The organism is Hymenobacter negativus (assembly GCF_017571495.1).
In the GTDB taxonomy this organism is placed as follows: domain Bacteria; phylum Bacteroidota; class Bacteroidia; order Cytophagales; family Hymenobacteraceae; genus Hymenobacter; species Hymenobacter negativus.
The window spans coordinates 228947-284051 of sequence record NZ_JAGETZ010000008.1 but is presented as its reverse complement, the minus strand read 5'-3'; the positions used below and the strand labels follow the sequence as shown (position 1 = coordinate 284051).

Annotated in this window: 65 protein-coding genes and 1 tRNA gene (1 of these 66 only partly in view); 44 read left to right on the top strand and 22 right to left on the bottom strand. The window is 55.8% G+C overall.

Annotated features, from left to right (window positions below; all coding sequences use genetic code 11):
* Positions 1–131: 131 nt before the first annotated feature.
* The gene (locus tag J4E00_RS17815) at positions 132–2435 is read right to left on the bottom strand and encodes a T9SS type A sorting domain-containing protein (RefSeq protein ID WP_208176602.1); all 2304 of its coding nucleotides are present in this window, start codon (positions 2433–2435) and stop codon (positions 132–134) included.
* Between the two features lie 360 nt (positions 2436–2795).
* Here J4E00_RS17815 and J4E00_RS17810 point away from each other — a divergent pair, with 360 nt between their 5' ends.
* The 4 genes from J4E00_RS17810 (at position 2796) to J4E00_RS17795 (ending at position 4369) form a co-directional block, all read left to right on the top strand.
* A complete protein-coding gene (locus tag J4E00_RS17810) occupies positions 2796–3077 on the top strand; it encodes a transposase (RefSeq protein WP_208176601.1) in 282 nt (93 codons plus the stop codon).
* Positions 3078–3451: 374 nt separating this feature from the next.
* Positions 3452–3628, top strand: coding sequence for a hypothetical protein (locus tag J4E00_RS17805; RefSeq protein WP_208176600.1), 177 nt, complete (start codon positions 3452–3454; stop codon positions 3626–3628).
* Positions 3629–3658: 30 nt separating this feature from the next.
* Positions 3659–3868, top strand: coding sequence for an integrase core domain-containing protein (locus J4E00_RS30300; protein WP_208176617.1), 210 nt, complete (start codon positions 3659–3661; stop codon positions 3866–3868).
* Positions 3869–4180: 312 nt separating this feature from the next.
* Entirely contained in the window at positions 4181–4369 is a 189-nt protein-coding gene (locus J4E00_RS17795; protein ID WP_208176599.1) for a hypothetical protein, read from the top strand.
* 293 nt (positions 4370–4662) lie between these two features.
* Here the strand turns inward: J4E00_RS17795 and J4E00_RS17790 are convergent, their stop codons facing one another.
* The 3 genes from J4E00_RS17790 to J4E00_RS17780 all read right to left on the bottom strand — a co-directional run bounded on the left by J4E00_RS17790 (position 4663) and on the right by J4E00_RS17780 (position 7110).
* Positions 4663–5991: a hypothetical protein gene (locus J4E00_RS17790; protein WP_208176598.1), complete on the bottom strand. Its 1329-nt coding sequence runs from the start codon at positions 5989–5991 to the stop codon at positions 4663–4665.
* A gap of 398 nt (positions 5992–6389) precedes the next feature.
* The gene (locus J4E00_RS17785; protein WP_208176597.1) at positions 6390–6686 is read right to left on the bottom strand and encodes a hypothetical protein; all 297 of its coding nucleotides are present in this window, start codon (positions 6684–6686) and stop codon (positions 6390–6392) included.
* A 64-nt stretch (positions 6687–6750) separates the two neighbouring features.
* Entirely contained in the window at positions 6751–7110 is a 360-nt protein-coding gene (locus tag J4E00_RS17780; protein ID WP_208176596.1) for a hypothetical protein, read from the bottom strand.
* An 81-nt stretch (positions 7111–7191) separates the two neighbouring features.
* Here J4E00_RS17780 and J4E00_RS17775 point away from each other — a divergent pair, with 81 nt between their 5' ends.
* Positions 7192–7521 (top strand): hypothetical protein, encoded by a 330-nt coding sequence (locus J4E00_RS17775; protein WP_208176595.1) that lies wholly within the window; start codon positions 7192–7194, stop codon positions 7519–7521.
* A gap of 76 nt (positions 7522–7597) precedes the next feature.
* Here the strand turns inward: J4E00_RS17775 and J4E00_RS17770 are convergent, their stop codons facing one another.
* Entirely contained in the window at positions 7598–7978 is a 381-nt protein-coding gene (locus tag J4E00_RS17770; RefSeq protein ID WP_208176594.1) for an avidin/streptavidin family protein, read from the bottom strand.
* A gap of 305 nt (positions 7979–8283) precedes the next feature.
* Here J4E00_RS17770 and J4E00_RS17765 point away from each other — a divergent pair, with 305 nt between their 5' ends.
* Both J4E00_RS17765 and J4E00_RS17760 read left to right on the top strand, forming a co-directional pair.
* On the top strand, positions 8284–8448 hold the full coding sequence (locus tag J4E00_RS17765) for a hypothetical protein (protein WP_208176593.1): 165 nt from the start codon (positions 8284–8286) through the stop codon (positions 8446–8448).
* A 15-nt stretch (positions 8449–8463) separates the two neighbouring features.
* A complete protein-coding gene (locus J4E00_RS17760) occupies positions 8464–8841 on the top strand; it encodes a hypothetical protein (protein WP_208176592.1) in 378 nt (125 codons plus the stop codon).
* 64 nt (positions 8842–8905) lie between these two features.
* Here the strand turns inward: J4E00_RS17760 and J4E00_RS17755 are convergent, their stop codons facing one another.
* From J4E00_RS17755 to J4E00_RS17745, 3 genes are all read right to left on the bottom strand, one after another.
* Positions 8906–9124 (bottom strand): hypothetical protein, encoded by a 219-nt coding sequence (locus J4E00_RS17755; RefSeq protein WP_208176591.1) that lies wholly within the window; start codon positions 9122–9124, stop codon positions 8906–8908.
* A gap of 2 nt (positions 9125–9126) precedes the next feature.
* Positions 9127–9399 (bottom strand): hypothetical protein, encoded by a 273-nt coding sequence (locus tag J4E00_RS17750; RefSeq protein WP_208176590.1) that lies wholly within the window; start codon positions 9397–9399, stop codon positions 9127–9129.
* Between the two features lie 68 nt (positions 9400–9467).
* Entirely contained in the window at positions 9468–10652 is a 1185-nt protein-coding gene (locus tag J4E00_RS17745) for a tail fiber domain-containing protein (RefSeq protein ID WP_208176589.1), read from the bottom strand.
* Positions 10653–11091: 439 nt separating this feature from the next.
* Between J4E00_RS17745 and J4E00_RS17740 the strand changes: the two genes are divergently transcribed.
* Positions 11092–11340 carry a hypothetical protein gene (locus J4E00_RS17740; protein WP_208176588.1) on the top strand — a complete coding sequence of 83 codons (249 nt, stop codon included), beginning with the start codon at positions 11092–11094 and terminating at the stop codon, positions 11338–11340.
* Positions 11341–11577: 237 nt separating this feature from the next.
* Here the strand turns inward: J4E00_RS17740 and J4E00_RS17735 are convergent, their stop codons facing one another.
* From J4E00_RS17735 to J4E00_RS17720, 4 genes are read right to left on the bottom strand one after another with little or no spacing between them, the layout of a single operon-like run.
* Positions 11578–12261 carry an MAE_28990/MAE_18760 family HEPN-like nuclease gene (locus tag J4E00_RS17735; RefSeq protein WP_208176587.1) on the bottom strand — a complete coding sequence of 228 codons (684 nt, stop codon included), beginning with the start codon at positions 12259–12261 and terminating at the stop codon, positions 11578–11580.
* A 12-nt stretch (positions 12262–12273) separates the two neighbouring features.
* Positions 12274–13401 (bottom strand): DUF262 domain-containing protein, encoded by a 1128-nt coding sequence (locus tag J4E00_RS17730; protein WP_208176586.1) that lies wholly within the window; start codon positions 13399–13401, stop codon positions 12274–12276.
* A gap of 14 nt (positions 13402–13415) precedes the next feature.
* Entirely contained in the window at positions 13416–14723 is a 1308-nt protein-coding gene (locus J4E00_RS17725) for a hypothetical protein (protein WP_208176585.1), read from the bottom strand.
* Between the two features lie 46 nt (positions 14724–14769).
* The gene (locus J4E00_RS17720) at positions 14770–15612 is read right to left on the bottom strand and encodes a S24 family peptidase (protein WP_208176583.1); all 843 of its coding nucleotides are present in this window, start codon (positions 15610–15612) and stop codon (positions 14770–14772) included.
* A 69-nt stretch (positions 15613–15681) separates the two neighbouring features.
* Here J4E00_RS17720 and J4E00_RS17715 point away from each other — a divergent pair, with 69 nt between their 5' ends.
* The 10 genes from J4E00_RS17715 to J4E00_RS17670 all read left to right on the top strand — a co-directional run bounded on the left by J4E00_RS17715 (position 15682) and on the right by J4E00_RS17670 (position 21682).
* Positions 15682–15918, top strand: coding sequence for a hypothetical protein (locus J4E00_RS17715; protein WP_208176580.1), 237 nt, complete (start codon positions 15682–15684; stop codon positions 15916–15918).
* Between the two features lie 74 nt (positions 15919–15992).
* Complete coding sequence (locus J4E00_RS17710) at positions 15993–16424, top strand: hypothetical protein (protein ID WP_208176578.1); 432 nt, start codon at positions 15993–15995, stop codon at positions 16422–16424.
* Positions 16425–16428: 4 nt separating this feature from the next.
* A complete protein-coding gene (locus J4E00_RS17705) occupies positions 16429–16764 on the top strand; it encodes a hypothetical protein (protein WP_208176576.1) in 336 nt (111 codons plus the stop codon).
* Between the two features lie 422 nt (positions 16765–17186).
* Complete coding sequence (locus J4E00_RS17700; RefSeq protein WP_208176573.1) at positions 17187–17678, top strand: hypothetical protein; 492 nt, start codon at positions 17187–17189, stop codon at positions 17676–17678.
* An 18-nt stretch (positions 17679–17696) separates the two neighbouring features.
* The gene (locus tag J4E00_RS17695) at positions 17697–18497 is read left to right on the top strand and encodes a hypothetical protein (protein WP_208176570.1); all 801 of its coding nucleotides are present in this window, start codon (positions 17697–17699) and stop codon (positions 18495–18497) included.
* A gap of 3 nt (positions 18498–18500) precedes the next feature.
* On the top strand, positions 18501–18989 hold the full coding sequence (locus J4E00_RS17690) for a hypothetical protein (protein ID WP_208176568.1): 489 nt from the start codon (positions 18501–18503) through the stop codon (positions 18987–18989).
* Complete coding sequence (locus J4E00_RS17685; protein ID WP_208176566.1) at positions 18976–20037, top strand: hypothetical protein; 1062 nt, start codon at positions 18976–18978, stop codon at positions 20035–20037. Before J4E00_RS17690 ends, J4E00_RS17685 begins: the two co-directional genes overlap by 14 nt.
* A 4-nt stretch (positions 20038–20041) precedes the next feature.
* Positions 20042–20581: a hypothetical protein gene (locus J4E00_RS17680; RefSeq protein ID WP_208176564.1), complete on the top strand. Its 540-nt coding sequence runs from the start codon at positions 20042–20044 to the stop codon at positions 20579–20581.
* Positions 20582–20626: 45 nt separating this feature from the next.
* Complete coding sequence (locus J4E00_RS17675; protein ID WP_208176562.1) at positions 20627–21313, top strand: hypothetical protein; 687 nt, start codon at positions 20627–20629, stop codon at positions 21311–21313.
* A gap of 72 nt (positions 21314–21385) precedes the next feature.
* Complete coding sequence (locus J4E00_RS17670) at positions 21386–21682, top strand: hypothetical protein (RefSeq protein ID WP_208176560.1); 297 nt, start codon at positions 21386–21388, stop codon at positions 21680–21682.
* Here J4E00_RS17670 and J4E00_RS17665 read toward each other — a convergent pair.
* Positions 21663–21998 (bottom strand): hypothetical protein, encoded by a 336-nt coding sequence (locus tag J4E00_RS17665; RefSeq protein ID WP_208176558.1) that lies wholly within the window; start codon positions 21996–21998, stop codon positions 21663–21665. The two genes, J4E00_RS17670 and J4E00_RS17665, sit on opposite strands and share 20 nt — an antisense overlap.
* Positions 21999–22045: 47 nt before the next feature.
* On the opposite strand from J4E00_RS17665, the gene J4E00_RS17660 reads away from it, so the two are divergent.
* From J4E00_RS17660 to J4E00_RS17605, 12 genes are all read left to right on the top strand, one after another.
* The gene (locus tag J4E00_RS17660) at positions 22046–22228 is read left to right on the top strand and encodes a hypothetical protein (protein WP_208176557.1); all 183 of its coding nucleotides are present in this window, start codon (positions 22046–22048) and stop codon (positions 22226–22228) included.
* Between the two features lie 216 nt (positions 22229–22444).
* On the top strand, positions 22445–24250 hold the full coding sequence (locus J4E00_RS17655) for a T9SS type A sorting domain-containing protein (RefSeq protein WP_208176555.1): 1806 nt from the start codon (positions 22445–22447) through the stop codon (positions 24248–24250).
* Positions 24251–24438: 188 nt separating this feature from the next.
* On the top strand, positions 24439–24792 hold the full coding sequence (locus J4E00_RS17650; RefSeq protein WP_208176553.1) for a hypothetical protein: 354 nt from the start codon (positions 24439–24441) through the stop codon (positions 24790–24792).
* Positions 24793–24829: 37 nt separating this feature from the next.
* On the top strand, positions 24830–25624 hold the full coding sequence (locus J4E00_RS17645; protein WP_208176550.1) for a terminase small subunit: 795 nt from the start codon (positions 24830–24832) through the stop codon (positions 25622–25624).
* Positions 25617–26801, top strand: coding sequence for a PBSX family phage terminase large subunit (locus tag J4E00_RS17640; protein WP_208176548.1), 1185 nt, complete (start codon positions 25617–25619; stop codon positions 26799–26801). The genes J4E00_RS17645 and J4E00_RS17640 overlap by 8 nt, the downstream gene beginning before the upstream one ends.
* Positions 26802–26803: 2 nt before the next feature.
* Positions 26804–27448, top strand: coding sequence for a hypothetical protein (locus J4E00_RS17635; protein WP_208176546.1), 645 nt, complete (start codon positions 26804–26806; stop codon positions 27446–27448).
* Between the two features lie 118 nt (positions 27449–27566).
* A complete protein-coding gene (locus tag J4E00_RS17630) occupies positions 27567–27890 on the top strand; it encodes a hypothetical protein (protein WP_208176544.1) in 324 nt (107 codons plus the stop codon).
* A 3-nt stretch (positions 27891–27893) separates the two neighbouring features.
* A complete protein-coding gene (locus J4E00_RS17625; RefSeq protein WP_208176542.1) occupies positions 27894–28295 on the top strand; it encodes a hypothetical protein in 402 nt (133 codons plus the stop codon).
* Positions 28289–28798 (top strand): hypothetical protein, encoded by a 510-nt coding sequence (locus tag J4E00_RS17620; RefSeq protein ID WP_208176540.1) that lies wholly within the window; start codon positions 28289–28291, stop codon positions 28796–28798. The genes J4E00_RS17625 and J4E00_RS17620 overlap by 7 nt, the downstream gene beginning before the upstream one ends.
* A gap of 2 nt (positions 28799–28800) precedes the next feature.
* Positions 28801–30396, top strand: coding sequence for a hypothetical protein (locus J4E00_RS17615; protein WP_208176538.1), 1596 nt, complete (start codon positions 28801–28803; stop codon positions 30394–30396).
* Positions 30393–32534, top strand: a complete 2142-nt coding sequence (locus J4E00_RS17610) for a hypothetical protein (protein WP_208176535.1) — start codon at positions 30393–30395, stop codon at positions 32532–32534. Before J4E00_RS17615 ends, J4E00_RS17610 begins: the two co-directional genes overlap by 4 nt.
* A gap of 910 nt (positions 32535–33444) precedes the next feature.
* Positions 33445–33891, top strand: coding sequence for a hypothetical protein (locus tag J4E00_RS17605; protein ID WP_208176533.1), 447 nt, complete (start codon positions 33445–33447; stop codon positions 33889–33891).
* A 49-nt stretch (positions 33892–33940) separates the two neighbouring features.
* On the opposite strand, the gene J4E00_RS17600 is transcribed toward J4E00_RS17605, so the two are convergent.
* The 7 genes from J4E00_RS17600 to J4E00_RS17570 all read right to left on the bottom strand — a co-directional run bounded on the left by J4E00_RS17600 (position 33941) and on the right by J4E00_RS17570 (position 38347).
* Entirely contained in the window at positions 33941–34147 is a 207-nt protein-coding gene (locus J4E00_RS17600) for a hypothetical protein (RefSeq protein WP_208176531.1), read from the bottom strand.
* Between the two features lie 172 nt (positions 34148–34319).
* On the bottom strand, positions 34320–34907 hold the full coding sequence (locus J4E00_RS17595; protein ID WP_208176529.1) for an Abi-alpha family protein: 588 nt from the start codon (positions 34905–34907) through the stop codon (positions 34320–34322).
* Between the two features lie 63 nt (positions 34908–34970).
* On the bottom strand, positions 34971–36164 hold the full coding sequence (locus tag J4E00_RS17590) for a hypothetical protein (RefSeq protein ID WP_208176528.1): 1194 nt from the start codon (positions 36162–36164) through the stop codon (positions 34971–34973).
* On the bottom strand, positions 36145–36573 hold the full coding sequence (locus J4E00_RS17585) for a hypothetical protein (RefSeq protein WP_208176526.1): 429 nt from the start codon (positions 36571–36573) through the stop codon (positions 36145–36147). Before J4E00_RS17585 ends, J4E00_RS17590 begins: the two co-directional genes overlap by 20 nt.
* Positions 36574–36631: 58 nt before the next feature.
* Positions 36632–36802: a hypothetical protein gene (locus J4E00_RS17580; RefSeq protein WP_208176524.1), complete on the bottom strand. Its 171-nt coding sequence runs from the start codon at positions 36800–36802 to the stop codon at positions 36632–36634.
* Positions 36803–36804: 2 nt separating this feature from the next.
* Positions 36805–37362: a DUF6934 family protein gene (locus tag J4E00_RS17575; RefSeq protein WP_208176523.1), complete on the bottom strand. Its 558-nt coding sequence runs from the start codon at positions 37360–37362 to the stop codon at positions 36805–36807.
* Positions 37363–37594: 232 nt separating this feature from the next.
* Positions 37595–38347 (bottom strand): hypothetical protein, encoded by a 753-nt coding sequence (locus tag J4E00_RS17570; protein ID WP_208176520.1) that lies wholly within the window; start codon positions 38345–38347, stop codon positions 37595–37597.
* A 226-nt stretch (positions 38348–38573) separates the two neighbouring features.
* Between J4E00_RS17570 and J4E00_RS17565 the strand changes: the two genes are divergently transcribed.
* From J4E00_RS17565 to J4E00_RS17545, 5 genes are all read left to right on the top strand, one after another.
* Positions 38574–39116: a hypothetical protein gene (locus J4E00_RS17565; protein WP_208176518.1), complete on the top strand. Its 543-nt coding sequence runs from the start codon at positions 38574–38576 to the stop codon at positions 39114–39116.
* A 14-nt stretch (positions 39117–39130) separates the two neighbouring features.
* Positions 39131–39637, top strand: coding sequence for a hypothetical protein (locus J4E00_RS17560; protein ID WP_208176516.1), 507 nt, complete (start codon positions 39131–39133; stop codon positions 39635–39637).
* Positions 39634–40044, top strand: coding sequence for a GIY-YIG nuclease family protein (locus J4E00_RS17555; RefSeq protein WP_208176515.1), 411 nt, complete (start codon positions 39634–39636; stop codon positions 40042–40044). Before J4E00_RS17560 ends, J4E00_RS17555 begins: the two co-directional genes overlap by 4 nt.
* Before the next feature lie 3 nt (positions 40045–40047).
* Entirely contained in the window at positions 40048–41628 is a 1581-nt protein-coding gene (locus J4E00_RS17550) for a hypothetical protein (protein ID WP_208176514.1), read from the top strand.
* Positions 41629–41807: 179 nt separating this feature from the next.
* Positions 41808–42314: an SHOCT domain-containing protein gene (locus J4E00_RS17545; protein WP_208176513.1), complete on the top strand. Its 507-nt coding sequence runs from the start codon at positions 41808–41810 to the stop codon at positions 42312–42314.
* Here J4E00_RS17545 and J4E00_RS17540 read toward each other — a convergent pair.
* Positions 42311–44845, bottom strand: coding sequence for a hypothetical protein (locus tag J4E00_RS17540; protein WP_208176512.1), 2535 nt, complete (start codon positions 44843–44845; stop codon positions 42311–42313). The genes J4E00_RS17545 and J4E00_RS17540 overlap by 4 nt on opposite strands.
* Positions 44846–45005: 160 nt before the next feature.
* Here J4E00_RS17540 and J4E00_RS17535 point away from each other — a divergent pair, with 160 nt between their 5' ends.
* From J4E00_RS17535 to J4E00_RS17495, 9 genes are all read left to right on the top strand, one after another.
* Entirely contained in the window at positions 45006–45398 is a 393-nt protein-coding gene (locus J4E00_RS17535) for a hypothetical protein (protein ID WP_208176509.1), read from the top strand.
* 49 nt (positions 45399–45447) lie between these two features.
* Positions 45448–46011, top strand: coding sequence for a hypothetical protein (locus tag J4E00_RS17530; RefSeq protein WP_208176507.1), 564 nt, complete (start codon positions 45448–45450; stop codon positions 46009–46011).
* A gap of 504 nt (positions 46012–46515) precedes the next feature.
* Positions 46516–46620 (top strand) — tRNA-OTHER (locus J4E00_RS17525).
* 228 nt (positions 46621–46848) lie between these two features.
* On the top strand, positions 46849–48822 hold the full coding sequence (locus J4E00_RS17520; protein WP_208176505.1) for a tail fiber domain-containing protein: 1974 nt from the start codon (positions 46849–46851) through the stop codon (positions 48820–48822).
* Positions 48823–50658: 1836 nt separating this feature from the next.
* Positions 50659–52044, top strand: coding sequence for an RICIN domain-containing protein (locus tag J4E00_RS17515; protein ID WP_208176502.1), 1386 nt, complete (start codon positions 50659–50661; stop codon positions 52042–52044).
* Positions 52045–52106: 62 nt separating this feature from the next.
* Positions 52107–52403: a hypothetical protein gene (locus J4E00_RS17510; protein ID WP_208176500.1), complete on the top strand. Its 297-nt coding sequence runs from the start codon at positions 52107–52109 to the stop codon at positions 52401–52403.
* A gap of 13 nt (positions 52404–52416) precedes the next feature.
* Positions 52417–52689, top strand: coding sequence for a hypothetical protein (locus tag J4E00_RS17505; RefSeq protein ID WP_208176498.1), 273 nt, complete (start codon positions 52417–52419; stop codon positions 52687–52689).
* 60 nt (positions 52690–52749) lie between these two features.
* A complete protein-coding gene (locus J4E00_RS17500; protein ID WP_208176495.1) occupies positions 52750–53259 on the top strand; it encodes a GNAT family N-acetyltransferase in 510 nt (169 codons plus the stop codon).
* A 66-nt stretch (positions 53260–53325) separates the two neighbouring features.
* Positions 53326–53763, top strand: a complete 438-nt coding sequence (locus tag J4E00_RS17495; RefSeq protein WP_208176493.1) for a hypothetical protein — start codon at positions 53326–53328, stop codon at positions 53761–53763.
* A gap of 1198 nt (positions 53764–54961) precedes the next feature.
* On the opposite strand, the gene J4E00_RS17490 is transcribed toward J4E00_RS17495, so the two are convergent.
* On the bottom strand, positions 54962–55105 hold the final stretch of the coding sequence (locus J4E00_RS17490) for a lipocalin family protein (RefSeq protein ID WP_208176489.1). Its footprint extends 282 nt past the window's final position; the window shows 144 of its 426 coding nt (coding positions 283–426); its start codon lies beyond the right edge, outside the window; it ends in the stop codon at positions 54962–54964.

Here is a 55105-nt window from a genome sequence, read left to right as displayed (position 1 = left end):
CCAACACCCGTTTAGTTGCCAACCATCAGGCAGGCAACCAGTAAGACGGGTAGCATCTTTTTCATGACGCCAAACTACGAAAAAGCCCCGACTAGCTGGCCGGGGCTTTTCTATCTAGTACCCGTTTATTTTTAGAGCTTTGTGAAGAGTTTGGTCTGGTACATGTCGTTGAACTTGACGCGCAAGATATATACCCCCTGTGGTAAGATTGAGGTGTCGGGAATGGTGATGCCAGGCCCTTCACTTACGAATTTTGTAGTAAGAGGCAAAGGCACTTCCTGGCCTAGGACGTTACTTATCTGTAGTTTCAAACGACCCGCTTTCACCGCAAGGACACGAATGCTCAACTCATCGGACGTAGGCTTAGGGAATGGCTCAATCCCTTTCACTTGGTCTGTGGCTGTACTGGCTACCAAAGTAGTTGCAGCCATTTTGGCATGGAACTCGTCTTCTGAAAACGGCAGCAGCTTTAGGTTCGTTGCCGTTGCTGGCGGGGAAGTATTACAGCATGTAAAATCGGAGTAGCTGCTATTAGGAGGCATTGAATAAAAACGGTTCCCTGAAGCAGTGGGAAGCGCTAGATTATCTTCTTGAACGGCAATGTCGTACTGCCCTTGTTGGTTAGGAATATATTCTAGAGTTGGGCCATAGGCCAGTTCCTCATAACTACCATCGGGGCGACGGCGGTGCCAAGTATATATCGAGCCAGCACAGGGGTTTGCAATCATGAAAAGCCATTTGGGCGCTTTGATAACGTGTGGTGAGCAACTACGCCACGGGAGAGCTACTACAACCTCTCCACATGTAGTAGCTATAGCGGATACCTTTAATGTGTCGGCTGGCTCCCACGCCTCCCTGATGGCGTTCTGGACTTGCTTTGCCGGGTCATCGGTAAGGCACCAATGCGGTTTATTTCGGTCATCAAAAGCCCCCAACATACCGGCGGGATGCATAAACGTTGCGGACGCATTAATCGAAAATTTGCGAATCGCCCTTACATAGTACTTACTCCACTGGGCTTGGTATTGTATTGCTAATGCCTTTAATGAAGCATCTGGTATCAATGCCAGATTCATGAACCAGGTGCCATCGTCTGCATACGGGAAGTTAGAACCTCTAAGATACAAGGGATTACGACAACCACGTTCAGCAGGACCGGTGTATTCCGCATCACACCGCTGCCCGAACTCTCCCTCCCAGCCATCCAAGCCGGCAAGGTAAGGGGTCTGGACGGTGTAAACCTTTCCGATAGGGGATATGCCGGCACCATCTGGCAATAACCCTCCCCCATGACAAGGGTCAACAATGGTCATGGGGAGTTCCCCCGATGGAGTGATTTCAGTGCTAGGTGGAATGATGGGCTCGCTCATCACCGTGCATCGGGGGTCGGCCGTACTGCGCTGTTCCAGGCAGCCTACACCGCCAACAGTAGGGCATGTAATGCCGGTGCAGGGGTCTGCTTCTCCTTCGGGGATGATGTCACGTGGGCGCAATACCGACGCCATGAAGTCAAAAAGCAGTTTAGGATATCCGTTAACTGTTCCGTAAGCCATTTTAACCATTCCAAACGGTTCTGTATAATTTCCGTTCTGGTCCTTCCCCCTATTTATACTGGATGCTTCCGAAGCTAGTAGCACAAACGGCGTTGAAGCATTCGTGGCGGTACTGTTGTAGGCATATGTTACCATCCCCGTAGGGCCTATCACAGTTTTTTGGGGATTATTGGCATAGTTGCGGATATGTGTGACGACCGAGGCGGCTTGTTGCAAAGCAAGTGTTCGAGCCGCTTCATTGGTTGCCATCCGTATTTTCGCCCATATGCCCGTCTGACCCATGTGTATAGCAGTTATGCCTACGTCAACGAGGCATTTCGCTTCATGGAAAAGCCACATGCGCCCTTCTAGCTGAAAGGCATCGGGGGAGTACGAGATGCTGCCATCAGAGCCAGTGCTACACGGATAGGCAATCCGAAGGAAATCAAATTTTACATCGGTTTTAGCCGTGTAAGTGCCATCAGCATTGAGTCGAAAGTATCGGGTTTGCTCATTGAGGCTGAAGATTTCATCTCTAAACTCATCAATGACGATTGGTGAAATCGTGATTTGGTGTATACCATCTTTGGTCGAGTCAGGCATCTGTCCCGCTGGGGTGTCTCGCGTAATTGATTCGAAGATAGACGCCTGGATGATGGGGCGCCGCAGACCTTCACAGTCATAGGCTGCGTTGATGGCAGTAATTGTCCGCTCTAAATCGCCTAGTGCGTAGCGCCCCCAAGGAATACAGACCCCTCTACTGGAATGGCACCAGCCTTCGGAGCACGGAGTATTTTCAGTGCAAGAACTTGTCGCGTTCACAGGCAGAGGGTTAAAGTCTGGATTGAAAGCTGACGTTGTCCCCCAAGGGCCAAAGATATTTCCAATAAAGGAGGCCTTCATATCAGTCAGGCTCTTAATCAGAGCCGTTAGCTTCGGTGCATCGTTGACAGTACTTGCCAACCCTCTCATGTAAACGGCCCGAGCCATGTAGCGCTCTACGGCGGGTGAGTTAGGGTCCGTAGATAGAGATGGGGAAGTAGCCCCTTGCGGGCACGGGTACGGGCAAGGCGGCTCAATGGGTTGTGCTTGGCTGTTCAGGCTATAGCCAAGCAGCCCTAGAATGACGGTGCACCATAACCGCCAAGGTAGATGATTCATCATGGTAAAGGGTAATGATTGGTGAGGAGTGCACGTGTATGCTTGCCTAAATAGAGCGCCAATAGTGAGCAAAGTGTATTTTCACTACCTGACAACTGAGATATGAAAAAGGGACGATTCAGCGTGGCCCAGATAGTGGCCATTCTGCAACAACAAGCCAGCAGTTGGATGGTGACACAACTTGTGCGCAAGCACGGGCTGAGCAATGCCACGTTCTATACGTGGAAAAGCAAATACGGTGGCGCAAGCGTGGCCGAGTTAACGCGGGTCGAACACCTGAAAGAAGAAAATCGGTACCTAAAGCAGATGGTTGCCGATTTGAGCTTACAGAACCAAGCCACCAAGGAGATACTAAGAAAAAAAGCATCAGTTCTGCGGCGCTAGGCAACGTAGGGATTAGTGAACAAAGGCTGGAGCCAACGGCGGGCGTGTGCTCTGGTGAGGCTCTTACGGCAGTTACTACCAAGTAGGACAAGAGCGCGATGACGAACCCGTCCAAGTAGCCTTGCGGGCTTTGACCAAGCAGCACCCAGGCTGGGGCTTCTGGAAACGGCACCAACGGCTGAGTAAAAACGGCTTAGTCATCAACTATAAACGTACGTTGCGTATTTATCGGGCCCTAGCTCTGAACCTACCCCGGCGCCTAAAAAAGCGGGTACCTGCCTGCATCAAGAAACCCTTGGTCGTATCTATTGCGGCTAACGTGTGCTGGTCGCTCGACTTTACCAGCGACGTGATGACTGATGGTTGCCGGTCGAATGCTGAACGTTCTCGACAATTACAACCGGAAACTACTGGGCGTCGAAATCAATTTTTCTTTATCGGCCGTCCGTGTCGTGCAGGTGCTGACCTGCCTGGTCCAGTACCATAGCCGACCCGCCCAGTTGTGCACGGGTAACAAGCCGGAATTTATCAGCCTCCGCCTGAGTAAGTAGTGTGAGGAGCAGGGCATTGTCCTGCACTAGATTCATCTTGGGAGGCCGACCCAAAACGCTTGTATTGAGTGCTTCAACGACTCGTTTCGCCGCGAACTACTCAACGCCCACCTTTTTTGCTCGCTGGCTCACGTGCGCCAACTCGTGGACGAGTGGATGGACAACAACACCCAATGGCCCTACCATGCCTTGAATTTCATGCCCCCATCAAATTTAAACCAGGCGCTTAATCTCTGCTAACTAACTGACTTAATAAAGGGAAAAGCGTACACACGGACTGGATATTCCAGTCCGTGTGTACAAAAAAATAATCATATATATTACAATTTTACTTTTTTATAAAACAATTTCTACTGTGGTCCGTGCCTCCGGCGCCTGCACTCGGCCAGCGCCTCCACTCCGTACTATACCGTGTACCGGGTAAGCAAGGCCGGATTGCTGGGCCCGCTCGTGGTTGAGGCCCATGTCGTGCTTGACCACGGCCGGCAGGTCGCCAGCCAACCGGCTCCACAGTTCTATGACTTGGTAGGCTACGAATAGGGGCAGCCCAACGTGAGCCACGTCGGCTTTCTCGACCTGTGGGGCAGCACGGCCATGTGCCAAACCATCGAGGGCAACACCGGGGGCGGGACGCAGGGCCGCGACGGCGACGGCGTGTATAAAAACTGGCGGCTCAAGCGGCAGGTCGCTTACGTGGCCAATGTCGTCGACAAGCCTAGCTATGGGCGGAAGCACGATTGATGTGCACCCTATGGGACAAATTATCCACTCATTTAAGCGAGTCGCTTTGTGAAAAGGATACGGCTTAATTAAAACGCCCTAGCGAATTTATGACTTCCCAGGCCGTGTCAACCAAGACATGCTTCATAAAGCAATACTAACGGGTTTAGAGGCAACCAGCCCCGGTTTTTTGGCACTGCATGCCTCACAATATCGTCGCATTTGTTGTCCAACAAATAAAAAGCCTCTCTACGTGCTGTAGAGAGGCTTTTTGTGGGCCCACTTGGTGTCGGTCTTCTGATAAGCTGCCGCGTTCAGCGGTAAGAAACCCGCCGAAACACGACTCCGCCCCCGCCGTCGGCTGGTGCCGGCTGGTGTACGGCGCCAGCCAAAGCGGGTGCATTTTTTTCTATTGCACCCACTGTCCCCAACACCTTCCCCCAGGCCTGTAGCAACGCGGGGCCGTAGCGCTCCAGCGCGTCGTGGCCGTAGACGCCGGCGTGGCCCAGCGCCTTCTCCTTCAGATTGGCATCCCCGCCCGAGCCAAGCATGAGCAGGTCCGCCCCGGTATGGCGGGCCGTGTGGGTAGTGATGACTTTGTAGAGGGGCAGCACTTCTTCTTGGGGTTCGCCGCGCACATACTGCACGCGCACAAACGAGCGGGTGAGTTGGGCCATGCGGGCCAACTGCTTCATGCGTCGGTTACGCTCCTGCTGGCTGGGTACCGGGGGGCGTCCCTCCCACCCCTGCCAGATGGCCGCGGCGGCGGGCGGCAGCGGCACGCGCACCTCGTCGCCCGTCTTGGCTTGGTGGAAGCTCAGCACCGGTGTGGCCGGGTAACCGGGCAGGTCGACCGGGGCGACATGGTGCGGCCGCAGCGCCCGCAGGTCGGAGTCGCGCAGCAAGAGCAGCGTTTGGAAGGTGAACAGGGCCGCCTCCTCGCGCAGGTCCGCTTCGGTCAGCTCCAGGGCCATGAGCGCCCGGAGCTCGGCCTGCTGCAATGCCGGTGCCCGGCCGTAGCGGGTTTTGATTTTAAGCCAGGCCGGCATGACCTTGCCGGCGAGGCGGAAGCACTCGCGCAGAAACTTGATGTGCTTGCTCACGGTGCTGTCGACCAGCCCCAGCGCGGCCAGGTGGCCCAGGTAGTCGAGCAGGTCCTTGCGCGTTAGGGCGGTCAGGTCCCAGTGCGGCTGGTAGGTATCGAGGTGGCCCACCACCTGGCGGTAGCGGCGGGCGCTGTTGTAGGTCTGGCCGGGGTTTTCCGCCTGCCAGAGCGCGTAGAAGTCGGCCGCCGTCCTGGCGACGGGTGCTTCCGGCGCGGCGCGGCGGGCGGGCTTTTTGCCCAGGGCAACGCGGGCAGCAGCCACCAGCTCGGCTTCAGCCACGGGCCGGTTATTGGCCGAAGCCAGCGTGAAGATGGTGTTGACGGCGGCCTCCACCTTGGCCAGCTCGTTGTTGAGGCGGGTGTGGTCCGGGTCCTTGCGCATCACCACCTGCCGGGCTTCGGGGCTGAAATGCGCCGGCAGGCAGCTGACGCCGGTGGTGAGCTTGGCCCGCCGGCCGTCCCAGGCCACATCCACCACGACGCGGCAGCGGCCGTCGGCATCGGGACGGGAAAGCACTTGGCGGTAGGTGAGCTTCATGCTAACGAAGGTAGCAACGGGGCCGCTTTACCCTAAACGACGGCGTTGGCAACGGTTCCAACCTTTCGCAGGAGGTCCCGTACATCCGGCACCTTCCTTTCCACATTTCTTGAAGCCCCGGCCAGTTGGCCGGGGCTTTTTCATTGTATATACATTAATCCCTTCCGTACTTTGCCCCATAAGTACCCCGCACGGGCTGGAAATGTGGAAAGGAAGGACCTGCTCGTGCGGCGGGGTGTTGGCTGAACCGGTGGGGTAGACACCGCTCGGCCGCGCCCGCTGCTTTAAGGCCATCGTTGTGATACGGTGGCCTTTTTTATTGCCGTTGCATCAGCTTGGTAAGCGCAGGAAAAAGCCCCGCTGGTGGGCGAGGCTCCTCTCTTATTTGCGCGCAGCACTCAGTAGCACCACTTACATGGGTCCATCGACTGCTGGGCCGAGGCCAAGCTCATGGACACGACCGAGGCCCCGCACCGGGCCAGGCCCCGGCAGCCGGAGGAGGCGTGGTACTTGACCGTGTTGCCGCTGTTGCAGTAGTAGACCACGGGGCCAGCAGCCACGTGCTTGGTCTTGGTTTTGACTTTGGCCGCCGCGTGGTGGGTGACGGCTTTATGGGTGGTGCGGGGGTGGGTGGTCTGGGCCGTTGCGCCGAAGGAGCACGCGAGCAGAGCCACTTGGAGTAGCAGGTGTTTCATGGGGGCAAGGTAACAAAAAGCCCCACTCGGAGTGGGTGGGACTTTTCATGCCTCAATGTGCCGCTCAGTGGATGGCCCGCCGCAGCATATACCGGTGTACGTAGTCTCCCCGAATGAGCACGGAGTTGAATCCCAAATACTCCCAGCCTTGCGTGCCGAGGTAGTTGAGCGCGTCCACGATGGCAGTGAAGCCGCCCACCGTGGCGGCTTGTTCTTTCATCTGCGCGGCCAGAGTTTCCGACAGCCCCTCCCCTTTCCCGTAGTCCAGCTTCAACTCCATTTTGCTGGTGGGGATGCTGAGCCCCTGGGTAGCCAGCAGGCTGCAGTACTGGACCGGGGCCGGCCGGGCCGCCGGGGCCTGGGCCCGAGCGGGCGTCACCAGGGCCGGGCCCAGTAGGGCTGCGAAGAGGAACAGGTGTTTCATGGAGGGAAGCTACGCAAAAGACCAATGGCTTCCGTTGTGCGTTTGCCGTACAAGGCACGTACTCCCTCACCGCTCTTGCTTATGCGCACGCTCCTGCTGCCCGCCCTCCTATTGACTTTCGTTGCCGGTCCCGCCCTGGCCCAAGTGCCCCGCAGAACGACCACGGCGCCTGTACCACAGACGACGGGCCTGCCCGCCCAATCCGGTGCGGTGCCCGCGGCGGCCGTGCCCGGTTACCACAATGGCTACACCAACAAGCACCTGGGCGGTACCACTAGCCCCACGTTTCCCAACGGCTTGCCCGAGCGCAACCTCGACAACGGCACCAGCGCGGCCGACCAGCCGCGCGCCAATCAGTCTCAGGCGGGGGCCCGGCCCACCCGCAGCTTGAACAGCCGCAAGCAGCGCTAATACCGGTGCGGGTGATAACGAAAAAGCCCCGCTCGGTGAGGGCGGGGCTTTTCCTTTGTTTCTGGTTGCGCACTTTCTACACTAGTCGTTGAAACGTATCAGCGCCTGCGTATGTGTCCTGCCAGGTCGATTCGTCCGCACCTTGTGACATCAGGTGCCATAGCGTCGTTATCTGCCCCTGTTGCGGCCCTTCAAGTTGCAATTGTCCGGCCCAGGTTGCTAGCGAGGAGCCAAAATCGACAGTAAAGGTGATGAGGGTGCCATTGACGAACCCAACCAGTGGCGACGGACCTGGTTGCGGGTGGCCAACAGCTGTTGTGTAGCTACCGGTCACTTGCTGGCCATTTACCTGGAAGGTTAGGATGGACCCGAGTTCATTCACCCAAGAATTGGCACCGATTGCATCAGCGGCCTGTCGGGCGTTAGATACGCCAAGTTTTGTGAGGATTTTTTCCATGGGTAACCTGTGAATAAGATGGTGAAGTAGAATGATGAGGCAAACCAACTGGCGAACAGCAGGCCTTTAATCACCTGAAACCTACACTCATTTCGATTGAACAACATCGGTCTCATAAATAGAAAATGCATTCCCAAAAGTAGACCCTGGAGTAGCTGGCCGCAATGCCCTAGCTAAGCTTTATTTGACTGATATCCAGTTCGTCAACAAGTATAAGTACGTGCATACTAAATCAGGTATATCTACGTGGTTGCTACCATAGGATAAGCGCTACGTTTACGGCTCACTTAATCCCATCCTATTTCATGAAGAACTTCTTCCTCACCCTGATGACGCTATGCTTTCTGGCCAGCGTCACCGCCCCTGCCTTCGCGCAAGGTGGCCACTACAAGAACGGCAAAGGCTCGTCGCACAAAGGCGGCAAGTACAAGAATAAGGCTACTGGCAATCACTATCGGAAGCGGAAGTAAAACGAATATCTTACTATGATTACCATCAAGACCGGAAGCGCAGATGGGTTTCTAAATACTCTTTATAAAGCCTTTGAAGAAAAGAGTACCGAAGAAGAACCTGAAAAGGAGCTGCCTACATGGGATTGTAAAAGCTCCCCAAAAGGCACAAAGTATTTTACACATAATCCTAAGCAGTGGAATGGTAAAGCATGGTTTAGAGCATACATTCCACCTAACACAACCGATGAGGTACGATTCGTAATCGTAAAGCCTGACAACGCAGTAATAGAATCTGCTATTTATTCTCATTACCACGGCAGATTTATTGCCATGCTGTTTTCCAACTTTGGCAATACATTCATTTCAATCACAGCTACATCTTTGCCAACATCCGAAGACAGTGTAAATTAACGCGAACTGAGCGTAACTGCATCAATAAGCAAAAGCCCCAGTGATGCTGGGGCTTTTTTGTTGCCTAAAACGGCAGCGACTCAATGGGCACCAGCTCGTCCTCGTAGTAGCAGTCCCAATGCGCCTCGCCCAGCCAGTAGATGGGCACGCGCCGCCGCTGACCAGGCGGGCCCAGCACCAGGTAGCCCCGCCACTGCACCTGGAAGAAGACGTTGCGCGCCGGCAGCAGCACGCCATCGCCCACGGCATACTGGTAACGGGGGCCGAAGAGGTTGCCAAACATGCTTACTCGGTGTCCGGCACCCAGTCCGGCAGCTTCACGAACATGGCGTAGTCCGGCAGCCGGTCATCTTCGCTTCCTGCTTCGAAGGCAAACAGAAACTCGATTTCGTTTTTCTCCACGTCGTAGTTCACTTCCACGAAGAAGCCGCCCGGTACCCGGTAAAGGTTCACGGCCTGGTGGAAGTCATCCCAGCGCCGGGCCAGGTAGGTGCCGCGCTGGAAGACGTAGGCCAGCTGCACCTCATCCGAGAGTTGGTTGAAATCGTGTAAGGTCATGCGGCAAGGTAGGGAGTGGGCATGAAAAAGCCCCGCTGGGTGAGGGCAGGGCTTTTTGCAGGAAAAGGCTACTCCATCTTCCGCCGGCGCCGGAACGCCAGCACCAAGCCGGCCCCCAGCAGGCCGGCGGCCAGCGGCAGTTGGGCCAGGAGATTGGAACCGGTGGCCGGGGTGGCGGCGTGGCGCTCCAGGGCCGCGAGGCGAGCGCGCAGGGCGGTGATTTCGACGGCCTGGGCGCGGCTGCGCGCTTCGAGGGCCTGCACGCCGGCCAGGGCCACCCCGTCGGCGTCGACGGTGCCGATGCTCACGCTGTCGGCTCCCAGGCCGAAGGCGCGGCGGAAATCCTGGGCCATGGGGCCGAGGTGGCGCACCGAGGGCGCGTCGGCCTTGTAGCTCCAGCGCGTGATGGGCACCCGGCGCAGGCGGCGCAATACGTCCTCGCCCGACACGGCCTCGAACCGGTGCTTCTTGTGGCGGTCAGAAGAATTGGTCCATGTGCCGCCGTTGCTCAGGTAGGCCCCGCTGGAGGTGGCAATCAGCGTTACGCTCGCGAATTGCCCCCAGTCGGTGGTGCCGCCGCTGCCCGCAGACGGCAGGATGCTCACGCCGCGCGTGGGCGCGAACGAATCGGTGCCGCCGCCGTCGGTCACGACGCGGAAGCCGCCCGTCACGCGCCAGTTGGCCGAGTGATTGACGGGCGCGCGGAAGAGGCCGGTCGACGAGCGGTCAGCAAAGACGAAGCTGCCCTGACGGGCGTTGGTGTGGGCCCCGAAGCCCAGCGCGACGGAAGCGGCCCCGCTGGCGGTGCACTCGTAGCCGTAGGCGAACGCTGCGGTTTGGGTGGCTGAGGTGGCGTAGCCGGCCGCCAGGGAGTAGTCGCCCCTGGCGAGGCAGGCGTAGCCCAAGGCGGCCGAGTAGTTGCCGGTGTTGGCGTCGTCCCACCAGGTACTGGCCGTGGCGCCGTTCGTTTGCGCGGGCAAGCCCAAGGAGTTCGCGAAGTTGTCCACGCCGCCCACCCGAAAGGCCCCTTTGGCGGGGTACCACAGCAGGCGGGTGCCGGCCCCCTGCACGGGAATGGTGCCCGTGCCGAAGGTGCCGGTCGAGAGCACGCCGTTGTTGTGGTTCACGTCGAGGCCGGCGCGGGGGGTGGTAATGCCGATGCCCACGCCGGTCGATTGGGCCTGCGCAGCCAGGGGTGCGGCGGCCAGCAGCAGGAGCACAGCGGCGCGGCGAAGCGGGGGAAAGTGGTTCATCCTAAGCAGACAACACGTAGCAGCTGGGTCACGCCCCGCCGTATTTGCAAAGGTAGGACCGGTGTATTGTTGTGGCTACTCCTCCCCTTTCTTCGCTCGGGGCGTGGTCCTCCGTGGTGGCGTTGACCTGCACAAGTTTCCTTTCGCTGATGAAAGCTATCCTTTCACTTACAAGAGCCTACTTCATCAATATACCTTGATAATCAAAGCAATAAACCAAATAAAGGTCAGGCTATAAGTGCTTAACAATGGCGCCCGAAAGGATAGACTTTATCAGTCTGATGGCCATGGAAAGGGAACCTTGTTATAAACGAAAGGATAGAAATTATCAGTCAAGGGGCTCCACATACCCGGGTGGTACATGTGCTGGATACGTCGATGCCATTTAGCTTTATGCTTCTACCGGCATCGACTTCCAACACCACTCAACTGTTTCTCCATGCCGACGAAGGAAGAACTAGAACAAGCCAAGTCGCCTCGGGGAGGCTACACCAGAGCGACGCTGGCTGCCTGGGGCATTTCCTGGCCGCCCCTGAAAGGATGGCGAAAACGGTTGCTGAAGGGCATCCCTGAACCAACCCCGGAAATCGACCCAGACGCGCTTCCAGCGCATGACTCGCCCGCATTTGACAGCGCCCAGCACGGCCTGCTGAAGCCGCCAAAGGCGACCTATCGCAGATTGTATTAGGCCCAATACACAATTTGGCTGTTAGTGGATGGGGTGGCGTAGTGCTGCAGCTGCCTGATGTGGGCATCCATTTCCCCGCTGGTTCCCGGCGTTTCTTCTTTGGTGGACATGGGCAGGAGTGAAGGTGGAATGGTTCAACTGCTGGGCACCGGCTTTCGTGTGCCGGTCCCAAAAGAAAAAGCCCCGCTGGTTGGGCGGGGTTTGGTATTCAAGCAAGAATAAATAATTATAATAGGTCTATCTCAAATACTCTGAATTTTTTATCGCCAATACTAAAGAGTTTTTGACCTCTGTCATTACCTCTGAAGCCATTTTTCTAAGCAAATTATAATCAGATAAAAAAATACCATTCTTAAACTTAGGACCGCCATGTGCAATATCATTTCTAACATTTAGCAAACGAGAAATTTTGTTCTCTAAATGGTCAAACTTAGAATAATCAAGCCCAACCTCAAAGAGTAATTTCCTAAGGACCACCGGCTTTAAGTTTGATTCTGTATCTACAATATCATCCGGCAATTTCACTATTAAACTATCTATTACAGCAATACGCTCTAACAATTCTGCTTGCCTGCTAAGCCTGTTGAGTCTTTTATCATTCGGAAGCGTATTTTTAAAAATCTTCGACTTACTTTCGGCTCGGTTCAAGTCTTCAAAAACATGGTACAATGTGCTTGCTGCTAATTCAAATTTAGCATTTCCACAATTTACAAGCAATGCGTTTATCATATTGACAAAGTGTTCAAAACAAAACTTAGCATAACCCTCGAAGTGAGCATACATAGTTAAAATTGCTGTTCTACGGAGCTTATTAGCGTCTTGTTCAGATAAACCTTCTATAAGGTTATGATGAAATCTTATCTCATCCTCACGCCAGGCATAATCAGCCTCAATCTCTGCGATAAAATCAATTAAAGTCATGCTAATAATAAATTATAGAAAGTCCTCAACAAATTTTATTCTAGCTTTTAATAATCCAGGAGAATTTTTACCACCACCAGAGGTCAATTTTACAAACTCCGGATTTAGCTTCAAATCAGCGAGTTTTGTAGCCAACGCAGACACCTCAGCTTGATTGCTTAAATCTATAGACTTAAGATGTTTTTGTATTCCTAGAGTCAAAGCTTCAAAATGCATTGCACTGAAACCTTTAGTAATAGCATCACGGTTTTTGTTAGGAAAGCCGAATGCTTTCTCTCCTAATGTTTTAGCGAATAATTGAAAGGTTTTTTCAAAATCTGCTTTCTCATTTTGATAGTCAAAATTCAGCCTTTTCAAAGGGTCTGGTTCAGATACTGCTTCCATATAGTCAGTTAAAAAATCCCTTACGTCATGCCTGAACTTACCTAGTTGATTTTTAAATGCAAAAAACCGCAACACTAGCTCCCGGTCGAACCATCCATCCTTCTGGTCATCAGTAATAATACCTACGCAAGAAGCAAAAGATGGGTCAGCGGACAAGCTGGCGATGTAATCGTTGAATTGAGGGTCCAACATTCGGATTGTACAATTCCTTATTTGCTGGTCAGTAAGCTTTTCTCCTCCTGTATTAAGCCTCTTAAACATGTGGTATTTAAACCTCACATCACTTGCTTTTTTAACAACTTCCACACGAATGAACGCTCTTTTTAGTCTTATCTGAAGTGTAGTACCTAAGTCTTTGAACTTTTTACCATTAAGAGCAGAGACAATATCACAATCTGACAGCGTCAATTCATCTCCAAGACTAATGCCTTTATGTTTTGCTTCTAACGCACCTCTAAAATGCAAATAAGAAGATATACGCTGCAAGCCATCTATTAAAGAGTATTTACCCTCTTCTATTTCAATCACATAAATAGGTGGAACTGGCATACCAAGTAGTAGTGACTCGATAAACCTAGATTGGGCACCTTCCGACCATTGGAAAAGACGTTGGTAATCGGGGTCAATAACTAACTCTTTCTCTATCTTCATGCCCATCAATTCGTTAAATGATATATCTAGGCTCTGTAAGTGCGCTTTTTCTAAAGCTGCATCAACTTGCGATATTAGGTCTACTACCTTGCTTTCTGATGACATAAAAGAAAGTTATTCTAGTGTTTTTGAAAAAAGAGTACGCTCTCAGTGGCAGTACTTGAAGAACGATATTTTTTTGAACCAGGATTGATTTCAGCCATGTTGTTATTAGCCAAAAACCCGACTGAATTAATATGACTTAAACCAACTCCATATGCCATATCAGACACAATCTTCGGTAAATCATTATGAATATCTTTATAATATGAATCCTGCACTACTAATACGCAATTACCTTCTTTTTTAAGAACACGACTAATCTCAGAAATTGATTTAAAAAGGGAATCAAAATACTGAACGTGATTTTTGAGATAATAAGTAGCTGATGCTTTAGAAGAATGATATTTCAACTTCGTTAAAAACATATTGCAACTCTGCCCCCATTGTTCTGATATAAAAGGTTGTATAGAGGGAACGGTAGTAGTACCTATTAGCTTTCTGCGAAGTGTATCAAACTTCGTATCAGCAAAACCCAGCAAGGCTAACTCAGGCATCGTACTCACTGCATAATCTATTCTAGTACAATAGGGAGGCGATGACATAACAAAATCCACCGTACTTGAACGACATGGAATATTTGACGAGTCACCAACCGTTACCTCTATTTCTCCTGAAAGGCTTGATTCAAATACAGGATTAAAGCAATCTAGCATAGAAGCTATTTCCTTCTCAAAGCACTGCTTTATAAACGAAAATGAATAATCTATTTTATCAGAATCGAGCTTTGGTTTCTTCACCCATGTTGGATTAGACCCAGTAAACTTCCCAATCAGTACTCTGATAGTCTTAAAAAGTGCTAGGTAAAAAAATGCAGCTATTTCTGAAACGCAAGACGTATCAGAGACTATAAATGCATAATCTTGTTTCCGTTGCCTTACTAAACAAACTTGTATAGATTTTTCTATACTCCTAATTGCACTGCTAGCGCTGGAGCCAAACCATATACTCAGTGGCTCATTATCCTCATATTTCCTAAGCCTTGTTGCTTTAGAAACAATCTCTTTCGCAAGAGGCAAAATACTTTGCTTATCTCCTACACTTACATTTAGCGCCTTGGAAATAACTATGGGAACAGGATTCAAATCAAAGCCTTTACCCAAACATCCAGCAGCGCTTGCAGCAAGAGTAGTAGTTCCGATACCATTCCACGGGTCTAAAACTATTGAATCTTTATCAACATTTAAGTATTCAATTACATCTAGTGCGAACTGTGGCGAATAACCAGCATAATATTCGTACCAAAGCGCCCTATTTCTAAATTGTATATTCCCCCGCTTGGGCGTTGAAACTCCAGTTTTATTAATTGAAGCAGAAGCCATCATCATAAAGTAAAAACACCCAAGTTTCTGCTCGAGCTAAACCGCAAATAATTTAGGCAGCAACCAAACGCACCGGCACCACCCCATAAAATTCTCTAACCTCCCAAATAGAGTGGATGTCCTTCCGAGCCACTGTGAACGACCCGCCGGCTCCACCAGTGGCATGCAGCGTCAGGCCGTCTGTGTTGAAGAGTGCGTTGGCAAAAATGGCTTTCACCGTTACTGTGTCGTCGTAGTCCACGACACAGATGGTATTGTGTAGGTACTCCCATTTACCCTCAGGTACAGGCCATGCAATGACTTGCTGTCCGTCACGTAGGCTCGGCTCCATACTGTCCCCCTCGATGTCGAATACTAAGGCATCCTGGTAATCCTCAGCCGTGCGTCCAGGCGGCAGCCGAAACAGTACCTTGTCGAAAAGTTCGCTGTTCATAAAGCGTTGCAACTGTGCGTAATTAAAGGACGCACGCGCTCTGAAGCTAACTCGACCTAATTCAATAACGGGGATTTCAGAAAGCAGGCCCACAGCCTGCACGTTGTTCTGGTCAGGAGGATATGGCAGAATATTTTGATGGCCATCGCTAGAAATGTCGGATTTGAGCATTTCACCCTCACCAGTCAGGAGCCACCGCTCACTAACCTCAGGATATGCTTGCAAGATTTTTCCAGTAAGCTCAAATCCTGGCTTAGACTTCTTCTTGCCGAGAATATCGCCAATTGTGCCCGTCGGTACTCCAACACGCTCAGCGAACCGCGCTTGCACCCCGCCGGCCAACCTTTCGATTAGAAAAATTAATCGCTCATGGACAGGCTGTTGCGTCTTTTCTACGATTTTTCTTGTAGATTCCAATTGATATTTCTTGCGTTTACTAGAAATGTCGTATAGCTTTGCCAACACTAACACTAACCCCTGCAAGGTACACCGCTTTTTCTAGTACCTAACAAAGGGACAAAACCCAAAATCATGGCTCAACTCCAAAAATCCCCGCCCCGCATCCGGGACCTGATGCCCGACAACTACACAGTTACACTAGCTACCCAGACCGGCTGCAAGAACGTGTCGAACCTCTCGCAAATCGTGCGCTTAGAGCACACCAACAGCAAGTACTGGCCCGCCGTGGAAGCGTTGGCACAGAAAACCAACCCCACGGGCTTTGCCGCCTGGAAAGCAGCCCACGCCGAACCGGCACAAGCCGCCTAACCTCCCTCCTACTTCCAACACCAACCAACACGCTTTCACGCTTTCACGCTTTCACGCTTTCACGCTTTCACATCATGAAAACCCCTAAGCCTTCTCTTATCCCCCTGCTCGCCTCTCCCGGCAAAAAGAAACCCGAGCTCTCCGTCACCACGGGCTTCACCGACGGCGACCTGCTGCACCTCACGGCCCCGGTCCTGGACTTTCCCACGGGCACGGTGCTGCCGGTGCTGGGCTACTGCATCGACGAAGAAGTAGACGGCACCCCGTATTGCGTCCGGGCCTACGTGCCGGGTCGGGGCACCACGTTTGCCGGACGCCAGGCCAGCCGCTTCCGCACGGCCTTGCAGCGCGAGGTGTGGTTCGGGGGCATCCGGCCCCTGTTCTTCACCGAGCTGGACGTGACCGACCACGCCGAGGCCCTGCGCCTGGAGCGCATCGTGGAGGCCGTGGTGATTCCCATGTACGACTACACTGGCATGGTTACGCCCATGCGCAAAGCCGCCTAGTGCCATGCAGGTCGAATTAGTAAACGGCGTCATTCAGCTGCAGCTCTCGCACCCCCGCGAGATGGAACTCCTCAACACGGCCGCCCGTGAGCTGGGCGAGCGACTGGCGGGCGCGGCCCTGGAAAACCGCACCTACCACCTGGGCACCAAGCCCACCCCCGGCCGGGGCTACGACGACCGCCTGACCATGCGGCTGGGCTTCTCGGCCACCACCTGCTACGAGTACCTCCGGCTCGACCCCAAGCGCGGCGGGCTGGTGGGCCGGCAAGTCGGCAACAAGTGGCTCGTCACCGAAGAAGCCGTGCGTGCCTTCGAGGGCCGCAAGCAGCAGGCGGCGTAGCTGCCACCCCGCAACGTGTGCAATGCGTGTAGCGCGTGCAATGCATACAGCGAGCGCAATGTGTGCAACGAGCGCAATGCATGTAGCACATGTATACACGGTACACATTGTATACCTATAAGCATCTGCCTGACTTTGAGCACGCTTGCCTTACAAAACGCTTTTGTATACCGTGTATACATGTATAACGAGCATGCGGCCATTCTGGAATGCCATCATTCCTCCATGCTGACCATTTCGAACATGTTGACCCTTGTCACCAGGTTGACCATTTCCAACATGTTGACCATTGTCACCAGGTTGACCATTTCGAACATGTTGACCATAGCGGCTATAGGACCATGCGGGCATGTAACCCTTCCGGCCTACCGAGCAGGCCGCTAGACCGAGCCGTTTCCCTTCATTTCTCATTCCTCCACGTCATGACGCTTTCCAAAGAAGAACTCAACGCCCTCTACACCGGCCACAACACGGCCAGTGGCGCCTACGGGGCCAACTACAACCAGCACCAGGCCGACGCCAAGCGCCGCGTCTGGGCCCGGGAGCACCAGCAGTGGCTCGACCTCAACGACGCCGGCTCCGAGGGCGTGTTCGAAGTCACGGTGCGCTCCCGCACCCAGACCGTAACGCTGACAGTCACGCCGCGCCGCGCCTCCCAAATCGTGTGCGAGCTGCAGGAGGGACAAACCGACACCATGCTTCGCTTAGAGCGCGACATCGTGTTCTACGAGCGCAGCATTGCCGAGGGCGAGGACGCCGACGACCGCGCCGGCACCTCGGACCGCGTCAAGATTCTGGCCCTGTGCCAGCCGGTGGCAGCCAGCGCGCCGGCCGTGGTGCCGGCCCAGTCCACGGCTACCCCGCCGCGCCTGCGCGCCGCTCGTCCCCACCGCGAAGCCGAAGCGGCGGCCTAAGCGCCGCTCCCGCTTGCCATGAACGGCTACACCCTCGCCAACCACTTCCGCAAGCTGCGCTACAGCTTTCCCTTCTCGTCTGTGGAGGCCGACCTGTTCTACGAACTGGTGGCCGTGTGCAACGAGCGGAACTGGCCTACCGAGTTCCAATACTCAAACCCGCTTCTCTGTGCGACCCTCGGCATGGTAGAGACCACGCTCATACGTGCTCGCAACCGACTCAAGCAGGCAGGGCTATTGGAATTCACGTCAGGCCACAAGCGCAGCCCCACGGTGTACCGCTTCCTCGACCCCGATGCTCCGCAAATACCCTTGCCCAAAGCAAGTAAAAGCGCAAGTACAAATGCTAGTACAAGTGAGAGGATAAGTGCTAGGAGAAGTGATACCCCTTATAAGGAACAAACAAAAAGGAAAACAAAAACACCCGCTCCGGCTCCCGCCGTCGGGGCGTGTGCTTCCCCTGCTGACTTGATTTCGCTGCCCGACTGGCAGGCCTGGTTGCAAGCCAACGCCCCGGACGTTCAGCGCCTGAAAACGCCGTTCACGGCCGACACCTGGCAGCGGTTGGTGGCGGACTTTGGCGAGGCCCTGGTCCACGAGGTGGTGCTGGCCATGCAAAACCACGCCGGCCTAACCCGCAAATACACCACGGCCCACCTGACGGCCCGCAATTGGTGCCAGCGCCGGCAGCCCGCCGCGCCTGAACCCGCCCCCCGCCCGCCCTTGCCGGCCAATTTCGACCCTTCCGCCCTGTTTCGGCCGGCCCTGAACGGGGCCCTGGCCGACACCCCCGAACCCGCCCTCACCTCCGCCGCCTAAGCCATGCCCCACCTGCCCTACCTCGACCCCGACCTGACCCAGCAGTTGACCGACGACGCGGCCCACGCCCTGCGCCAGGCCTTGCTGCCCGTGGCCCAGGCTGCCCGCCGTCGACTGGAAAGCCTTGACCCCACAGCCAGGCACGCGGCCTTTGTGGTACGCGATGGGCAGCAGGTGGAAGCGGTACTCGAAGCCGTGTCGGCCTATCACTTTGCCGCCACCGGGGAGCGGGAGCTGGCCACCTACAACGTGGCCCAGCTGGCCCGCACGCTGGCCACCACCGCACCCGAACCAGTGGTTGACTGGCAGGCCATCACCTACCGGCTCTTTGCCCGCTTCACGGCTTACAACCCGCTGCCCTCGCCCACGGTGGCCCGCGTGTCGGCTTTCCTGGCGCAACCCCACCTGCAGGCCCACAAGACCTGGCCGCTGGAAAGGCGCCAGAAAGCGGCGCTACTCACGTCCTACGCCCTCGCCGATGCCCGCCGCTGACTACTTCGCCGACCTTGCCCAGCCACCGAAAAGCGCGAAGCACCCCGCGCCGGCCAATCCCGCCGACGCCCTGCTCAACCCCGCCGAGGTGCTGGATGAGATGCGCGCCGCCTGGAACCGCCAAGACACCAACGGCTCGCCCACCCATTTTCCCACGCTGCAAGGCTGGTGGTCGTGGATGCCGGGCGAAGCCACCCTGGTTACCGGCTGGCCCGGCCACGGCAAAACCGAGTTGATGCTGCAGCTCATGCTCGTCAAAAGCGTGTACGACGGCTGGACCTGGGGCCTGGACTGCCCCGAGAACATGCCCAGCTGGAAGCTGGTGCGCAAGCTGGTGCAGGCCTACGTGGGCCAGACCTGCAACCCCAAATACCGCCGCCTGAGCTTTGCCGAGTACGAGGAGGCAGCCGCCTGGGTGTTACGCCACTTCCACATCGTCAATCCCCGCAAGGCGGGCAAGCTCGACGAGGTACTGGCCGTGATGCAGCATGTCGCCGTGACGCACCAGACCAAGGGCTTTCTCTTCGACCCCTGGAACACGCTCACCGATAATCTGGGAGACTACGGGGGCCGGGACGACGAAATGCTCAAGCACCAGTTGGGCAAACTCTGCGACTTCGCCGAGGATTACGACCAATGCGCCATCGTCTGCGCCCACCCCGCCGGGGTAGCCCGCACGGCCGATGGCAAGCTCAAGGTGCCCGACCAGTTCAGCGTGGCCCAGGGCCGCATGTGGGCCAACAAGATTGACAACCTGCTCGTGGTGCACCGCCCGCTTTACGACGAGATGCCCACCGACAACACGGTGGCTTTTCACGCCAAGAAAATCAAGGAGCAGCCCGAAACCGGCTTCCCGACTTCGGTCGATGGCGTGGCCCTGAGCTACGAGCGCACCAGCTTTCGCTACACCGACCCCAAGCTGGGCCACTCCCCGCTTGACGTGAAATCCCTCAACACCTACCGCCGGCACGGCACCAACTACCTGCCCGACCTACCGGCCGACTTCAACCCCAACGGCCGCGCTGTGCGCCTGCCCTACACCGATTAACCCCATGACCCGCGGAATTACCCTCGCCCTTGCCCAGCGCACGAATGCCATCGCCCGATGCTACCACCCCCTGTTTTACACCTCCATCAACGAGCTCATTGCCGACCTGCCGGCGAGTGGCCAGCACCCCGGCGGGGCCTACATCCGCCGGGCGGTGAAGGTCTGGTTTCCCGAAGGGAGCCGGGTGCTCAACGTCGTCTACTGCGAGCACGCCGGCGATGATGCGGCCCTGCTCGACGAGCTGCGCCTCGGCCTCGATGCGTGGGAAGCCCTGGGCCAGGCGCCCGAAGATTCCTTTTTTCTCACCACCGAAGAGGCCGAGCGCCTACTCGGCTTGGTCACCCACCCGCTCACGGCCCCCGCCGACCGCCGGGAAGTGCTGCGAAAACTACTGCCCTGGCACAACCGCCGCGAAGCCCGCGCCCTCACCGCCGACCTCACCGCCAAGATTGAGGCCCGCAGCCCCGGCATCCTCACCGGCCGCGGTTGGATGCCCCACGGCCCGGCCGAGCCCAAGCCCAGCCCGCACCCTTTTGCGGCCTAGCCCTGACCCCTCACCCCGCTAACCCGCCCACCGGGCACCCCCACCATGTCAAAACTACAAGGCCTCCAATTTCTCGAAGCGCAGTTTTCCTGGCAAGCCGAGCACCTCTCGCACGTGCTGCTGTACAAAAACACCGACGAGGCAAAGCGCACCCACCACACGCTCGGCTATGGCATGTGGATACTACAAGCCAAAGAGTGTTGTGACATCGCCTGGGCGCTGGAAATGATTAGAAGCGTCTGCGAGCAGGGCGACACGGTGCCCGAAGAGTACGACCCGTACTACGACGCCCTCAACGAGGTAGAACTCGACCCCGCCCAAGCCGAGCCCCTGCCCTACGACCCGTACCGGGAGATGTACCAGTACCTCCACGAGGGCGTCACCCCGCACGGCCTGCACTTGCAGCTGCACGAGCAAACGGTGTACGCCGCCGAGTTGCTGCTACAGGGGCCGCGTACGTTGCACCGGATAGAGGACGAACAAGGTCGCCGCATGATGCAGCGCGACCAAGGCGACCCCGAGGGTCCCTTCCGCCCCATGACGGACGAGGAACGCACCCGGCACACCCGAAAGACGGAAACGGCCTTCATGGAGGCCACCGTCTTCCTGCTGGACTTCAACCGCGAGATGGCGCGCCTAGAAGAACTGGTACTGAACCGGGCCCCCTTCGCGGACATCTTGGCCCTGATTGGGCCACCGGCCAAGCCAGCGGAAGAGCTGCTGGAGTTCTAAGCCACACCCCTCTGCAAATCAACAACTTCGATAAAAGTATGAAAATCTACTTTTATCAAATCCACCCTTGTAATGGCCCTGCGCACCGCCGCCCGCATCGACGCCAACCAGCCGGCCATCGTGGCCGCCCTGCGCGGTATCGGCGCCTCCGTCCTGCACCTGCACCAGCTCAAGAACTGCTTCGACCTGCTCGTGGGCTACCGGGGCCGCACCTTCCTGATGGAGGTCAAGGACCCTGCCCAGCCCCCGAGCAAGCGCCAGCTCACCGAGGGCGAGGCCCAATTCAAAGCCCAGTGGCGGGGCAGCACTTACCACGTGGTCCACAGCGTGGACGAGGCGCTGGGCATCGTTACGGCTTCGGGGCCTTGACGAAGAGCAGCGTGGTGAAGCTGCCGGCAGCCGTCGGCGTCGCCGTAAACGTGCTCTGCAACGAATAGCCCTCCTGGTAGAGCTTGAATAAGGCATTGTAATACCCTTTGCCGGATTTGGTCAAACTCTTCTCTGTTGTTCCGCTGTCGAATTTCAGAATCTCGCTCTGGTCCGGCCCCCGAACAATCACCAATTCGACCCACGTCTCATACTCATACACTCGCACCACGGCAATCTCCGGGTTCGTCGCCTGCGCCTTGACCGGATGTACACTCAGTGCCAGCAGGCACGCCCCTAACCAGAACAGCTTTTTCATGGGCCCGAATGTAGTGCCCCACTCCCAGAAACTACCCCACGCTCGCCATGCCTTCTGCAAGCCCTTCCCCCCGCCGTCGAGACTATAAAACCAGCGATTACAACTACATCGCCCAGCACTACCGTAACGAAACAGCCGCCACGTTGGCGGCGCAGCTGGGCCGCACCACGGGCAGCCTCTACGAATACATCTCCCGCTATCCGGAGCTGCGCAAGCACGGCAAGATTTAAGATTTAGGTAACAAGGCTGGATGTCTTTTAAGTAGTCATTTCTATAACGGGTCATGCCCTGCATTCCTTCAAAAAAGCGGTTAGCGGCCTAATAATCGTCTTTTAATGCAAGGCATATGGTATAAGTCCTAGTCACAATTGGGCGGTATACGTCCTTGATTCGATGACTGCAATAGGGCAAGATTTGGGTATCCTTTTCACCCAATTCCCTTTTCTATGAAAACCAAGGCTTATTACAAACCATCACCAGCAGCTGCACTCCGTTTTCTCGTCCCTGCGCTGCTTGGCCTGGGGCTTATACTACAGCCTAGCCAGTCCAATGGTCAGGCTGCTAACCCCTGTAATTTGCTGCCCAACCCTGACTTTGAGTTGCAAAATGTCTCGCAAATGTCAGGGGCACCAGACAACGTTCAATCCCCAACTGCCACACATGATGAGGTAACCAGTTGGAAGTTCAGCGGTTTTGCTGGCGGTACAAATGGACACCCAATCTACTATGCGACCAATGCTCCTACAGGTAGCCTCACCAACCCTTTTACCAACAATCCTGCTGTAAACTTCTCAGGACCAGATGCATATATAGGAGATTCTTTTACTCCGTACCAGTACAACTCGAACCCGGCGGTCCACAACGGAGCCATCAGTATTATTTCCATTCTGCAAGCCTCGTCGTCGCCTTTATATAGAGAAGACAATATTTCACCTACCACGACCTTAACGTTGAGTCCAGGCACTTATTACGCAAGCTTTCAAGCCTATCGTGCTGCTGGCAATGGGTCAACTCGCCTCGGCATGAAACTCGCGAATCCTGAAGCTTTTCCTAATCCGATGCAAAGCAGTGTACCCTTGCAAAATGCTGCCTGGACTAGGGTATCTGGACAAGTCAACGTACCAGCTGTTTCCTCTGCCAATACGAATCAGTGGACCGTAACAATTGGTAATTTTGCTGGCGGTGGTTCCGGCTCATCTACTCCTGTTAGGGTTCGGTATCATATCGACGAGGTAGAACTTTATAAAATTCCCACGGCCGGTCCTGCTGCTGCTTGCTCAGGCTCAAGCGTGATGATCGGTGAGGGATGCCATATCCCAGGTGCTACCTACGAATGGCGCAGGAATGGCAGCCCGAACGTTATCAGCACTTCCACTGCTTCGCCCATCACCTATGTAGACATTACAGATACCTATACTTTAAAAGTGACGCTGCCAGACCAGACTACTTTTTCTAGTTCTGTTGCTGTTACCGGTTGCAACCCTCAACCAGCTATTATAGGCAATGAATCTGCTTGTGCTGGTGTTAGCCCGACATTCACGGCAAATAGTAGCAATGTTACTTGGAGCGCCTCCCCGGCCAGCTTTTTTGCCACAACCAGCGGTTCAGGCTCAACATTCACTCCCGGCTTAGCAACAGGAGCTTCTGGCCAGGGGACGATTACAGCTACTTTCTACAGCCTACTTGGTTCACCAACCGTCACTAAGACCGTGACTACAGTGTCTGTAGCAAACCCCGGACCTATCACCGGAAGCAATAACACTGTCAACGGCCGCTTAACAGCAACTATACAACCAGTCCCTGGTGCCGTTTCATATAACTGGTTCTTTGATGGCCCGGTCACAACAGGTGTCACACCAGGAGAATCCCCAAACAGCAATATTCACGGCACGACTCTGACGCTTTATACGGCACGAGGCGATTGTGGAAGCATTTACTCGGTTTCGGTACAAGCCGTTTTTGCCGGAGGTTGTGTTTCTCCCATAGTAGACGGCCCTAATTTTAGGAATATTGGCTGTGCTAACCGGGAGGCGAATACCCCAGGAGCAGCCTACCCAAACCCAGCCAGTGAGTCCTTAGCTATGCCACAGGGAGCAAGCAATGCCACCCTGCTCAACAGCCAAGGCAAAGTAGTTGCCCAACCCGATGCCACTGGCACCCTCAATGTGCAGCACTTGCCCGCCGGCCTATACAACCTGCGCATGGAGCAGGACGGCAAGATGGTGAACCAACACATTGAAGTGAAGCACTAGACGCATCAGGCAGCAGTCAAAGAGAAGCCCCGGCCAAATGGTCAGGGCTTTTTTTGGTTTTAAATCAGGCGAACGACTCGAAATTCTAACTATAATTTTCTGGCAGGAGCACTGGGAGTAAGCGGAACTTCACTACCTGATTCCAACGGCCGCCAGCAGACCTGGCTAACTATCCAACGGCCTCACTCATGCCCCTCATCGACGATACCCCCAAGCTTACCCTTTACCGCGACGGCTATGCCAGCCTGAACGGAGAAGCCTACCGCAGTCTGGGTACGGCCGTGGCCATCATGCTGCTGCCGCCCACCACGCCGGGCACGCGCTGGCAGCTGCTGCCGCGCAAGACCAGTGCCGGTGCGCTGCTGCTCTCGGTGCGCACCGACCGCGGCGCGTCCCGTTTCCGGGCTCCTGCACTGGCTGCGGCGCTGTTCGCTGCCCTGCCGCCCACCTTCGACGGTCCATTGTATTTGGAGCTGGTCCTCAGCCCTGAAACCGGCTTTGAGCTTGTTGCACAATCCTGTGTAACAACCGCCGCGGCTTGATGCGCAGAACGGCTGGGGCCGGCTGGAACTTTGGGCTATGCCCCCCGCCGAAAACCAGCCCACGCTAACCGCCTACGAGCAACTGACTGCGAAGCAAAAGGCCTTCGTGGACGCGCTGTGCCTGGAGCCCAACATCAGCCACACCAAAGCGGCCGAAAGAGCCGGCTACGCTAAGAAAAGCGCCTTTGTCGAGGGCAGCCGACTGCTAAGAAATGCTAAGGTTCGCAAGGCCCTCGGCGAACAGTTGAAAGGTGTGGCACCGACCTCGGAAGAGATAGCCGTGCGCTGGGACCGGGTGAGCCGTGCCACGCTCGAGGACTTCTATACAACAGAGGAATACGAGGAGCCGACCACCGAGCTGCGGCCGCTGCTGGAGAAGATTGCCGACCTCTCGTATCAAATCGACTTCGAGGAGCGCGTTGCAACGAGGCAGGAACTGGAAGAGGACCAGTTGGAGAAACACCGCTACCGGCAGCAGCAGCGTCGCAATGAGGTTATCCGCCTGGAGGTGGAGCTGGAAATGAACCCCGCCGCTACTTACGAGGTACCTGGTCCGCCCGCCAAGAAGCAGCGTCTACAGTTGGATTTGGTAAAAGCCCAGAAAGCTGGTGTGCTTGACCTGGCCAAAGCCATCAAGCCTACGCAGTTTGGCCTTGGCATCGAACTACGGGACCCCGATGCCGCGCTGGATAAGCTGGCCCGCATGAGCGGGGCCTACGAGAAAGACAACGAGCAAAGTCGCGCCGTGGCCGTCATCAACGCCAAGGTCGAGGTCATTTCGTCGGGTGTGCCCATTGCCCGCAGCGAGCAGGAGGCCGCCGCCCATGTTTAGCACCGGCGACCTCTTTGAGCCCAACCTCAACAGCACGGCCGAGGTGGTGGTGAACCAGGGCGGCACCTGGTCGGGCAAGACCTACACCATCCTGCAAACCCTGTTCGCCAAGCTGGCCGACGACACGCGCGCTGTGGCCACCGTGTGCGGCCAGGACATTCCCAACCTCAAAGCCGGGGCGATTCGGGACGCCAACGAAATCTACCACAACAGCCCCGAGCTGCAACGGCTCATCAAAAGCTACAACAAGTCCGACCACACCTTCACCTACCACAACGGGTGCGTGATGGAGTTCAAGAGCTACGACAGCCCCCAGGACGCGAAGAGTGGCAAGCGCAAGTACCTGTTCGTGAACGAGGCCAACGGCATCCCCTACGGCGTGTTCGAGGAGCTCTACCTGCGCTCCGAGCAGAGCTTCGTTGACTACAACCCGAACGCGGAGTTCTGGGTGCACGAGCAACTGCTGGGCAAGCCGAACGTGGAACACCTGATTTCCTATCACATCCACAACCCCTTCGTCAAGCCCCAGCAGCGGGCCAAAATCGAAGCGCTGAAAGAGAAGGACCTCGAATTGTGGAAGGTGTACGCCCGGGGCCTTACGGGCAAGATTGACGGCTTGGTGTTGCGCAACTGGGTGGTCGTGGAAGACAATGCCATCCCGACCGGCGCCAAGTACCTAGGCACCGGTGTGGACTTCGGCTTTACCAACGACCCGACCACCGCCATCGACCTCTACCTGGGGGGTGGCGAGCTGTGGGCCGACGAGCAGTTGTATGCCGAGGGCCTGACCAACCCCGACATCTTCAAGGCGCTGACAACAATTCGCCCCCGCCAGCGCTGGGACGTGATTGCCGATTCGGCCGAGCCCAAGAGCATCGAAGAGCTGCGGCGGATGGGCCTGACCATGGAAGGCGCACTGAAGGGGCCCGACAGCGTAAATGCGGGCCTGGACCTGCTGAAGCAGTACAAGCTCAACGTGACACGCCGCAGCGTCATGCTGCGCAAGGAACTCAACAACTACAAATACAAAGTGGACCGCCTCACCGGCAAGGCCATTAACCAGCCGGTCGATGCCTTCAACCACTGCATCGACCCGCTACGCTACGTGGCCCTCAACCGCTTGCCCAAAGCCACGACACCCCGCCGCGGCAGTGCTCCCCCCATCCTCATTTCGTAACGATGCCCACCACGCTTACCCTCACTGCGCTCGACACCACCCCGCTGGCCATCACCGTGCCCACGCGCTGGCCCGACGTGTCGTTTGCCACCTTCGTGGACTACCTGGCCCCAGCACCCGACGAGCAACGCCTACCGGCCGAAATCCTGTGCGGCCTCGATGCCGGCACGCTGGGAGCACTGGCGCTGACCGATGCCGAGTACCTGCTGAATCTGCTGGCCTTTAGCCTCGATGCCAGCGACGTGCTGGCGCTGCCGGCAACGCCTGGCCTGCCCGACGTGGGCAGCCTCAGCTACGGGGCCATGCTGGAAGTACACCAGCACCTCGAAAGCCAGCCCGACCGGCCGCCCCTGGCCAGCATGGCCTACATCCTGGCCGTGTACCGCTGCGAACTGCTCTGGGGCAAGTACAACGAGGCCAAAGTGAGTGCGGCCCATACGGCCCTGCTGGAGGCGCCCTGTACGGAGGTCTACCCGGATGCCAGCCATTTTATGAGCAGCTGGCGCAACTGGCAAAAAGGCACCAACCCAACCCCGAAGACAGCCCCGAGCTCGACGACGAAGAAATCGACGCCGGTGCCGAAGAGCTGGGCGAGCGGTTTGGCCCGCTGCTTCACCTGGATGCGGCGGCGGGCGGTGCCGTCCTGAGCTACCGCGCGGTGCTGGCCCTGGATGCTGATACCGTGCTGACCCACCTGAATTTGAACGCAGCCCGCAGCGCTTACCAGCGCCGGCTGCAGAAGCTCTACAATCCCAAAACCACCTAATGAGCGATACCACCCAACCCCAGCCCACCGAGGGCGGCCCCGTCAAGATGACACTGCAGGCCGCCGTCGACCAGCAGACCGCGAAACTGGCCCCGCAGTACGTGGCCGAGTTCCAGGCGATGCTCAGCAAAGTGCATCCGGCTTGGCTGGTCAACCCCGAAACCGAAGTGGTGTGCGAAGACAAGTTCGAAGCCGCCGCCTACCGCGTGCTGCTCGATGCCCACGACCTGACCCATATCCCGGTGCGCATCAAGGCCAAGCCCGGCACATCGCTGAAAAAGAAGATTCTCAACCAACCCCAGCCGCCCCGCCGGCCCCGCTAAGTAATGACCTACAAGCAAGTCGTCGATTACCTGAAGCAGCAGGCCACAGCCGTAGGGGCCGGCTCTTTCTGGCACGGCAAGGAAACGGCCAAGGACATCAACTACGATGCGGCCTTCCCGCAGGTGTACCTGTTTTTGGTCCCCAGCACCATTCGGGACGGCCGCGTCATCAGCAAGGTGCGCATGTGCTTCTTCGGCAACGACGAGCAGGGCTCCAGCAGTGACGAAGCCCTGCTGATTCAGGACGCCATGGACGTGCTGACGCAGCAGTTCGTGGCGGCGCTCGACGAGGATGGGCAGGGCGCCCTGGGGGACGTGGACCGCGGCCCCGTCACCCGCTCCGGTTCGACCATCGGCACGGGCTTCTTCCTGTCGTTCACCTTCTCCACGCCGGCCCTATGCTGACCTCGGCCAAAATCGCCTTTGCGCAGGCGGGCCCCGAGTTGCTGGCCGCCACCATCGAGGCGCTACGCACGCACCGGCAGCCGCCCCGGGGCCGGCCGGCCTACACCACCGGCAAGACAGCGGCGGCGCTACACTTCGAAGCCGATGACGACAGCCTGACCCTCTACGGCCCGGCCCATCTGCAAACGCTGCTCACCGGCCGGGGGCCCACCACGGCAGCCGGGGCTGGCGGCGAGCCCAAGCTCTCGGAAATCCTGGCGCAGTGGGCCGAGGACAAAGGCCTGCAGTTCGACGACCCCCGCATGACCTTCCAGCAGTTTGGCTTCCTGGCGGCCCGCAAGATGCACGAGCAGGGCTCGGCGCTCTACCGGACCGGGGAGCCCAGCGGCCTGCTGGATAAGGTGCTGACCGAGGACTACCTCGACACGCTGCTGGCCCGCATTGCCGCCGGCGAGATGACCGCCATCACCACGGCCCTCACCCACGTTTTACAAGGAAAATAACCATGGCGTTTGAAGACATCGAAATCAGGTCCGGCTGCGAAACGGACGGCGGCTGGTACGAGCTGCAGTACATGAGTGAATATGCCCAGCAGGGCGTGTACCGCCTGGTGGTGCTGGGTGCCGATGGCATCGACTACGGCGGGGCCTACGCGCCGAATGCACTGCCGTTTCGGGTATCGGGCTTGGTTGACCAAGCGTACACGGTTACCGTGCAGGAGCGCGACCTGGGCGGCACCATCACGCGGCAGGCATTTACCGCTGTTGCGCCCATCGAATGCGGCGTAGTGACGTGTACCATCGCCCTGTCAGCCCTCATCGCGCATGCTCCCACTACGCCCGGCGGCAGCGACGGCTACCTAACCTTTACCTTGAGCGGGATACAGACCACCGCCGCCGCCACGCAGGTCTACGAGCAGCCCAGTGGGGACCCGGTTGGTGCGGCGGCTGCGCACGCTAACGGCACCTGGAATACCGTGGGGCTGCCGGCGGGGTCCTTCATCCTTTACGCCAACGAGAACCTAGACGTAGGCGGTACGGGCATCGTGTGTACCCTAAACCAGCCGTTTACCATTCCGGAAGCAGCGCCCACCACGGGCTGCATGGACGAGTACGCCGACAACTACGTCCCGGGCGCCACCAGCGACACCACGCCGACCAGTTGCACCTACACGCCGCGCTGGCGCTCGGCCTGGCAGCCCATGGCCGTGCAGGTGGCCGCTGTGCCCGGGCAGCAACAGGCCTTCATCGAGGCCGAGTTGTTTATTGGTTTCCGGCCCGGTCATCCCCTCTCGACCGTGCGGCCCTATGGTGACCCGGTGCTGCTGCAGGCTACGGTCGGGCCGCAGGGCTACGCCATCTTCCGGTTGGGCTGGTTCCTGCGTCCGGAGCTGGGCGCACCCGATGGCTCAGGCGGGCGCCGCCTCGACCTGAACTCACCCGGGGCTTACGGCATCGACTTGTACGTTGGCTACGAGCTGCGCCGTACCACCGGCGAACTACTGGAGCACGGCTACGCCATCAATGCCGCCGTTCCCGATGAGCAGGTGCAATTTGATAATGCATCAGTCCTGAGTCCCTTCGCCCAACGCCCCTTGTGGCCCGGCTTTGAAACCTACCTCGTGGTGCAGTCCGCGCTGGCGGTAGGTGGCTTTGGCTCCCTGGCAAGCGAAACGGCGCAGAACCTCGACCCGGTGGTAGTGCTGCCCTGCCCGCTCAACCCGCTGCCCGTGGCCTGGCTCGCGCCCGGTGGCGGCTACGGGTATTGGGTGTTTTCCGGCAAGCCAGCGGTCAGCGACGAAGTAGAAGACGGCCAGTTCTTCAATGAAGCTAGTACAGGAGAAAAACGCTACTCGGAGCGCGGGGCCTCCCGCACGGCCATCACGGCCAGCAGCGGCCCGTTTGCCGGTGAGGCATTACTGGCCGGCCTGCGCACGCTGGCCCGCAGCCCGCAGGTGTGGTACCAACCCGTGCTCGATGGGCCCTGGGTGCCGGTCACGCTGGACTCGGGCAGCTTCGCGGCCGGCCGCCTTGGGGTGCGGCGGAAGGAAATCAGCATTACGTTCACCGAGGCAGCTCCAGCATTTTCCCAAGGCCAATGAGCACGACTACCAACGAAGTCTGGGTGCGTGGGGAACGGCTCGACCTCGACGACGAAACCGCCCTCCTGCCAAGCTTCCAGGCCAACGACCGGTCGAAACCCGATACGATACAGAGCTCGTACTCTCCCGAATTTTCGGTTCCGGGTAACACGCACAACCACCGCCTGCTACGCCAGGCTGCGGCCAGCCAGTCCACCCAGGGCGCGGCTTACGTGCGTGTGCCGGCCGTGCTCACGTCGGGTGGGGTCGAGACCCTGCCCCTGGCCATCCTGACCATCAAGGGCTACAGTGCCGGCCGGTACCAGCTGCAACTCTTCGGCGGCAACCGACGGCTCGTCGAGCAGCTGGGGGAGAAAACCCTGCGCGACCTGGACCTGAGCCGGTTCAATCACCTGTGGACGCCGGCCAACATCGCGCCCCGGCTGCCCTACGCCTACTGGGAAACCAATGGCTATGGCTACGAGATTTATGATAGGGGCAAAAATCTCGATTTCCAAAGCATCGACCCGTGGCAGTGCTACCCCAGCGTCGCGGCCTGGCTCATCTGGAATCAGATTCTGACCGATGCCGGCTTCACGGCTGACTCGCTGATGGGCGAGCCGCTGTTTGCTGCGCTCAACGTGCCAGTGGCCAACCCATTTGTGTATTCGAATGAATTTAGGGAGGCTAGAGCGTTGAATGCTGGGCTAGTCACTACGCCCACCACCAATCCGCGTGGCATTGAGCACGAATCGGAATTTGGTCCTGAGCGGCTGCCGATGGTGTATACCGCTCAAGCACCTTACCATGCACCAAGCGCCGGTGCCACTTACACAGGGGCGCGCTACACTGTCGATACATTGGGCTACTATAATTTGTCGGCAAGCGTTTTTGTGCATTTCTACTGCGATACATTATGGCCGGGCAAAGTCAGCTGCAAAGTGGAACTGCGCATTAACGGCCAGCCAATCTATCAGAACGGGGCCCAGATTGCCTATGACGAATCCAGCCACGTTGCTGGCCCGCAGGATAAAGCATTTGCCCCACGCCTCGACAGGTGGATACTACACCCCGGCGATACGGTAGAATTATTCTGGCAGGGTGATGAGTGGGATGGATTTGGGAATGTCGGCCCAACGGACCCGCTGTGGCAGGTGGGTTATCGGGGGCGGCAGTACGTGTTCCCAAACGGCGACTCACTTGATACGCAAGTGACTTTTACAGTTACCCTATTGGAAGAATTTCCGCCGGGTGGGTTGATAAAGCTCAATGAGTGGCTGCCGGATGGAGTGACACAGCTGGAATTTGTGAAAACGATAATGATATTGTTGTCTTTAACAATCACCTGCGACAACTACCGCCCTCATCTTCACCTAGCCACGGGCAATAAGCTATTGGAAAACATTCCAATAGCGCGCAATTGGTCGAATAAGCTGGATTTATTCGCCCCTCCTAGCCGATTGCCAGAGCGGGACTTAGTCTACAAATTTGGCGACTACGGGAAGCGCAATTTATTGCAATGGAAAGAGGATGAAAACGTCAAAAAAGGCTATGGGAACGGCGAAATTTTAGTGGCCGACGAAAACCTGCCCGCTGAATATGTGCTGGCAACATTGCCATTTGCCGCCAGTGAGCCCAGCGATACTGTGCCGGGTGTGTTACGCATCCTGAACTACAAGGCCAGTGATATTACCGTGCAGCCGGTTGCCTATTCCGGTGTTAAAGCTCAGCCGCGCCTAGTCTTGCGAGAAGAGGCGCCAATCAGCACCGGGCAAATTGACATGGGTAACGGGAGCTTGCAGCCGTTCACCACCTCGCTGAGCTACTTTGCCAGCGTGGGCCTAAGCCTACTGCTGGACACTACTGTTTTAAGCGTGTATTGGGCGGATTTAAAAGCAATGCTTGATGAAACCAGGTATTTGGTAGAGCAGCTTCGGTTGACTCCCGCAGATATAGCAGGACTGGACTACTCAATACCAGTGTGGATAGATGCCTTTCAGGATTACTTCGCCGTGTCACGAGTTGAAGAATATAGCCCTAGTCGAAGCACATCTGTCCACCTAGTTCGTTTATCAGCTAAACACCTCCCGCCACCTGTATTGCCAGGGGATGGGCGAGAATTCTGGCGCGGAGAGTTTTATCAAGGTGAATGGTATTGATTGCCCCACCGATTGCCCCGCGTCTTGCAGCTGAGCACCCCGAAAAACATTGTTGCACAGCCGTTGTGCACAAAAATATCGGCCCACGAAAAAGCTCCAACTGGTGAGGTCGGGGCTTTTTAACAACCTAGGCTTGAGCCAGCAACGAAGCTGCCAGCGTCTTGGCCGTCTTCGAGCTTTGGGGGTTGCGCAGAATCCGGCTTGCCAACTTGGCAACGGCAGCTGACGTGGTTTTGGTGTTTTTGCCATCGTGTGGAGGCTTAAGGTGAAACGATGGGGCAAGAATACCGGCGTAACTGGTCGGGCCGGAAACGGTGGGTCCGCTACGGTAACATAGCCAAGTTGTCCCGCTTTCAATCGGAGCGATTTGCAGGGGACTACTTGTGGCGGTGCCGGGTAACAAATCCGGGCCCGAGTCCTTACCTAGGCAAGAAATTTTGCTTGCAACTAGCCAAAAAATCAGGGTTGCTGCTTTTCCATTTATAAGCCTCTCCCACGTGCTCTGGTATCCATGTGCTAAAACAAACCCAAAAAACTTGCCCATAACTAGCCACAAAAATGAGACTTCCGCTTTAGGTAGTATGCACATCGCCCCTACTAACAGCGCCAAACAGAAGCTCCTAACCGTTCCGCGCACTCATCGGGCGCACATCAGGCGGTTTCTGGCTAAAAGCAACTCGACCTTTGACACGTCATATTATGATTTTTAGATTTCACAGAGATTGCAAAAGCATTGATGTTTCCGGCTCGGCTGCCTGTGCCGCGAACATTGCGCTACTCACTCCAATTGCCCCTTGCGGCCCACTACACCGGGTAGTTGGAGCAGTGCTAGGAACTGTGCAGCCTCATGCCAACCAAAATAGTAACATCTCCTTCGCAGCAGTATCTTGCTAAACACCTGCCCCACCAAATGACCGACGATTCATCTAAGCCTGCCAATTCCTCTAAAGAACAGACCCCACAGAACAGTCTTACGGCGGCCATTGCTCTACTTGGCGGTGCAGTATTTGCCGGGCACCCTGTTTTGCAGGGCGTAACGGTCGCTGCCGCCCCGTTCTTATCATCCGGGACCTTTGGGTTGTTGAAGTACGTGGCGGCAAGAGTAAAAGAGAAGAGAGAGAGGGCCGCTGGGCGCTTGGGTTTTGATGAATACCTGGCTACTATTGAAAAGGAGCTTAAGGGATTGCCAGCAGACTCCCCAAGACGAGCTGAGCTTGAAGCTGATGCAACAGAGGTGCGCCGTGCGCGTCATGCCGAAGAAATGAAGCGACTAACTGCCAGGCCTCAAGCAGCGCAACCGTCTGAACCATTGCGCATAGCGCTTACTTCCAAACCCGACCCGCCGAATCAAGAGTAAAGAAAAAGGCCCGGTTTGCACCGGGCCTTTTCAATGACAGGAATAGTGATTAATGTTCAACTAGCTTGGCCAGCTCTTTGACCGCCTCATGACTATATTGCTTTGGAAGCAATATAGACTCTTTTGTTCGAGAGTTTGTGACCACAAGTGATTCACTTTCAGTAGGCTTGGTTAATTTCTGCCAAGTTGAAACCAACCCATATACCGCTGCCACAGAAGCAGCAGAACTGAGTATAGCTAGAATGGCTGATTGCATGACTTTTTTTTGTAGTTGCACAAATGTAACGGACCGTTACATACTTTGGTTTAATTAAGTTGAATTTGGCTTACAATTGCCTAATTATCGTGAATAAAGGCGAACTAAGCCAACGATTGCCCCGCACAAACGGTGGCCTATCTCGGCTGCGCCGCAGATATTAAAAGGGCTTTTAGGCTGCTGGCGCCGAACAGGCTTGCATGAACTGCTTGCCGAATACGGTGGCCCCAATTTGGCTGGGGCGGTCAGGGTCATAGAACATGCCCCCTCTCTCGGTACGACCCACGCACAGGTGCAGGCGAATCAAGTTGTCAACCGACAAATTAATATCGGCATAGCTGAGCCCCAGTCCGTCGAACTGCTTGAGCATGCGCTGGCTCGCAGGAAGTCCACTACCTTTAGGGGGATAGTAGAGCGAATGTAGCAGCAGTGCATCAGCAGGCGTGAGCTGCCGCAGCACCTCCACGAACCCCGGTTGCACCGCAACCCGCTGGGCCGAATCGGCCGCATTGGCCAGCAGCGCCGCCCACCTGTCGGATAACGATTCGTCCGATTCAAGCGCTGCCGCCTGCACCAGGGGCACAAGCAGCTTCGGCTCGACGGGTTGGGGCTCGCGGCCGACATTCTTTAGCAGTTGCACGGCTGCTGTAGCCAGCCGTTGCCCACGCTCTAAGGCTGCTTCGCCCAAGCTTTTGGCCCCAGGGGAAAGGAACTGCGTGATGGCAACGGTTTCAATCAGGGTAACCAGGTCAGCGGCCATCAGGGCGAGAGATAGATGAGCGGCCAAGCTACGAAAAAGCTGATGCTTAAGAACGAAGCTTTTCTACCCCTTGCCTTTTTTTTCTTCGATAGATATAAGCTCCGGTTCGCGTAGTTCCTCAACAGTGGCTACCTTCTCTACCTCAAAGGCATTTTCGTACTTCGGCTTAATATGCAAAGTCAATTCTCCCTTTGTTGAATAGTCCCGAGCACGCAAATGCCAGTGTATTGGAAGGGTGTACTCCCGCTGGTCAGGCCGGACGTATACCTCAAGACTACGAGTGTCGCCTTGCACCCAAGGCTTATTTGACGGGGAAGAGAACCCCACGCGATTTCCGTCGACCCATGTGCCGGAATTGAACGGCCGTATCGCTGGCAACCCAAAGCTACCGCTGCTACCAGTGTTGGTATCCAGTTCTTTGAAGCTGCCCATAAATTCGAACTGTACTTTCCAGTCTTCGATGACTTGATGGCCAGAGTTAGTTAGAGAAAACCCCACCTCTTTTGTGGCATGGTTGATAGTCGAACCATAAAGCGATGTTGCCTGCATAGCCCCGATGTTTCTGAATAGAGCGGTCGATTCCATTAAGCGTCGCAAATGCCCTGGTACTGGCATAGGGGGGCGATACCGGATGGTTTGCCCATTAATTACCAATTGTTGAACCTGCGGGGGAGTATCTGGGTCATCCAGTTCATAGATTTTTATCTTTCGAACGAACACGGGCTCTATCTCCAATTCGCTAGAGGTCGCGCCAGTTTCAGTCTGGAACCCTACTTCAACCGCAAAGCTTGTCGCAAACTTTTGCTCTAGTATGTACCAGTTGTAAGTAATTCGATTCTCCTCGATTAAGTCGGCAATATCCTCCCAACAGAAGAGCAGAATCTTTGGCCCACCTGCCTGGCGGCTGGCTAGGTCAAGTTCACGCACATATTGCTCAATGACAGCATCCTTATTGGCCGTGGTGGCAAAAATCAACCCTTCTAAGGCTGGGGTAAAAGCGCGACTTTTCTCCAGTTCACTGTCGATTTCCTCCTTACTGAGACGGGCATTGGTGTAATCGTCTTTGCCTTTGCACTGAATGCCCCAGTAGCCATTTTGACCGAATGGAATGGCAGACACATCCACCCCGGCTTGCGCCTGCCCTGTCCGTCCGTTCTTCTTTATTTCGTTAGGCGCCTGCCAGATTTCACCCCACAGCTTTTTGCAGAGTGTTTCAAAATCCTGCCAGTTGGCGGGTTTACGAAGTTGCTTTTGCATGCTCGCAAGCTACCAAGAATTTATGCACAATGATTGTGCAACGGCTGCGGCGTTCAGCATGACCACTCAGGCCCACCCCAATGATTGCCCCCGCGCAAAAGGCGGCTCCCGTCGCTTCGCGCACGGTGTACTTGGCAAGGCTTTTAAGGTTGGTAGGCATCCGTCCATTGGTTCGGCGCCTCCCCAGCCGTTTCCACCGAGCCGCCTGCCGTAGCGCCCGCGCCCGGTGCCACGCTTGCCGCAATCCCAACCCCACCCACCAGAGCAGTAGCCCCGCCACCACGGGGCAGCCCACGGCCATGGCCAGCAGCAGACCGTAGCTAAGGTTAGGGACAGCGTACTGGCTCAGCAGCAGGGCGGCTAGCAGGGCGAGCCAAAGGACTAGGAAGCGGCGGGTGAAGGTGGACATGGGGGCAAAGAAAAAGCCCCGCCGTAGGGCGGGGCTTGTCTGCTATATAGGGCGTATGCTAAGCGTTTAGCGGGCGCAGGCCCCTAAACAATTGCTTAGCGCGTTCCAGTTTTTCAGGAAACATTTCCTTTCCTTTGAATGCGTTGGAAACCGCCTTCAGTTTTTTCTTCGTTGCGTTTGTCATTTCAACAGCTTTGTTTTTTTGCGTCGGCAATTTGCTAGTGTTCATGGCTATGCAAATGTAATAGGTTGCTTCTTGGAAACAAAAATAGCGTCGTATTTAACGTTACGTTGATACGGCACTACCCGTTGCAGGGCGCTAATGTAGCCGGAAAAAACATAGGTTTGTTTTAGTTCCTCGTAATTTCTGTCAACGAAGAAGCGGTACGCTTTTATGCGCCGGTCTACGTTTCGGCACCCGCCAGCGCATCGTTTGTTGGCGCAAATGGCTTTGCATTGTTCTTCAAACTCCGCGCCGCTGTCGCTCCCTTGCACGGTGATGGTAGCAAAGGGGTGCTCGGAAAAGAACGTGGGCACCGTGTTCACCACCGTGTTCAGCACGGGCCATATATCGTCGTTGTTGCTGTTCTTGTCGTCGGATATGGCGCCCGTGGCCCTGTCGTAATCTCCGAACGCTAGGTTATAGAGCCCGCCCAGCCCATACTCCATAACAAAGCTGTATTCTACGGCTTTGACGATAGATTGTTTGCCTGTGCTTTCAAAGAAAAACTTTCGGCTCTTCGGCTCGTCGTCGGCCTCTATGATGGGGTAAGTACTGATTGTCTTCATTTAAAAATTGTCTTCATTTAAAAAATGAATCTGGCCGCAAAGAAAAAGTGAGGGCAGCCGGAGGCTTAGAAAAAGCGAACCCCTCCTGCCTCTGTTGCACAGCTGACGGGGTGGCCGATAAGATTGGGTGTAGCAGGGCTACTTATTGAGGCCTAGGCAACTGACTTCGTTAAAAGTCAGCAGACGGTGAAGCGAAAAGGCCAGGCTCATTGAAAGCCTGAAGTTGCCATCTTTATGCTTGCTGCATGTATTCGTCTAGCGCCTGCTTCAACTCGCTTTCTTCGTTAGTCCTTTGCGGGAAATAGGCTATCAACAGTTCGTGTTCGCTGCCTTCATTATTTGCAACCACCTTGAATATTGTACGACCTGCATATGCAGGATTTACTTTAAACTTCGCGCCATTGTACTTATTGACAAATTGCTGAAGAATAAGCTTTTTACCCCGGAGTGACCTTCGCATCTCTACTGAGTAGCTTACCCCATCCCACTTGTCTTCAAGATTGAGGCTTAGGCCTAGTACATCACGCCACGCCCCATCAATAGCAGTTCGCTCACTAAAATTGGTTTGTTCATCAGGTGATATACCTATGAATATCCTATTGGTGCTTTCTCCGCTTGAGCTAAGCGCTGAGCATTCTACACTCTTATTATACACGCGAGGTTCATAGGTAGTAATCGAAAAGTCGCAGTCGGCTTCATACCTCAACAGAAATTGACTGAAGATGCCCAGTTTCGTTTCGCTGCTTTCACTAGCGTCTACAATATACTGGTATCTTGAATCTTGACTTTTAAAATCGTCAAGTAAAGCAGGTGCACCTAAGCGCTTACCCTCTGCATTCAGTAGTTCGCGCACTAGTGCTGCAAGCTTCATGTTGCGAGCTTCAGCTACTTGTCCAAAGTATATTTTTTCCGATTCGTTAACCTCTATATTTATTTGAGACTTACGGCTTGGAGTGCGCGGCATGGATTCGGGTTGATTCTTCATAGTGGTAGCAAAAGTAGGCAAAAATATTTTTACTAGCAATTTTTAACAAAAATACTAGGAACAAACAGATGATTGACCTATCTTTGTTCCGTTCCAAGTGGGAACACCTTCACCGACTAGAACGCAAAAAGGCCAGGCGCTAGAACACCTGACCTTCCGCAACGGCTGCTAGAACAGCCGCTACTAAGTGAGGGCCTTGACAACCCCCAATACCCCACAAAAATACATGAAAACTCATGTAAATGGGCAAGCTGCTGCTAGAACAGCCGCCCCCACCGCCCAGGCCCAGCGCTTGGCCGACCTCCGTTTCATGGTGCTCGACGCCGTGACCTATTCACCCTATGCCACGGCCGACGAGAAGGCCCGCACCGCCGCCAGCGTCGCCCGCTGCCAGGACGAGACCACGCTGCTCAAGTGGTACGCCAACGTGCTCACGGTGATATCTGACCGGGAGTTGGCCCCGCCCGTGTTCGCCACCACGGAGCAGAAGCAGGAAATCATCAAACTGCTGAACTATCCGGCCGTAAGCCGCCCGACGAAAACGAAGGTCCTGCGGGGCATCAACTGCCTGACCGAAACGCAAGCGGTGGACCTTATCGCCCAGCTCACAGCCGTCGCCTTCCCCGAACCCACACCCCCAACCCGCCCCGCTGGGGCGGGCTTGGTGGTCAACCGGCGCGGGCAGCTAGCCGTGGCGGCGCTGCTGAGCTATGCCAGCAGGGCGGTGAGCCGGGGCGGGGTGGCAACCTCCTATGGTCAGGCAGCTTAAGGGGAGGTCATGCAATGGACAGGAATCACCACGCCCACCGGGCAGCCGAACGCGGCTGGCCTGCTACGTTTATGGGCTTTACGCCCGACCAACGCGGCTATTTCATGGAGCCGGGCTTGCCTTGGCAGCCCCGCACCGACAGCCCGGCATACGTCGCCACCCCGGACCGGCGCGGCCAGCATGTTATCTGGCATTACCTGCGGTTTGCCTGTGACTACATGGCCCCGCGCTTTCCCGGTGGGACCGTGGTCAACATCGCCCCCGTCTGGCACCGGGACGAGCTGGAGGTGGGCCGGGTATACGCCCATGTGTACCAGGACGCTGCGACCAAGGCAAAACGAGCACAGGTTGGCCGGCTGGCGTTCATTGGCGGCAACTACCTGGAGTTGACCTTGGACAACGCGGCCACCGGCTTGCTCTGGCCCCTGCGGGCCGACGAAACCGAGGCAACCTGGGACGTGTACGAGGTGACGCACTACGTCGCTTATCCCGGCGAAGACGAAACGGCTGCGGGAGTATGAGCGCCGCCTTACCAACCAATGACCCCACCGCCCGGCGCGGTGGTGGGGTTACGCGGGCATGGTGGATGAGTCATCAGAATGGGCGCAAGGCCGTGCTCTACTTGATAAAGCTCTACGGCAACGGCGAAGTGTTTTACAAAATCGGCATCACGTTCAGCTTAACGCAACGCTTCCGAACCCTGCGCTTCGTGGGCTACAAGTGGCGCACGGTGGCCCGGTTTTCCAGCTGGGATGCGGGCCAGGTCTTTGACCTGGAGGCAAGGTTGCACGGCTCATGTTTTGCGCCTTACGTGCCGCTGCTAGCGTTTGCGGGCAAGTCGGAGTGCTACGCGGAATTAGCCCCGCTGCTGGCTGCCTTGCCTACTGTGGGCACCTTCATTTTACAAAACCAAGAAACTGATATTTAAATCATGCCTAAGAAACTGACACAAGCAGAATTCATCGCAAAAGCCCAGGCCGTTCATGGTCTGAGCAAATACGATTACTCCGAAACGGTATATCAGGGCTCGATGCAGAAAGTTAAAATTATCTGCCCCGAACATGGCGCTTTTGAGCAAACGCCAAATGGCCACACAAATGGTAAAGGATGTCATTTGTGCGCAAGAAAGCATGTAGTGCAAAAGCAAACGAAAGGGCTTGCGTATTTCTTAACCAAAGCCGAAGCCGCACACGGTGCGGGTGTTTACGACTATTCGCAGGTAGTGTGCGCGGGTGCAAGTCAGCAGGTTAAAATCATTTGCCCCCAACACGGCCCTTTTAACCAAACGCTTGGCAGCCATGCACGAGGTCACGGCTGCCCGCGTTGTGGCAAGGTGGAGAGGGCAAGAAAAGCAGTGCGCGACACCTCTGAATTCATTGCCAAGGCACAGGCCGTACATGGAGCTAGCCGTTATGATTACTCGCAAACGATGTATTCAGGAGTAAATTTTAAGGTTAGTATTCGTTGCACTTCACATGGCGTGTTCACACAGAAAGCAAAAAGCCACTTACGCGGCGATGGTTGCGCGAAATGTGGCGCCGCCTTAAGAGGGCAAAGCCAGCGGTTAAACACGGACTTTTTTATTGAACGAGCCCGCGCAACGCATGGCGATTTATATGATTACTCACTGGCAAAGTACACAACGTCAAAGGATAGGGTCACTATCATTTGCTCAGTTCATGGCACTTTTGAGCAACTGCCATACACACACATACTTGGTTTTGGATGCTCTAAATGCGGGTTTGAACTATCAGCAAACGCCAGCCGCTACAATACCAAAATGTTTATTGATAAGGCTCGCGAAGTGCATGAGGGAAAGTACGATTATTCAAAATCTGCCTATGTGTCAAGCCAGGTTAAATTGAAAATAATTTGCCCCGAACACGGCGAGTTTGAACAAGTCCCCGGCAATCATTTGCAAGGTAGCGGTTGTAATAAGTGCGTCCGTAATGAGTGGGATGAAGTTTCATTTTTAGATAAATGCCGTGAGTTGTGGCCTCTTTTTGATTTTTCTAAAACGAAATACAGCGGACTGAGCAACAAAGTGGTGTTTAGTTGCCCATTGCATGGTGAGGTTGAAAACTATGCAGGCGGCTTATTATTTAGTCAACGCGGTTGCGCTGATTGCGGAAAATCAAGACAGCCGGGCTGGAGCCGTGCGGCGTGGGTGAGCGCACAACAAGGCAGAGTGCCAACTTTGTACCTAGTCAGAATGTGGAAAGGCGAAGAAGCGTTCTATAAGGTCGGAATTACGTATACTAGTGTCGCTACCAGATTCAAAAAAATACCTTACAATGTTCAGTTGCTGGCATTGTACTCGGGAAATGAACCAGGAAGTGTGTATGACTTGGAAAAAAGCATAAAGCGTCAATGCAAGGATTCGCGCTATATGCCAAAAGAACTGTTTGGCGGGAGGCATGAATGCTATTCAGAAAGTAGCCAAGTCCTTCCGCTTCTGCCGCTCAGCACAGAGGTTTTTTCAGTGCCTTTACCTGTGCGTATTATGCTTTGAAAAAGCCCCGACTGGTTAAGGTCGGGGCTTTTTCGTGGGCTTTGGCCATTTCCCTGAAAAGTCAATCGCCCGTAAATCGGAGCGAAGCTCGATAGGCTTCAGAGCGGCCGCAGGGCAATCGTTGGGGTGCGGCGAGTGTTGCCCGAAAAACGGGCAAAAGATTTTTGGTAGCTTCGGGCATGAAAAAGCTACTCCTTTTCTACCTACTGGTTGCTGGGCCAGTTGCTGCCAGTGGTCAAATCATTGGGCGACCTATTAAGACTTATACTTCTCGGCTAGGTACGACAGTGCACGCTGGGGATACACTCTTTTTTACACACGGCCAACGTGAGGACGGCTCATTTAAATACGCCTCTATTCCACGTCAAGTAATGGCTACAGAGTCGAGCCTTCCTTCTACTTGGAATGGCCGCAAGGCAGTGGTGAAAGAGATACGCGAGATACCATATAAGACAGGCTCTGTGTACACTGTCGTATTTAAGTCAGGTATGCTTAATGCTGTTATTGATTTCAATTCTGCTGAAGAAACGGGCGAAATCAGAACGGCCAACAATCAAAAGAAAGCCACCCCTGCCACGACAGGCGGGGTGGCTGATGAGTTGATTAAGCTAAGGGCGCTGCTGGACAATGGCACGCTTACCCAGGCTGAGTTTGACGCACAGAAGGCCAAACTGCTAGCCCGTTAACTACTGGCAATCGAATCGGTGTAGGCGGCGCGGCCCTCGGCTGCTTTGAAGTCGGACCACTTAGTTACTGGTGGGTTCTTTCGTAGGGCCTCGGCTACTGAAGCACCTAAACGGGCGTAGTCAATTGGCGCTACGCTTGGCCCTCCCCCTTGTTGGCTCAGCAAAGGCGCAGCGATACCACCTAGGGCCATGTGGCGAAAGAGCGGGCCGGCAGGCAGCAGGGCCCGGCCACCACCGAGTTCATTTAGGTGGCTTAGGATGGGGAGGAAAAGCGAAGTAGACCGCTTATTAATCACCGCTTCGCCGCCCTCCAACTCTCCCAAGTGTGCGCCGTTCTGGTGCCACAGTTGCACGCCGCCTTGAGCATGGGAGGGGCCGTCTACCACTAGGCCGCCCTGAGCAAATTTGGCCTGGCTCTGCTTTAGCGCTGCCTCCAATGGCGCTGTAGCCGCTGTGACTGCGGCTATTATACCCAATGCCCTAAAGCCACCTGTTGCTCCGAAAGTTGCTATGCTGTCAGCAGTTGCGAAACTGTTGACAAGTATTTTAATCTGGGCAGCATAAACCTCTTTGCGCACGCTATCAATCAGCATTTCTAGGCTTCGCTTGGCAAAATCCTCAATCGTTGCTCCTGATGTTGTAACGGTTTCATAGAAAATGTCAAGCAGGTTGCCTGCCATCTGTTCGGCTAGCGCAATGCGCTTATCGTGTTCGCTCTTTTCTTTTTCGGCCACTTTTTCAATTGCAGCGATTTTGGCTTGTGCGGCTTGGCGCTCCAAAGCCGTGGTGTCTTGGCTGTAGTGCTTGGCTAGCACAATACGGGCGGCAACGCTGCCCTGCTCGATAAGCTGCAACTGATTCTCGTATTCCTGCTTAGAAACCTTGCCATCACCATAGCTCTGCTCAATGGCCAATCGGCGTGTTTCAAGACTGCGGGTTAATAGCGCTATGTCGGCCTGTAAGGCTGCGGAGTCCTGCGCCTTCTTTTCGTCGATAACCCGTTGGTTTGAGGCAATTCGCAGTTGGTCGCCTTTGAGCTGGTCATCCAGAAACTTTGCGGCTGCGGCTTCTCGGCTTAAGCCAGCCGCGTTTTCGGCCTCGATACGCTTTAGCATGGCCTCGTCCAGTGCTTTGCGGGCTGCCTCAGTCTTCGCCGCCGCCTCAGTTGCCAGCGAGTTAATCTTATTCTGCAACTCGGTAGAAAGCGTTTCGCTTTCCTGAATCGTCTTGGCTCGTTCGCTTCGCAGGTCGGCCATTGCCTGTTTATCCTCGTTGGTGATGTTGCCTTTGATTCGCTGCTCTGCTTGCAGGTTGTTGATTTTATCCTGCTGAAGCTTGAGTTGGGCCGCAAGCAGCCCGTTTTCTATTTGCGCTGCCTGCTTCGCCGCCACGGCACGGACAGCAGTGCTTTTCGTAGAATCGTCGCTCAGTTTTTTAAGGCTTTCAATCTTGGCCCGGCTCTCGTCACGTTCGACGTTCAGCGCCCGTTCAGCGGCGCGAATCCGTTGGGTTTCACCCGTAAGCTGCTCCTGTGCCGTGGCCGCGTTGCCTAGCTCTGCTACGAGCGCTTTTGCCTTTGCCGTGCCGTCCGTGATACCGGTAGTAAGCTGGATAAGACCATCGGTCAGCTTGCCAAAATCCCGGTTACGGATGGCATCCACTAGCACCCCGAATGCTTTAAATCGGTTGGCTACGTTCGTTTCCAAGAAACTTACCAAGTCCAATACCGCCTGCTTAGGGTCGGTGAATACGCGCAACATGGCCTCGCCGATTGGGGCAACGATTTTCAGCAGCACACTGAAAGCAGCGCCCACAGCGGCCGTTTTGCGCTCCACGAAATCCATGCCTTTCTGTGTGCTGGTCAGAAAGGTATAAAGTGTGCCCAGCAAAGCGATAACGGCGAACAATGGAATGGCCAGGAAGGCTACGCGCAGGGCTTTGGTTACGCCGGTGGTTTCGGCCGTTACAAAAGCCGTGAGTTTTTGGGCCGCCGCGTACTTTTCCTGAACGCCGGATAGCCGCTCGGTCACGGACCCAAACAGGCCGCTTTCTTTGGCCGCCCCCAAAATGGCCTCTTTGTAGGCCCCCACCCCGCGCCGGTTGTCCCCCACTTTTTGTCCCGCTTCCAATAGGGCCTTATTGGTGGCTTCTAACTCGGCCGTGAGCACCTTGCCCGCTTCGCTGGTGGTGCGCTCGGATTCGCTCAGGGCGTTGTACTGCGTAGTGAGCAGCGCGGCTTTGGCTTTGAGCTGGTCAACCGAACCCGTGGCGCTGGTCATCATGGCGCGGTAGCTGGTGAGGGTTTTGGTGAGGGCCGATTGTTCTTGCTGCTGACCCTTTAGCTGTAGTTGTAGCTTAACTGCCTGCTGGTTATACGCCTCATCGCTTAGCCGTCCTAGCTCTCGCTCTTTGGTGAGTGCGGCTTGGGCTTTTTTGGTGGCCTCTATTTCGCTGGCAACCTTGGCAATCTGTTTTTCGGTTTCGCCCTCATCGAGTTGCACGCGCAACACAACAACGTTTTCCTGTCCCATAGTCGAATAGCATCTGATTCTCACCAAAGCTACCCAGCACCCAAACCGGCATAGCAACGCCGCCTCAACCTTTGTTGCACAGCGCCCCAACGGCTTCATAGCTGCTCGACGAAGCCCGCCGCCTGGGAGTCGAATAAGCTATCCTATATCTTCGCGCCCTATGCAACCCACTCCACATCGAAGGCGCGAAATAGAAGCTTCCAATGTTCTACTGGTCGGCTTGTTCATCTCCGGGGTTCTTTGGCGGCTTCACCTGTTAGGCCACACCTTGCCGGCCACTGCCAAACCGATGAAATGGTGGATGGAGGTTGGTGTGTACTTGCTGATAGCCGGCTGGTACTACGCCATTCGCCTCGGCAAACAATGGGCGAAGTACCTGTTGCTGGTTCTTTTTGTCGGCAGTCTGGTGCTGAACTTCACCTATCACCCGGAGCGGCTGCTGCACACGTGGCGCACCAGTTGGCCAGCCGCCGCCAGCTATGCCATAGGACAGGTAACGCAGCTTTGGGCGCTGGTACTGCTCTTTCACCGGCCCAGCCTCCAGCCAATCTAACGGCCCCCTGTCCCTTGACGAAGCCCGCCGCCTGGGCATTTCCTAGCCTATGTCACAAGAGTTTTATCGTGTTTTTCGGGATGGCCCATTTCTTCAGTCAACCCTGGAATTAACAATTCCAACGGCAGCGGATGCTATTTGGTCGATTGAAGAACTGCACACCAAGAGCGATGCACTGCACCTGCTCCAGCGATTGTATGGGTCGGGCATTTCCCGGCATGGTGAGCAATACTTATTCGGTGACTACCAGTACCTTTATAATGAGCATGGCACCAGCTACACCCAGCACCATCCTATGATGGAACTAGCATACGAACTGGTTAGACTTTATCGGTTTCCGACGCTTCCCTCCCGATTCACCTCCTTTTTTGGGTGCCGAACGCTGGCCGAGGCACAACACTTTCGGCGCTCCTACAGCCAGGGCCGAGGCGCTATTCACCGCGTAACGTGCGAACAGCACTTCAGCGCCGACATGACGTACCTACACATGGGCGCGGGGTTGCCGAGCACGATGGTGGTCGCTGAACGCTACTGGAGCGGCACGGCCAGCCCGACGCCTTTTTGGGAAGTGCTCATGCAGGGGCCTGTTCACGTTTTGGAGCAAGTGGACTAGCTTTCTCTCTATAATTACCCCACCGCTTGGGCGTTGAACAACTCAACCCCAAGCCGCCCCCGGCCGGCCCGCCCTTTCGCGCCGTACGGCCCGGTGTAGAACCCGGTGCGACTACGGATGCTGGGGCTGGTGCCCCTGGGGTGCGGAAGCCCAGCCCGAACCGGCTGGGCTTTTCTGTATCTGCTCACTACCTTACGCTGCCAACCACGGCCGGAGCGAATACATTATTGACCGGCTGGGGCTGGAATGTTTGTATATTTGGCTATCATTAGCAAGAAAACAGATGCCCATGGCGGCGTTTAGGCTGGGCTGCTGGTGTATTTTCCTGGTTTGTCAACTGTAGCGGTTGAAGCGTTAACGAACCCTTTCATTACCCACGGCGCGGAGTATGTCCTCAATCTGATTGTTGGACACTTCATTCTTACAGGTTTGTTGGCTATTAGTAAACGATTCAACTTTAATGTGATGAATAAAATCCTCATTGTTGGAGCGCCTCTCGTCATCTGTGGAGTGAAAGTGGTTCAGTACACGCTTCAACCGCGCTTAGTAAGTCAGGTACAATACCCAGCGGTTCGATAGAGAGCGGGGGTTCGATTCCCCCCTCCACAGCATTGCGAAAGCCCCGGCCCACCAGTCGGGGCTTTTTCGTAGCTTGGCAACTTCACGATGAAGCCCGACGCCTGGTTCTTAAGTAATTAAAAAAAGCTACCTGCTATTTCATGTCCCACTTGGGCATAGCATAATTCTTCATCTTGTCGCATCAACATGCGACAAGATGAGCGCGAAGGACCTAGTACTTTCGCCCCCACGAGGTCCTATACCATTTTTTCTTGTTCTATGCGCAATCTGTATTCCTTGCTCTGTGTCGCCGCACTAACTTGGCTGCCGACTTTCGCCTTTGCCCAAAGTGTAGGCATCGGCACCACCAGCCCCGCTGCTTCGGCGGCGCTGGAAGTGCGCAGCACCAGCCAGGGGCTGTTGCTGCCCCGCCTCACCCTGGCCCAGCGCAATGCCCTCACGGCCAGCACCACCGCCCCGCCGGTGCCGGGCCTGCTCATTTACCTCACCGACAGTACCCCCGGCTTATATGCCTACGACGGCGCGGCCTGGGTGCGCCTGGGGGCCGACAACCTGGGCAACCACACCGCCACCCAAACCCTCGACCTGAACGCGCAGCGCCTGCTGGGTACCACGAGCACCTCCCTGGGCGACTCCACCGCCCAAGTGGAGTTGAACGCCAGCGTGGGCACGCAGAGCGCCGCGCTCATCACCCGCAGCAACTTTGGGGCGAAGTACACGCGCACCATCCTCTCGGGCTACGGCAAGCTGCCCGAGGGCACCACCACGCCCAACGACTTCGGCATCTGGGCCACGGCATACCGAGGCGGCGGCTGGGCGGGCTTTTTCTCGACGGGCAGCAATTTGCGCGCGGGCTTTCGCTGGGTGGGCATCTGCCAGAACCCGGGCTACAACAACACCGGCTCGGCCATCCGCATCGTCGACGGCACCCAGGGCGCGGGCAAGGTGCTGACCTCGGACGGCGTCGGCTACGGCACCTGGCGGGCGCTGCCGGCCGCGACGGCGGCCGGGGGCAACTTCGACCTGGGCCCCTACTACCTGGTGGGCAACGGCGGCAGCACGGGCCTGGCCATCAGCAGCGCGGGCCGGGTGGGCATCAATACCACCGCGCCCTACTCGCAGCTGGCCAACACGGCCACCAACATCATTGGCAGCGACGGCGCCGGCGGCAACCCTGGCTCGCTGACCTGGGCCGCCGACCAGGCCGGCTACGTGAGCATGTTCTACAACGACAACACGGCAACCAACGCCAACGGCCTAGCCGTGAAGGTGGCCGCCACCGGCACCGCCGCCGCCCTCGACGTGAGCCAGGGCACCACCCAGGACGCGGCGGGCACCCCGCTGCTGCGGGTGCAGGCCAACGGCAACGTGGGCATCGGCACCGGTGCCCCAGCGGCCCAGCTCACCGTGCAGCCGGCCAGCAACGACGATGTGGGCCTGCGCGTCACCAACGGCGTGGCCGACGGCACGGCCGTCAGCGGCAACATCGTGCTGCAAACCCTGACCGGAGGCAACAGCGGCTTTTCCTTCCTGGGCTTCAACGGGGCTAACAGCAGCGGCGGCGAAGTGCGCTACGGCACCAGTAAGAACCGCTGGCGGTTAGGCGTGGACCAGCGCAGCAGCGATGAATTCTTTCTTGATACCTACGGTACCAGCGGCACCTCGGTGCTGCGGGTTTCTACGGCTGGCAACGTGGGCCTGGGCCTAGCCCCCAGCAGCACCTATAAGCTTGACGTGAGCGGCCAGGTGCGGGCCAACGGCGTGGTGCTCACCTCTGATGCCCGCTTTAAGCAGCACGTGCGCCCCCTAGGCAGCGCCCTGGCCGCCGTGCTGGCCCTGCGCGGGGTGCGCTACGAGTGGAACGCCCTGGGGGTCAAGCATGGTGGCACGGCCGGCGCTCCCCAGGTGGGCGTACTGGCCCAGGAAGTAGAGAAAATTTATCCTGAGCTGGTGAGCACCGACGCCGAGGGCTACAAGGCCGTCAACTACGCCCAGTTCACCCCCGTGCTCATCGAGGCCCTGAAAGAGCAGCAGGCCCAGATTGAGGCGCTCAAACAGGAAGCAATTGCCGCCAAGGCCGAGGCTGCCGCTGCCAAAACGGCCGCTGGCGCTGCTGCCTCCCGCGCCGCCTCAGCGGAAGAGAAAGCCGCCCAGGCCACGGCCACCCTGGAAACCTTCGAGGCCCGGCTGCAGCGGCTAGAGGCGACCACCGGCGGTCAGGCCCGGCACTAACCTGGTATTAAGCACAAACAAGAAAAGCCCTGCGCCCTTACCGGCCGGGGCTTTTTTATTGCCGTGCAACAGCGGTGGGAAGGGTGCGCTTTTTTTAAAAGCCGCCAATTTCCGTACTAATCCGGTACGAATACGCAGTTCTCCTGATTGACTGCTAGCTGGATGCCTCTGCAATTTGCAAGGTGAAACCATCGCTTGCTTTATTAATGCACCGGCAGCAACCCAGCGAACTTGCAACCGAACCCCAGCGCCGCCGCGCTCTAGCGGTTGCGCTCAATCTTTCGGCTGGCACCCCCGCTCGCGCCCAAAGCCTACGAGCGCATGTTGCTGGAGCAATTTGTACGTGGAGAATTGACCCTAGACCAAGTGCTTTACCGCATGGAAGTGCATCAGCGAGACAACCCCTTTCTCTAATAGCCCTTGCATCCGTAAATCTGCGACGCAGCCGAGATAGGCCACCGTTTGCGTGGGGCAATCGTTGGTGGGTTCCTAGTTGAGCTAGGCCAGCTAGGTCAACTATACAAACTATATTTCTTATTAAAACTACTGTACTATAAACCAATTACTTGCGTTTTGAGTTACACAATATGCAACGTATTGTGTAGAACAGGTCTACAACAAACCCGTATGTTTGTACAAGCTTCAACAAAAAGAGGCAGCCCGGCACACGGCCGAACTGCCTCAATCGAACTACCGGAGCAGGTAGGCGATAAAGGCGAGCCCGAGGGCTTTACCGATACCGCTTGCAAGCCCCACTAAAACAGCCGGGCCGACCGTTTTAAGCAGTTCTAACACACGTTTTTTCCTCATTTGAGTCAAAGAATGTAGGTGTACTTACCACCTGCTTCTTTAGAGCCTCGACTGTTCCACCAGTCGGGGCTCTGCTTTTTTAGGAGCTGCCGAGGTGAGGTGGGGTAACCGTGCGATGGGATAAAGGTACGGGGGCGGTTGCGGAAAGCAGCAAGCCGCTTTCTGCCAAAGAACACAACTATATAAGCCGGAATGCGGGTTTTTGAGCTGCCAAGGTGTTTTATGCCGTGTACTTCTGTTGTTGTTTGGCAGATGCACTAAGGCTTGGTGTAGCTTGCCCACATGAACGGCGCGAAAAGTTGAACGATGAAATGAGCCAGTTGCGGGCCGTTTGGCTAAAACATCTACTACTGGATAGCAACTAAGCAAAAGCCCCGTCCGGTCAAGGGCGGGGCTTTTTCGTGGGCCGATATTTTTGTGCACAGTGGCTGTGCAATAATGTTTTTCAAGGTGTTCAGCCGTGAGCGCAGGGCAATGGTTGCTCTCACTCCTGGTCGGCAAGCATTTGATTTGATTCTTACCAAAGCTACCCAGCACCCAAAGTGGCATAGCAATGCCACCTCAACCTTTGTTGCACAGCGCCCCAACGGCTTCATAGCTGCTCGATGAAGCCCAGCGCTTGGGTGTCGTTAAGTAACCTCACTGCCAACCAAATCCCCGACCGATATAGGCCAGCCGTGTAAAATAGGCGGAATGGGTGTGTTTTTTTAAAGCCGCCTATCACGTTTTGGTAAATGACGTTGACCGAGAGCAGGGCTAAGACGTCTTACACGCGATTGGCTTGCCAGATAGTCGATGTTCCAGGGACAATAGTCTGATTTTACTGGAACATTGACCGCCAGCCACAGACCAACGTGCTTCATAAACACTTCTCATTTCATTCATTAGGCCAATAGACTACATTATTATTATTTTTTATTATATATTATATTTATTTAATTATAGTCTGAATAGTAAGGGTTTTGTCCTTTGTCCTTTTTGTAAAAGGTGGTTGCTTTGGGCACAATTCATCTAATCCAACTCTTTATGAAAACAGCTTACACTCTTCCATCGGCTGCGGCCCAACTAGTAAAAGGACCCCATAGCCTAATTAGGCGAGCTTGGGTGCTGTGGTTGGTGTGTGCCTCCTTGCTCCCCTTTGCATCACAAGCCCAAGCGCAGTTTCCTCCAGCCCCCGGTTCGCAAGGGCTGTACAGACTCTACAATCCACTTACTGGCCTTTCGCTTGAAATAGGCGGCGGTGGCGGAATACGGTTGGTTCCTGGTTGTACCGCGAATCTCTGGACCTACGACAATCATGCGAACCAGCAGTGGCTTATCAAATTTGTGGACCCTACCTATGTTCAAATCATTAATCGCGGCAGTGGGCAAGTGCTGGAGATTGGCGGTTATAGCACTGCTGCAGATGCGACGGCCAGCCAATATATTTTTGGGCCACCTAATTCCTTCCAAGAATGGAGGATTACCAATATACCGGGCACGAATCGTTTTTTTCTGACCAATCGCGGTAGCAGCCAAGCGCTCCAAATAGCAGCGACCGCTCCATCAACCAGAATGGGAGAAGTTGCCAGGCAACAACCGCTCGCCGGAACGGCTAATCAGCAATGGGAATTGATAGATGTCAGCACTCACACCGATGCATATACGCTTACCAACCTGGCCAGCTTTAAAGTAGCTGAGGTAAACACAGCGGATGTTGCGCCAAACGTTGCCATCGAACAGCGAACCTATCATGTGGAGCCAACAGGCGTGGGGCAGGCACACCAGCAATGGTACCTGCGCTACTTTCAGTCAGCTGCCGGCCATGATTACTGGGTCATTCTCAACCGCAACAGCACACAGGCACTGCAAATCAGTGGAACCGGAGCACAATTACTGGCCGAAAATCAGCCAGCCAACCAAGCACCATTAACGGGTGCCCTTAATCAGCAATGGGAAATGCTAAGCGATGGTGGTATGTATTATCATTTCATCAACCGGCAAAGCGGCTTAGCGCTATCGCTTGCTGGGGGTGACGGGAGTACTAGCGACGGTGACGCCATTGCACAATCGACTTATGAGGGTCTCAAGCACCAGACGTGGCTCTTGGATATCCCAACAAATAATCGTGGGGTATCCAACCCGGTAACAATGGCTGGGCCTACAAGCGAGGCTTCCTCCTCTAAACGAAAATCTTTGGATTCGGTGCTCACGCTTTATCCCAATCCTACTCTTACAACACTATACCTCTCCCTGTCAAATGCTGGCGGGGTGGGTGATGTGACGATTCGAGACATTCGTGGAACTGTTGTATCAACTGCTCCTCATCCAACATCTACACGAATAGATGTATCTCACCTACCGGCAGGCATCTATTTTGTAACCGTCACCGATGAGCGACAGGAGTACCATCAAAAATTTATAAAGCAATAGCTCTAGTCAAAGCCCCGCCCACCCAGCGGGGCTTTTTCATGCCCGCTCCCTACCTTACCCCCATGAAACACCTGCTACTCCAAGTGGCCCTGCTCGCGCTTTCCCTCACCGCCCCGGCCCAGACCACCCACCCGCGCACCACCCATAAGACCGTCACCCACCACGCGGCGGCCAAAGTCAAAACCAAAACCAAGCACGTGGCCGCTGGCGCCGTGGTGTACTACTGCAACAGCGGCAACACGGTCAAGTACCACGCTTCCGCCGGCTGCCGGGGGCTGGCCCGGTGCGGGGCGTCCGTCGTATCCATGAGCCTGGCTTCTGCCCAACAGCAGATGGACCCGTGCAAGTGGTGCTATTAGGATACGCCTGCTCATGACCCTCCACGACTTCAACCAATTATCGGACGAGGTGCAACTGGCCTACCTCTTTCAGCGTGGTACCTACCTGGCCCGGCGCTGGGATGACTTTCACCAGGCCGTGCAGCTCTACCAGGTACCGTCAGGCTTTTTCGTCGAGCTCAACTACGACGTGGAGAAAAACGAAATCGAGTTTCTGTTTGCCTTCGAAGCGGGGAGCGAAGATGACCGGCTACCAGACTACGCCATGTTCGTGAAGCTGCCGGACTGGATGCCGGATGCGGAGTAACTATAACCACCCTTTGAATGGACGCCCGTCCAAGTACCCCAGACAACGGCTTTCCCTGATATGCTCCAATCGAACAACGTAGTTTTGCGGCGGCTCGAAGCTGCGGACCAAGCGGCGCTGGCCCGCCTTGCCAACAACAAAAAGATTTGGGACCAGCTGCGCGACTACATTCCCTTCCCGTATTCGAGCCAGCACGCCGCCGACTTCATTGCTCTAACCCGCCAAGAGCCCGTGCCGATGACGTTCGGCATTGAGGCCAGGGGCTGCTTGAGCGGCGTAGTGGGGTTGGTGGGGTTAAGCGACGTCTACCGGAAAACGGCGGAAATCGGGTATTGGATCGGCGAGCCGTTCTGGAACCAGGGCCTGGCCTCGGCGGCCGTCGGACTGGCCACGCACCACGCGGTCCAGCACCTGGGGTTTACCCGGGTCCACGCCGGGGTGTTTGCCTACAACGTGGCGTCCATGCGAGTGCTGCTCAAGAACGGCTACGTGAGGGAAGGCATCTTCCAAAAGGCCGTCTTCAAAAACGAGCAGGTGTGGGACGAGCACCGGTTTGCATTTGTGAAATAACCACCGTTTTCCTAGACAGTATGCTGCCTGATCTATCATGCTCCCCAGGCAGCACTACTTTACCACGTGAATAAATTTTTATCCACCTCTGCCTGGTTTGTCGGGCTCGCGTCGCTGGCATTTGTTGGATACGCCCTCTTCCGACACCCTGTGCCAGGAGCCCCGCCCAGCCCCGTCGTGTTATTCGCTTCCTACAAATCCGGGATTTCCGCTACGATGCTGGAATTTCGAGCCGATGGGACGTTTCGCTACGAGAGCGCAGCGTTTATGGCGTCGGACGTGGTAACCGGCCACTACACATGGACAGACAGCTTAATTCGATTGGACCAATTGCCGAAAACTGGACTTCTCAAGAGCACTTCGTTGCTGGTGCGGTACTACCCCAAACACGAGGCGTTGCATCCCGGCAAATCGGTATGGCAACTGAACCAAGCAGGGCGGGCCGATTCCGCTTGGGTTCACTTTACCGTGTACAACCCAGTGGTACTTCCTGCGGCAAACTAAACGCTCGTTAATTTAAACCATCGTTTTCTTGAATAGGCGGTCCATAGTGCTGACAATGGGTTTGCCTAGGGGTTGGGTGCAAACCGTTGGCAAGGCCATGCGCCTCCGGGCCGCTTCTACCCTAGGGCGACGGGCTCACAGGTTGTCAAAAACAACCGGGTGTAAAGCGCCCATCTGCGTCACGCTAACTGGGCCTGCCCACCGCACCTGTTCCGTGTTCAGAACGTAGTGAAAGGCTTTGTTATGGGGATTCGAGGGATTCCGCTGGTCTGTAAACGCCAAGTGCACACTCGTCAGGTACAGCTTCCCCAATCCGGCGGGACGCCGGGGGTCCGTGCTGGTTAACCGGACCACCCGGTGGCGCAACGCCCGCAAGACCGACCCGTAGTGCACGCGCACGCTTACGCCTTCCGATGCGCGCCGCAAGGACCCCACCAAATCGGCGGTGTCCACTTCACAGACGGGAAAGAATACAACAAACGTGGAGCCGTCTTCCGAAGTCGCGGTTTCCAGTAATAAGAGCCCGTTCCCGTCAAAGCGCTCGTTGGGGTGAACGGTGCAATCGCGTTGTTTCCGGCAGCCGAAGAGGCCAGTGAACGTGCAAAAAATCAGGAGCCCGGCGACATACTTCATACAATCCCTCTGGAGATTATAACTGAATTTGCAATCTAACGCTCCTTTTCCTGAACTACCAGCTGTGACGCCTGTCCTTATCAACTAAAGCTCCTTACAGACCAGATTGAGTTCAAGAAACCCGTTCATTAATCAACGTTCACGAAACGCCAAATGGAGATGAGTTTCGTGAACTCGATTCTCCAGCCAAAACCGTCATGTATCCGTTCGCATGGTGGTCACGGCTGGGGCCTTAAGCCAGCGCCCAACCACTGCCACCATTCCCAGGCGGCCAATGCAAAGCCAGCCACAAAAAAACCAGAAGAGCCAGTAGCGCCGGCGAAAGCGCACGTTCGAGGGCAGGCGTTGACGGTGACGGACAGCCGGGTATTTCATGCCCTGAATATAAAAGCCCCAGCTGCTGGACACCGCTGGGGCTTTTGCTTTGGGTAAGAATTTTGTGGCCTCAGTACCCCAACACCCGTTTAGTTGCCAAACAGCAGGCTGGCAACCAATAAGAGGGGTAGCATCTTTTTCATGCCCGAATATAGCGCACTGAACCCAAGCCGCTTTACTGAGAAAGGCGCTAACGGGTCAACGTGTCGGTGGTGACCATGCTGTAGTTGGTGTCCCCTCTGGTTTCAACTGTCACCAGGCGCGTATCAGTCAGCTCGCTCACGCTGAGCACACTGGTCATTATGCCGTTGTTGCTGTAGTCGAGGGTAATAAC

Coding starts and splice junctions, on each gene's coding strand:
- J4E00_RS17815 (WP_208176602.1), bottom strand. CDS start 2,435: ATGAAGGCCTCCTTTATTGGAAATATCTTTGGCCCTTGGGGGACAACG.
- J4E00_RS17810 (WP_208176601.1), top strand. CDS start 2,796: ATGAAAAAGGGACGATTCAGCGTGGCCCAGATAGTGGCCATTCTGCAA.
- J4E00_RS17805 (WP_208176600.1), top strand. CDS start 3,452: ATGCTGAACGTTCTCGACAATTACAACCGGAAACTACTGGGCGTCGAA.
- J4E00_RS17790 (WP_208176598.1), bottom strand. CDS start 5,991: ATGAAGCTCACCTACCGCCAAGTGCTTTCCCGTCCCGATGCCGACGGC.
- J4E00_RS17785 (WP_208176597.1), bottom strand. CDS start 6,686: ATGAAACACCTGCTACTCCAAGTGGCTCTGCTCGCGTGCTCCTTCGGC.
- J4E00_RS17780 (WP_208176596.1), bottom strand. CDS start 7,110: ATGAAACACCTGTTCCTCTTCGCAGCCCTACTGGGCCCGGCCCTGGTG.
- J4E00_RS17775 (WP_208176595.1), top strand. CDS start 7,192: ATGCGCACGCTCCTGCTGCCCGCCCTCCTATTGACTTTCGTTGCCGGT.
- J4E00_RS17770 (WP_208176594.1), bottom strand. CDS start 7,978: ATGGAAAAAATCCTCACAAAACTTGGCGTATCTAACGCCCGACAGGCC.
- J4E00_RS17765 (WP_208176593.1), top strand. CDS start 8,284: ATGAAGAACTTCTTCCTCACCCTGATGACGCTATGCTTTCTGGCCAGC.
- J4E00_RS17760 (WP_208176592.1), top strand. CDS start 8,464: ATGATTACCATCAAGACCGGAAGCGCAGATGGGTTTCTAAATACTCTT.
- J4E00_RS17755 (WP_208176591.1), bottom strand. CDS start 9,124: ATGTTTGGCAACCTCTTCGGCCCCCGTTACCAGTATGCCGTGGGCGAT.
- J4E00_RS17750 (WP_208176590.1), bottom strand. CDS start 9,399: ATGACCTTACACGATTTCAACCAACTCTCGGATGAGGTGCAGCTGGCC.
- J4E00_RS17745 (WP_208176589.1), bottom strand. CDS start 10,652: ATGAACCACTTTCCCCCGCTTCGCCGCGCCGCTGTGCTCCTGCTGCTG.
- J4E00_RS17740 (WP_208176588.1), top strand. CDS start 11,092: ATGCCGACGAAGGAAGAACTAGAACAAGCCAAGTCGCCTCGGGGAGGC.
- J4E00_RS17735 (WP_208176587.1), bottom strand. CDS start 12,261: ATGACTTTAATTGATTTTATCGCAGAGATTGAGGCTGATTATGCCTGG.
- J4E00_RS17730 (WP_208176586.1), bottom strand. CDS start 13,401: ATGTCATCAGAAAGCAAGGTAGTAGACCTAATATCGCAAGTTGATGCA.
- J4E00_RS17725 (WP_208176585.1), bottom strand. CDS start 14,723: ATGATGATGGCTTCTGCTTCAATTAATAAAACTGGAGTTTCAACGCCC.
- J4E00_RS17715 (WP_208176580.1), top strand. CDS start 15,682: ATGGCTCAACTCCAAAAATCCCCGCCCCGCATCCGGGACCTGATGCCC.
- J4E00_RS17710 (WP_208176578.1), top strand. CDS start 15,993: ATGAAAACCCCTAAGCCTTCTCTTATCCCCCTGCTCGCCTCTCCCGGC.
- J4E00_RS17705 (WP_208176576.1), top strand. CDS start 16,429: ATGCAGGTCGAATTAGTAAACGGCGTCATTCAGCTGCAGCTCTCGCAC.
- J4E00_RS17700 (WP_208176573.1), top strand. CDS start 17,187: ATGACGCTTTCCAAAGAAGAACTCAACGCCCTCTACACCGGCCACAAC.
- J4E00_RS17695 (WP_208176570.1), top strand. CDS start 17,697: ATGAACGGCTACACCCTCGCCAACCACTTCCGCAAGCTGCGCTACAGC.
- J4E00_RS17690 (WP_208176568.1), top strand. CDS start 18,501: ATGCCCCACCTGCCCTACCTCGACCCCGACCTGACCCAGCAGTTGACC.
- J4E00_RS17685 (WP_208176566.1), top strand. CDS start 18,976: ATGCCCGCCGCTGACTACTTCGCCGACCTTGCCCAGCCACCGAAAAGC.
- J4E00_RS17680 (WP_208176564.1), top strand. CDS start 20,042: ATGACCCGCGGAATTACCCTCGCCCTTGCCCAGCGCACGAATGCCATC.
- J4E00_RS17675 (WP_208176562.1), top strand. CDS start 20,627: ATGTCAAAACTACAAGGCCTCCAATTTCTCGAAGCGCAGTTTTCCTGG.
- J4E00_RS17670 (WP_208176560.1), top strand. CDS start 21,386: ATGGCCCTGCGCACCGCCGCCCGCATCGACGCCAACCAGCCGGCCATC.
- J4E00_RS17665 (WP_208176558.1), bottom strand. CDS start 21,998: ATGAAAAAGCTGTTCTGGTTAGGGGCGTGCCTGCTGGCACTGAGTGTA.
- J4E00_RS17660 (WP_208176557.1), top strand. CDS start 22,046: ATGCCTTCTGCAAGCCCTTCCCCCCGCCGTCGAGACTATAAAACCAGC.
- J4E00_RS17655 (WP_208176555.1), top strand. CDS start 22,445: ATGAAAACCAAGGCTTATTACAAACCATCACCAGCAGCTGCACTCCGT.
- J4E00_RS17650 (WP_208176553.1), top strand. CDS start 24,439: ATGCCCCTCATCGACGATACCCCCAAGCTTACCCTTTACCGCGACGGC.
- J4E00_RS17645 (WP_208176550.1), top strand. CDS start 24,830: ATGCCCCCCGCCGAAAACCAGCCCACGCTAACCGCCTACGAGCAACTG.
- J4E00_RS17640 (WP_208176548.1), top strand. CDS start 25,617: ATGTTTAGCACCGGCGACCTCTTTGAGCCCAACCTCAACAGCACGGCC.
- J4E00_RS17635 (WP_208176546.1), top strand. CDS start 26,804: ATGCCCACCACGCTTACCCTCACTGCGCTCGACACCACCCCGCTGGCC.
- J4E00_RS17630 (WP_208176544.1), top strand. CDS start 27,567: ATGAGCGATACCACCCAACCCCAGCCCACCGAGGGCGGCCCCGTCAAG.
- J4E00_RS17625 (WP_208176542.1), top strand. CDS start 27,894: ATGACCTACAAGCAAGTCGTCGATTACCTGAAGCAGCAGGCCACAGCC.
- J4E00_RS17620 (WP_208176540.1), top strand. CDS start 28,289: ATGCTGACCTCGGCCAAAATCGCCTTTGCGCAGGCGGGCCCCGAGTTG.
- J4E00_RS17615 (WP_208176538.1), top strand. CDS start 28,801: ATGGCGTTTGAAGACATCGAAATCAGGTCCGGCTGCGAAACGGACGGC.
- J4E00_RS17610 (WP_208176535.1), top strand. CDS start 30,393: ATGAGCACGACTACCAACGAAGTCTGGGTGCGTGGGGAACGGCTCGAC.
- J4E00_RS17605 (WP_208176533.1), top strand. CDS start 33,445: ATGACCGACGATTCATCTAAGCCTGCCAATTCCTCTAAAGAACAGACC.
- J4E00_RS17600 (WP_208176531.1), bottom strand. CDS start 34,147: ATGCAATCAGCCATTCTAGCTATACTCAGTTCTGCTGCTTCTGTGGCA.
- J4E00_RS17595 (WP_208176529.1), bottom strand. CDS start 34,907: ATGGCCGCTGACCTGGTTACCCTGATTGAAACCGTTGCCATCACGCAG.
- J4E00_RS17590 (WP_208176528.1), bottom strand. CDS start 36,164: ATGCAAAAGCAACTTCGTAAACCCGCCAACTGGCAGGATTTTGAAACA.
- J4E00_RS17585 (WP_208176526.1), bottom strand. CDS start 36,573: ATGTCCACCTTCACCCGCCGCTTCCTAGTCCTTTGGCTCGCCCTGCTA.
- J4E00_RS17580 (WP_208176524.1), bottom strand. CDS start 36,802: ATGAACACTAGCAAATTGCCGACGCAAAAAAACAAAGCTGTTGAAATG.
- J4E00_RS17575 (WP_208176523.1), bottom strand. CDS start 37,362: ATGAAGACAATCAGTACTTACCCCATCATAGAGGCCGACGACGAGCCG.
- J4E00_RS17570 (WP_208176520.1), bottom strand. CDS start 38,347: ATGAAGAATCAACCCGAATCCATGCCGCGCACTCCAAGCCGTAAGTCT.
- J4E00_RS17565 (WP_208176518.1), top strand. CDS start 38,574: ATGAAAACTCATGTAAATGGGCAAGCTGCTGCTAGAACAGCCGCCCCC.
- J4E00_RS17560 (WP_208176516.1), top strand. CDS start 39,131: ATGGACAGGAATCACCACGCCCACCGGGCAGCCGAACGCGGCTGGCCT.
- J4E00_RS17555 (WP_208176515.1), top strand. CDS start 39,634: ATGAGCGCCGCCTTACCAACCAATGACCCCACCGCCCGGCGCGGTGGT.
- J4E00_RS17550 (WP_208176514.1), top strand. CDS start 40,048: ATGCCTAAGAAACTGACACAAGCAGAATTCATCGCAAAAGCCCAGGCC.
- J4E00_RS17545 (WP_208176513.1), top strand. CDS start 41,808: ATGAAAAAGCTACTCCTTTTCTACCTACTGGTTGCTGGGCCAGTTGCT.
- J4E00_RS17540 (WP_208176512.1), bottom strand. CDS start 44,845: ATGGGACAGGAAAACGTTGTTGTGTTGCGCGTGCAACTCGATGAGGGC.
- J4E00_RS17535 (WP_208176509.1), top strand. CDS start 45,006: ATGCAACCCACTCCACATCGAAGGCGCGAAATAGAAGCTTCCAATGTT.
- J4E00_RS17530 (WP_208176507.1), top strand. CDS start 45,448: ATGTCACAAGAGTTTTATCGTGTTTTTCGGGATGGCCCATTTCTTCAG.
- J4E00_RS17520 (WP_208176505.1), top strand. CDS start 46,849: ATGCGCAATCTGTATTCCTTGCTCTGTGTCGCCGCACTAACTTGGCTG.
- J4E00_RS17515 (WP_208176502.1), top strand. CDS start 50,659: ATGAAAACAGCTTACACTCTTCCATCGGCTGCGGCCCAACTAGTAAAA.
- J4E00_RS17510 (WP_208176500.1), top strand. CDS start 52,107: ATGAAACACCTGCTACTCCAAGTGGCCCTGCTCGCGCTTTCCCTCACC.
- J4E00_RS17505 (WP_208176498.1), top strand. CDS start 52,417: ATGACCCTCCACGACTTCAACCAATTATCGGACGAGGTGCAACTGGCC.
- J4E00_RS17500 (WP_208176495.1), top strand. CDS start 52,750: ATGCTCCAATCGAACAACGTAGTTTTGCGGCGGCTCGAAGCTGCGGAC.